The 57024-nt window shown below is 58.0% G+C and carries 51 protein-coding genes and 3 pseudogenes (2 of these 54 only partly in view); 35 read left to right on the top strand and 19 right to left on the bottom strand.

Features of this window, described 5'->3' with window-relative positions; all coding sequences use genetic code 11:
- The 13 genes from BK670_RS16510 to BK670_RS16450 form a co-directional block, all read left to right on the top strand.
- A protein-coding gene (locus BK670_RS16510) for a phage tail protein (RefSeq protein WP_123451138.1) crosses the window boundary here: on the top strand, window positions 1-505 show its 3' portion. 341 nt of this gene lie to the left of the window's left edge; only the last 505 of its 846 coding nucleotides appear in the window; its start codon lies beyond the left edge, outside the window; it ends in the stop codon at window positions 503-505.
- Complete coding sequence (locus BK670_RS16505) at window positions 480-686, top strand: tail protein X (protein ID WP_123451136.1); 207 nt, start codon at window positions 480-482, stop codon at window positions 684-686. The genes BK670_RS16510 and BK670_RS16505 overlap by 26 nt, the downstream gene beginning before the upstream one ends.
- Window positions 687-776: 90 nt before the next feature.
- Window positions 777-1826 carry a phage late control D family protein gene (locus BK670_RS16500; protein ID WP_123451134.1) on the top strand — a complete coding sequence of 350 codons (1050 nt, stop codon included), beginning with the start codon at window positions 777-779 and terminating at the stop codon, window positions 1824-1826.
- A gap of 48 nt (window positions 1827-1874) precedes the next feature.
- Complete coding sequence (locus BK670_RS16495) at window positions 1875-2438, top strand: glycoside hydrolase family 19 protein (RefSeq protein WP_008087622.1); 564 nt, start codon at window positions 1875-1877, stop codon at window positions 2436-2438.
- The gene (locus BK670_RS16490) at window positions 2420-2962 is read left to right on the top strand and encodes a lysis system spanin subunit (RefSeq protein WP_123451132.1); all 543 of its coding nucleotides are present in this window, start codon (window positions 2420-2422) and stop codon (window positions 2960-2962) included. Before BK670_RS16495 ends, BK670_RS16490 begins: the two co-directional genes overlap by 19 nt.
- A 150-nt stretch (window positions 2963-3112) precedes the next feature.
- Window positions 3113-3907 (top strand): DNA adenine methylase, encoded by a 795-nt coding sequence (locus BK670_RS16485; protein WP_123451130.1) that lies wholly within the window; start codon window positions 3113-3115, stop codon window positions 3905-3907.
- A 285-nt stretch (window positions 3908-4192) separates the two neighbouring features.
- Window positions 4193-5635 (top strand): ATPase domain-containing protein, encoded by a 1443-nt coding sequence (locus BK670_RS16480; RefSeq protein WP_185036789.1) that lies wholly within the window; start codon window positions 4193-4195, stop codon window positions 5633-5635.
- 23 nt (window positions 5636-5658) lie between these two features.
- Window positions 5659-6015, top strand: coding sequence for a response regulator (locus tag BK670_RS16475; RefSeq protein ID WP_123451126.1), 357 nt, complete (start codon window positions 5659-5661; stop codon window positions 6013-6015).
- A 499-nt stretch (window positions 6016-6514) separates the two neighbouring features.
- On the top strand, window positions 6515-6733 hold the full coding sequence (locus BK670_RS29960) for a hypothetical protein (protein ID WP_123451124.1): 219 nt from the start codon (window positions 6515-6517) through the stop codon (window positions 6731-6733).
- A 310-nt stretch (window positions 6734-7043) separates the two neighbouring features.
- Complete coding sequence (locus BK670_RS16465; RefSeq protein WP_123451122.1) at window positions 7044-8036, top strand: hypothetical protein; 993 nt, start codon at window positions 7044-7046, stop codon at window positions 8034-8036.
- A 154-nt stretch (window positions 8037-8190) separates the two neighbouring features.
- Window positions 8191-8322 carry a hypothetical protein gene (locus BK670_RS29955; RefSeq protein ID WP_259697570.1) on the top strand — a complete coding sequence of 44 codons (132 nt, stop codon included), beginning with the start codon at window positions 8191-8193 and terminating at the stop codon, window positions 8320-8322.
- 961 nt (window positions 8323-9283) lie between these two features.
- On the top strand, window positions 9284-10846 hold the full coding sequence (locus BK670_RS16455; protein ID WP_123451118.1) for an AAA family ATPase: 1563 nt from the start codon (window positions 9284-9286) through the stop codon (window positions 10844-10846).
- Window positions 10843-11874 carry a hypothetical protein gene (locus BK670_RS16450; protein ID WP_123451116.1) on the top strand — a complete coding sequence of 344 codons (1032 nt, stop codon included), beginning with the start codon at window positions 10843-10845 and terminating at the stop codon, window positions 11872-11874. Before BK670_RS16455 ends, BK670_RS16450 begins: the two co-directional genes overlap by 4 nt.
- 588 nt (window positions 11875-12462) lie before the next feature.
- Here the strand turns inward: BK670_RS16450 and BK670_RS16445 are convergent.
- The 4 genes from BK670_RS16445 to BK670_RS16430 all read right to left on the bottom strand — a co-directional run bounded on the left by BK670_RS16445 (window position 12463) and on the right by BK670_RS16430 (window position 14729).
- A complete protein-coding gene (locus BK670_RS16445) occupies window positions 12463-12693 on the bottom strand; it encodes a hypothetical protein (RefSeq protein WP_123451114.1) in 231 nt (76 codons plus the stop codon).
- Between the two features lie 320 nt (window positions 12694-13013).
- Complete coding sequence (locus BK670_RS16440) at window positions 13014-14114, bottom strand: DUF3800 domain-containing protein (protein ID WP_123451112.1); 1101 nt, start codon at window positions 14112-14114, stop codon at window positions 13014-13016.
- A gap of 64 nt (window positions 14115-14178) precedes the next feature.
- Window positions 14179-14430 carry a hypothetical protein gene (locus BK670_RS16435; protein WP_123451110.1) on the bottom strand — a complete coding sequence of 84 codons (252 nt, stop codon included), beginning with the start codon at window positions 14428-14430 and terminating at the stop codon, window positions 14179-14181.
- Between the two features lie 86 nt (window positions 14431-14516).
- Complete coding sequence (locus BK670_RS16430) at window positions 14517-14729, bottom strand: hypothetical protein (protein ID WP_123451108.1); 213 nt, start codon at window positions 14727-14729, stop codon at window positions 14517-14519.
- A gap of 854 nt (window positions 14730-15583) precedes the next feature.
- Here BK670_RS16430 and BK670_RS16425 point away from each other — a divergent pair.
- From BK670_RS16425 to rimA, 4 genes and pseudogenes are all read left to right on the top strand, one after another.
- A complete protein-coding gene (locus tag BK670_RS16425; RefSeq protein ID WP_123451106.1) occupies window positions 15584-15946 on the top strand; it encodes a DUF6124 family protein in 363 nt (120 codons plus the stop codon).
- 361 nt (window positions 15947-16307) lie between these two features.
- A pseudogene (locus tag BK670_RS30275) lies at window positions 16308-17477 on the top strand (methyl-accepting chemotaxis protein); the annotation flags it as partial.
- Window positions 17463-18335, top strand: coding sequence for a methyl-accepting chemotaxis protein (locus BK670_RS30270; RefSeq protein WP_404942482.1), 873 nt, complete (start codon window positions 17463-17465; stop codon window positions 18333-18335). The pseudogene BK670_RS30275 and the gene BK670_RS30270, both read left to right, overlap by 15 nt.
- Before the next feature lie 141 nt (window positions 18336-18476).
- Window positions 18477-19256 carry a S6 modification regulatory phosphodiesterase RimA gene (rimA, locus tag BK670_RS16415; protein WP_123451102.1) on the top strand — a complete coding sequence of 260 codons (780 nt, stop codon included), beginning with the start codon at window positions 18477-18479 and terminating at the stop codon, window positions 19254-19256.
- A gap of 6 nt (window positions 19257-19262) precedes the next feature.
- Here rimA and pseH read toward each other — a convergent pair whose 3' ends face one another.
- Complete coding sequence (gene pseH, locus BK670_RS16410) at window positions 19263-19814, bottom strand: UDP-4-amino-4,6-dideoxy-N-acetyl-beta-L-altrosamine N-acetyltransferase (RefSeq protein WP_123451100.1); 552 nt, start codon at window positions 19812-19814, stop codon at window positions 19263-19265.
- A gap of 134 nt (window positions 19815-19948) precedes the next feature.
- Here pseH and BK670_RS16405 point away from each other — a divergent pair, with 134 nt between their 5' ends.
- Entirely contained in the window at window positions 19949-20161 is a 213-nt protein-coding gene (locus tag BK670_RS16405; protein WP_123451098.1) for a hypothetical protein, read from the top strand.
- Window positions 20162-20224: 63 nt separating this feature from the next.
- On the opposite strand, the gene BK670_RS16400 is transcribed toward BK670_RS16405, so the two are convergent.
- Window positions 20225-21004, bottom strand: a complete 780-nt coding sequence (locus BK670_RS16400) for a transporter substrate-binding domain-containing protein (RefSeq protein WP_123451096.1) — start codon at window positions 21002-21004, stop codon at window positions 20225-20227.
- Window positions 21005-21080: 76 nt separating this feature from the next.
- Window positions 21081-21551 (bottom strand): hypothetical protein, encoded by a 471-nt coding sequence (locus BK670_RS16395; RefSeq protein ID WP_123451094.1) that lies wholly within the window; start codon window positions 21549-21551, stop codon window positions 21081-21083.
- A gap of 165 nt (window positions 21552-21716) precedes the next feature.
- Here BK670_RS16395 and BK670_RS16390 point away from each other — a divergent pair, with 165 nt between their 5' ends.
- Window positions 21717-22382, top strand: coding sequence for a ribonuclease T2 (locus tag BK670_RS16390; RefSeq protein ID WP_123451092.1), 666 nt, complete (start codon window positions 21717-21719; stop codon window positions 22380-22382).
- 415 nt (window positions 22383-22797) lie between these two features.
- Window positions 22798-24348 carry a sensor domain-containing diguanylate cyclase gene (locus tag BK670_RS16380; protein ID WP_123451088.1) on the top strand — a complete coding sequence of 517 codons (1551 nt, stop codon included), beginning with the start codon at window positions 22798-22800 and terminating at the stop codon, window positions 24346-24348.
- A 167-nt stretch (window positions 24349-24515) separates the two neighbouring features.
- Here BK670_RS16380 and BK670_RS16370 read toward each other — a convergent pair whose 3' ends face one another.
- Window positions 24516-24815: a hypothetical protein gene (locus BK670_RS16370; protein ID WP_123451086.1), complete on the bottom strand. Its 300-nt coding sequence runs from the start codon at window positions 24813-24815 to the stop codon at window positions 24516-24518.
- 177 nt (window positions 24816-24992) lie between these two features.
- Here BK670_RS16370 and BK670_RS16365 point away from each other — a divergent pair, with 177 nt between their 5' ends.
- Window positions 24993-25433, top strand: coding sequence for a carboxymuconolactone decarboxylase family protein (locus tag BK670_RS16365; RefSeq protein WP_123451084.1), 441 nt, complete (start codon window positions 24993-24995; stop codon window positions 25431-25433).
- Between the two features lie 117 nt (window positions 25434-25550).
- Here BK670_RS16365 and BK670_RS16360 read toward each other — a convergent pair whose 3' ends face one another.
- Together BK670_RS16360 and BK670_RS16355 are read right to left on the bottom strand one after the other, a co-directional pair.
- Window positions 25551-27143: a DHA2 family efflux MFS transporter permease subunit gene (locus BK670_RS16360; protein ID WP_123451082.1), complete on the bottom strand. Its 1593-nt coding sequence runs from the start codon at window positions 27141-27143 to the stop codon at window positions 25551-25553.
- On the bottom strand, window positions 27140-28258 hold the full coding sequence (locus tag BK670_RS16355) for an HlyD family secretion protein (protein WP_123451080.1): 1119 nt from the start codon (window positions 28256-28258) through the stop codon (window positions 27140-27142). The genes BK670_RS16360 and BK670_RS16355 overlap by 4 nt, the downstream gene beginning before the upstream one ends.
- A gap of 233 nt (window positions 28259-28491) precedes the next feature.
- Here BK670_RS16355 and BK670_RS16350 point away from each other — a divergent pair, with 233 nt between their 5' ends.
- The 6 genes from BK670_RS16350 (at window position 28492) to BK670_RS16325 (ending at window position 39516) form a co-directional block, all read left to right on the top strand.
- Window positions 28492-30219, top strand: a complete 1728-nt coding sequence (locus BK670_RS16350; RefSeq protein WP_123451078.1) for a ShlB/FhaC/HecB family hemolysin secretion/activation protein — start codon at window positions 28492-28494, stop codon at window positions 30217-30219.
- A gap of 97 nt (window positions 30220-30316) precedes the next feature.
- Complete coding sequence (locus BK670_RS16345) at window positions 30317-34786, top strand: hemagglutinin repeat-containing protein (RefSeq protein WP_123451076.1); 4470 nt, start codon at window positions 30317-30319, stop codon at window positions 34784-34786.
- A 207-nt stretch (window positions 34787-34993) separates the two neighbouring features.
- On the top strand, window positions 34994-35371 hold the full coding sequence (locus BK670_RS16340; protein ID WP_123451074.1) for a c-type cytochrome: 378 nt from the start codon (window positions 34994-34996) through the stop codon (window positions 35369-35371).
- A gap of 104 nt (window positions 35372-35475) precedes the next feature.
- Window positions 35476-35967, top strand: a complete 492-nt coding sequence (locus tag BK670_RS16335) for a sigma-70 family RNA polymerase sigma factor (RefSeq protein ID WP_123451072.1) — start codon at window positions 35476-35478, stop codon at window positions 35965-35967.
- A 40-nt stretch (window positions 35968-36007) separates the two neighbouring features.
- Entirely contained in the window at window positions 36008-36991 is a 984-nt protein-coding gene (locus tag BK670_RS16330) for a FecR family protein (RefSeq protein WP_123451070.1), read from the top strand.
- A gap of 98 nt (window positions 36992-37089) precedes the next feature.
- Window positions 37090-39516, top strand: a complete 2427-nt coding sequence (locus BK670_RS16325; RefSeq protein WP_123451068.1) for a TonB-dependent siderophore receptor — start codon at window positions 37090-37092, stop codon at window positions 39514-39516.
- A gap of 44 nt (window positions 39517-39560) precedes the next feature.
- Here the strand turns inward: BK670_RS16325 and BK670_RS16320 are convergent, their stop codons facing one another.
- On the bottom strand, window positions 39561-40712 hold the full coding sequence (locus tag BK670_RS16320) for an MFS transporter (RefSeq protein WP_123451066.1): 1152 nt from the start codon (window positions 40710-40712) through the stop codon (window positions 39561-39563).
- Window positions 40713-40950: 238 nt separating this feature from the next.
- On the opposite strand from BK670_RS16320, the gene BK670_RS16315 reads away from it, so the two are divergent.
- Window positions 40951-41931, top strand: coding sequence for a diaminopimelate epimerase (locus BK670_RS16315; protein ID WP_123451064.1), 981 nt, complete (start codon window positions 40951-40953; stop codon window positions 41929-41931).
- 190 nt (window positions 41932-42121) lie between these two features.
- Here BK670_RS16315 and codA read toward each other — a convergent pair whose 3' ends face one another.
- The 5 genes from codA to BK670_RS16290 form a co-directional block, all read right to left on the bottom strand.
- Window positions 42122-43369, bottom strand: coding sequence for a cytosine deaminase (gene codA, locus BK670_RS16310; RefSeq protein ID WP_038362511.1), 1248 nt, complete (start codon window positions 43367-43369; stop codon window positions 42122-42124).
- Window positions 43370-43384: 15 nt separating this feature from the next.
- The gene (gene codB, locus BK670_RS16305; protein WP_123451062.1) at window positions 43385-44656 is read right to left on the bottom strand and encodes a cytosine permease; all 1272 of its coding nucleotides are present in this window, start codon (window positions 44654-44656) and stop codon (window positions 43385-43387) included.
- Between the two features lie 254 nt (window positions 44657-44910).
- Complete coding sequence (locus BK670_RS16300) at window positions 44911-45723, bottom strand: alpha/beta fold hydrolase (RefSeq protein WP_123451060.1); 813 nt, start codon at window positions 45721-45723, stop codon at window positions 44911-44913.
- Between the two features lie 193 nt (window positions 45724-45916).
- Window positions 45917-46273, bottom strand: coding sequence for a 6-carboxytetrahydropterin synthase QueD (gene queD / locus BK670_RS16295; protein ID WP_123451058.1), 357 nt, complete (start codon window positions 46271-46273; stop codon window positions 45917-45919).
- A gap of 85 nt (window positions 46274-46358) precedes the next feature.
- A complete protein-coding gene (locus BK670_RS16290) occupies window positions 46359-47438 on the bottom strand; it encodes a patatin-like phospholipase domain-containing protein (protein ID WP_123451056.1) in 1080 nt (359 codons plus the stop codon).
- Between the two features lie 241 nt (window positions 47439-47679).
- On the opposite strand from BK670_RS16290, the gene BK670_RS16280 reads away from it, so the two are divergent.
- The 4 genes from BK670_RS16280 to BK670_RS16265 are packed head-to-tail and all read left to right on the top strand — an operon-like array spanning window position 47680 to window position 50281.
- The gene (locus tag BK670_RS16280; RefSeq protein WP_123451054.1) at window positions 47680-47988 is read left to right on the top strand and encodes a PepSY domain-containing protein; all 309 of its coding nucleotides are present in this window, start codon (window positions 47680-47682) and stop codon (window positions 47986-47988) included.
- The gene (locus BK670_RS16275; RefSeq protein ID WP_123451052.1) at window positions 47988-48299 is read left to right on the top strand and encodes a PepSY domain-containing protein; all 312 of its coding nucleotides are present in this window, start codon (window positions 47988-47990) and stop codon (window positions 48297-48299) included. Before BK670_RS16280 ends, BK670_RS16275 begins: the two co-directional genes overlap by 1 nt.
- Before the next feature lie 3 nt (window positions 48300-48302).
- Window positions 48303-48971: a response regulator transcription factor gene (locus BK670_RS16270; RefSeq protein WP_038362523.1), complete on the top strand. Its 669-nt coding sequence runs from the start codon at window positions 48303-48305 to the stop codon at window positions 48969-48971.
- Window positions 48968-50281 carry a sensor histidine kinase gene (locus tag BK670_RS16265; RefSeq protein ID WP_123451050.1) on the top strand — a complete coding sequence of 438 codons (1314 nt, stop codon included), beginning with the start codon at window positions 48968-48970 and terminating at the stop codon, window positions 50279-50281. The genes BK670_RS16270 and BK670_RS16265 overlap by 4 nt, the downstream gene beginning before the upstream one ends.
- A 140-nt stretch (window positions 50282-50421) precedes the next feature.
- Here BK670_RS16265 and BK670_RS30265 read toward each other — a convergent pair whose 3' ends face one another.
- Complete coding sequence (locus tag BK670_RS30265; RefSeq protein ID WP_371857720.1) at window positions 50422-51177, bottom strand: methyl-accepting chemotaxis protein; 756 nt, start codon at window positions 51175-51177, stop codon at window positions 50422-50424.
- Between the two features lie 102 nt (window positions 51178-51279).
- Window positions 51280-51426: pseudogene (locus BK670_RS30260) on the bottom strand (HAMP domain-containing protein); the annotation flags it as partial.
- A 1577-nt stretch (window positions 51427-53003) separates the two neighbouring features.
- Between BK670_RS30260 and BK670_RS16255 the strand changes: the two are divergent.
- From BK670_RS16255 to BK670_RS30250, 3 genes and pseudogenes are all read left to right on the top strand, one after another.
- The gene (locus BK670_RS16255; RefSeq protein ID WP_123451046.1) at window positions 53004-54320 is read left to right on the top strand and encodes a Na+/H+ antiporter family protein; all 1317 of its coding nucleotides are present in this window, start codon (window positions 53004-53006) and stop codon (window positions 54318-54320) included.
- Window positions 54321-54518: 198 nt separating this feature from the next.
- Window positions 54519-55295, top strand: a pseudogene (locus BK670_RS30255) (cache domain-containing protein); the annotation flags it as partial.
- A gap of 84 nt (window positions 55296-55379) precedes the next feature.
- Window positions 55380-56201, top strand: coding sequence for a methyl-accepting chemotaxis protein (locus tag BK670_RS30250; protein WP_371748313.1), 822 nt, complete (start codon window positions 55380-55382; stop codon window positions 56199-56201).
- Window positions 56202-56334: 133 nt separating this feature from the next.
- Here BK670_RS30250 and BK670_RS16245 read toward each other — a convergent pair whose 3' ends face one another.
- Window positions 56335-57024, bottom strand: partial view of a LysR family transcriptional regulator gene (locus BK670_RS16245; RefSeq protein ID WP_123451042.1) — the 3' portion only. 246 nt of this gene lie beyond the right edge of the window; the window shows 690 of its 936 coding nt (coding positions 247-936); its start codon lies beyond the right edge, outside the window — the gene reads right to left on this strand; the stop codon is at window positions 56335-56337.

Raw genomic sequence — 57024 nt, 5'->3', positions numbered from 1 at the left:
CAAGGTCAGCCCGGCGCTGGCCAACATCGTGCCGACCAGCGCCTTTGCCGTGGACGCCACGCCGGCGCCGGAAGCGGTGAAGCCGTTCCCGCACCTGATGATCATCCAGCCGCGCGACCCGAAACTACAGCCGTACTATTTCAACCTGGACACGGCCGCATTCGACGAGCTGAGCCGCTCGACAGAATTCCGCTGGGCCTCGCAGGAGCGTTTGACGCGCCGGCCGGCCAAGCAGGCTATCGGTATGGGCGATGAAAAAATGACGCTCAAGGGCACGATCTACCCGGGCTTCAAGGGTGGGCTTAAGCAGCTCGACACCTTGCGCTCGATCGGCGCCAGGCTACAGCCGCTGACCCTGACCACGGGTTATGGCGAGGTGATCGGGACATGGTGCCTGAAGAGCATCAACGAAGAACAAAGCGTGCTGCTGCACGGCGGCATTCCCCGTAAACAGGGCTTCACTCTGGAATTTGAGCGCTATGGCGATGACATGCAGGACATCTGACGGCGACATGCTCGATGTCATTTGCCACAACTACTACGGCCACCTCAACGGCAGCACCGAGGCCGTGCTTGATGCCAATCAGGGGTTGGCCGATGAGCCACAACCCTACCGGGTCGGGGTGCTGATCACGTTGCCGGATCTGCACGCCCCGACTCAAGAAAGCATCTCGCTGTGGGATTAATGAGCTACATTTATGGTGTAGCACTTGCGACACCTGCAGCTACACCCCTTCAAGACCCGCCTCGTGCGGGTTTTTTTTTGGAAAAAAACAATGACCCCGATGTTTCGAATCGTCGCCGATGGGGCCGACGTGACGGCCAAGATCAACGATCGGCTTTTGTTGCTGCGAACCTCGGACAAACCCGGGATGGAGTCCGACGAGTTTGAGCTGCGCATCGACGACCGCGACGGTCAGGTGCAACTGCCAAGACGCGGTAGCTCGATCGAGGTCTATCTGGGCTATACGGAAACAGGCTTGGCGCGCATGGGCCGCTACACGGTGGACACGGTCGAGGTGTCCGGGCCGCCTGATTCCATTGTGATCAAGGGCAAGGCCAGCGACATGCGCGGCAGCGGCAAGACCATCCGCAGCGGAAGCTGGGAGGACGTGCCGCTGTCGACGATCGTTGCCGACATTGCCGCGCGTAATGGCTGGCAACCGGTGTGCCCGGTGTCGACCAAGGTGCCCCGCGTCGACCAGCTCAACGAGTCCGATTTTAATTTCATCACCCGGCTGGCCAAACAGTACGACTGCACGGCCAAGGTGGCCGATGGCAAGTTGCTGGTAATGCCGCGCCAAGCCGGGCAGACCGCAAGCGGCAAGGCCTTCGGCGCGATCACCCTGACAAAAAGCGACCTCAGCCGCTGGCAGTTCAGTCTCGGCGATCGCAACTCACATAAGTCGGTTTCGGCCAAGCATCAGGACAAGAAGACCGGCAAGCTTGCTGTCGTCAACGTCGATAACGACGACTCGCCGGATGGCCTGCCGGCGGTGCATACCGATCGGCATATCTACCCGAACGAGAGCGCGGCGAAGGCGGCCGCTAAAGCCCGACTGGCGGCTTTCAACCGGTCGACCGCTGACGTGCGTTTCGAGATGCCCGGGCGAACGGACATCTTCGCCGAGCGGCCCATCATCGCCCTGGGCTTCAAGGTCGGACTCGATGGCGAGTACCTCGCCGATTCGGTGGAACAGGTCTTCACCCAATCCGGCTGGTCCACCACTGTCGAATGCAATGCCGGCAAGGAAGGTAAGAGTAAGGGCAAGAAAAAGAAGGGCGCCAAGCCGCCGCTGAAGGTGGTGAACGTCGAGAAGCAGTAACCCAACCTGTCGCCGCCATCGAGCGGCTTTTTTGTGTCTGGAGTGTTTATGTCGATCACGGAGCAACAGCTACAAACCATCATGCCGAACGCCCGCCGCCAAGCGGGCGTTTTTGTATCTGCCCTAAACGCAGCCATGGCGCATCGGCAGATCAACACGCCGAAACGCCAAGCCGCGTTTCTGGCGCAAGTCGGTCACGAGTCGGGCCAATTGCAGTACGTCCGCGAGCTAGGCGGCAACCAGTACCTGAGCAAATACGACACCGGCAACCTGGCTGCAAAACTGGGCAACACGCCGGCAGCAGATGGTGATGGCCAGCGCTATCGCGGTCGCGGTCTGATCCAGGTCACCGGCCACGACAATTATCTACGCTGCAGCCTGGCGTTGTTCGGCGACGAGCGATTGCTGCGCACGCCTGAGTTGCTTGAGCTGCCGCAATGGGCCGCCGAGTCTGCCGCGTGGTTCTGGGCGGTGAACGGGCTGAACGCGCTGGCAGATCAAAACGAATTCAACACGATCACCCGCAGGATCAATGGCGGTCTCAACGGCCTGCAGGATCGGCTGGAGTTGTGGGGGCGGGCGAGGGCGGTGCTATGCGTTTCGGCGAACTGATCCCGGCGCCGTACCGGCTACTGGCAAAAGGCGTGCTGCTGGTCGTCTTGGTCGGTGGTTCCGCGGCCATTACTTGGCAAGTCCAGGATTGGCGCTATGGCAAACAGCTCGCAGAGCAGGCCCGACTCCACACCGAAACCCTCAACCAACTGAATCAGGTCTCGGCCGCTCAGCAGCGTGCCGAACAGGACAAACGCCTCGCGCTCGAGCAGCGCCTGGCTACCAGCGAACAAACCCATTACCGAGCCTTGAGTGATGCCCAACGTGATCAAGGTCGCCTGCGCGACCGCCTTGCCACTGCTGATCTGCGCCTGTCAGTCCTACTCGATGCCACCACCGGCGCCGGCAACGGATCGTTGTCAGCCACCACCGCCACCGGCGGCGTGGTTCATGACTCCACAAGAGCCGAACTTGACCCAGCGCATGCTCAACGAATTATCGGCGTCACCGATGACGGCGACCGGGGCCTGATTGCCCTCGCGGCCTGTCAGGCATACGCCAAAGAAGTCTCAACACCGAAGTGAAAAAGAGCGGCTGGTCCGGATGCGTCAACATCCGGACCAGCCACCGTCCCTGCAGATGGTCCCTGCAAGTCCAGCCAAGGCTCTTGCTCCGTGCACAAAGCGCGGCGAGCCTAGCACCTGTTTATCCATACAGTAAAGGTCTTGCTATTTATGTCTACACCCATCATCCCTTGGATGGGCGGCAAACGCCGTCTGGCCGACCGCCTCATTCCGCTTTTTCCGCCTCACGAATGCTATGTCGAAGTTTTTGCCGGCGGTGCCGCGCTCTACTTCATGAAGCCCCAACCATCGCCGGTCGAAGTCCTGAACGACATCAACGGCGACCTGGTAACGCTTTACCGCGTCGTGCAGAACCACCTCGAAGAGTTCGTGCGCCAGTTTAAATGGGCGCTCAGTTCGCGGCAGGTGTTCGAATGGCAGAAGATGACCCGCCCCGAAACTCTCACCGACATCCAGCGCGCCGCCCGATTTTTCTACCTGCAGCATCACGCCTTCGCCGGTAAGGTCTCGGGTCAGACGTTCGGCACGGCGACCACTGCCCCGGCCATCAATCTACTGCGCATCGAGGAAAATCTCTCGGCTGCTTGGCAGCGCCTGTCCGGCACCTACGTCGAAAATCTCCCCTGGCTTGAATGCGCGGAACGCTACGACCGTGCCCACACCTTCCACTACATGGATCCACCTTACTGGCAGACCGCCGGCTACGGCGTGGACTTTCCGTTCGAGAACTACGAACGGATGGCCGATTTCATGCGCCGATGCAAAGGCAAAGTGATGGTCAGCATCAATGATCATCCGGATATCCGGCGCGTATTCGCAGGCTTTTATTTCGAGACACTGGACATTCGCTACAGCAACACCAATCAACGCCAGACCAAAGCTGAGGTCAGCGGCGAACTGGTGATCATGAATTGGGAGCCGGAATCATTGGGAGGGCTGTTCTAAAATATATCGAGCACCATCTCATCGTCCGTGAGTCAAAGCTTCACTACGCAACTGGATCAATTGTGGACGGTCAACTGTAAATGAATCACGGTCAGCCCTCGGTCAGTCGATGCCTCGGTGTTCGGCACTTACCGGGCAAATGCATTCGCTTGTGAGCATCTCTTCCGAAATCAAGAGTGCGATATCGTTCAAGCTTTCCACTTAATCTGAATGGCTCCAAAGCGGAATTGGCGGTAGCATCCCATTGAGTTGGTATAAATAGATTGTCTTTCGGATCAGGGTCGCATTGTGGAAAAGCTAAAACGCCTTCAAAGCGGAATAGAAGGGCTCGATGCTCTGCTCAAGGGCGGGCTTGTCGAGGGAGCTTCATACATAATCCAAGGACGTCCGGGGTCTGGAAAAACGATCCTTGCCAACCAGCTTGGATTTCATCATGCGAAAAGCGGGGGGCGGGTTCTGGTCGCCACACTGCTGGCTGAATCGCATGATCGCCTTTTTCAATTCCTTTCAACCCTGAGCTTTTTCGATGCTGCCAAAGTAGGGGCTGAAATCCAGTTTGTCAGCGCGTTTGATACTCTGGAAAACGAAGGTTTAGGCGAGGTGGTGAAACTGCTTCGACGCGAAATAAGCCGGCAAAAAGCCACAGTTATGGTGGTGGACGGTCTACTCAATGCCCGCTCAAAAGCTGATTCGCACATCGATACCAAGAAATTCATTTCAGAGCTGCAAGGTCATGCAGCGTTCGCTGGTTGTACGGTGCTGTTTCTCACTAGCTCGCGCCTCGACGACGGCAGTCCCGAGCACACCATGGTTGATGGCGTCATTGAGATGGGCGAAGAGCTTTACGGCACCCGCTCAGTGCGTCGAATTCAGCTTCGTAAAACTCGCGGCAGCTCAGCAATGACCGGTCTTCACGAGTGTGAAATTACCGAAAATGGCTTGGTGGTTTACCCGCGACTCGAAAGTCTCTACAGCCACCCGTCCTCTCCCGACAGCGCTGACATGACGCGCATCGACAGTGGCATTGAATCATTGGACGATATATTAGGCGGAGGCCTGCACAGTTCCAGTGTTTCTTTGGTGATAGGCCCTTCCGGGATTGGTAAAACGACCTTGGGCTTGAAATTCCTAGCTGAGTCTACGGTGGAGGCACCGGGTCTACATTTTGGGTTCTATGAAAGTCCGCAACGGCTACGCCTAAAAGGCCTCTCATTGGGCATTGACATTAAAGGGATGGAGGAAAGTGGAGCTTTGAGTATCGCGTGGCAGCCCACTACAGAGGGCCTTCTCGATGCACTTGGGGCACGATTGCTGTGTCTTGTTGAAGAAAAAGGCATCAAACGGCTGTTCATCGATAGCCTGAGCGGCATGACTCGTGTCACGACAAATCCGGCGCGGATTACTGACTTCTTCAGTGCTCTGATGAACGAGCTCCGATCCAGGGGGGTTACGGTATTTGCTTCTTGGGAAATGCGCGATCTATTTGGCTCCGAGGTCAGCGCACCAAACTCTGATCTATCCAGCATCGTCGACAACCTGATGCTGATGCGATTCTCAGAGAATCATTCTGAACTAAGCAGGACGCTCTCCATTCTTAAAGTACGAGACAGCTCCTACGATCCTTCCCGATTTGAGGTCGTGATCCGTGATCAAGACGTTTTCCTGAAAAAGGCTTCAAGACATGAACCTTCAGTCCCTACTGAGATATCGCCCGGTTCAAAATCTTAAGTCTTTGTGCGGGTTGAATTAACATGACCACTATCCTGGTCGTCGACGACGAGTATTTGATCGCTGACATCCTCAGCTTTGCGTTGGAGGATGAGGGGTTCATGGTGGTGACGGCCAGCAATGGCCAGAAAGGGCTTGAAGTGCTGGATCGGGAGCGTCCAGCTTTGATCATTACTGACTTTATGATGCCGGTCATGGACGGCTTAGAATTCGCCACCGCCGTCCGAGCCCTTCCATCAGCAAAGCATTTGCCGATCATCTTGATGAGCGGTGCTCAGGCGCATATCGGTATGCAGCGATCGGATTTATTTGATGTAGTGGTGGCGAAGCCATTCAACATTGACTTGATCATTGCCGAAGTTAAAAAGCTCTTGGTTTAAGACCAGCGCTGAACTCAGCTGGTTACTAGTATCAGTTACCATGGTTAAGCCCCCCCCGATTGCAATTGGCGACGCCAGCCCTGGTGACGAGGTTGCCCGGTGCCTTCTCCGGTCGAGGGCTGCAACCGCCGAATCTTTTTTGAATGGATACTCAGGGAGATAACATCTTACGAAGCGGGTGATCGGTTGAAGTGAATTTGCCACCGCTGTCACCAGTTCGTCCATCGACAACGGCGTTTCCAAATACGTTGTAGATGGCGGCACAGTGTTGGAGTTCGAATCTCTCCTTCACCGCCACATTCAGTAAACGCAAACCCCTGATTTTCCTAGAGAAAGTCGGGGGTTTGTGGTTTTTGGCGCCTGAAAAAAGGCCATATGGGACTGAGATGGGACTGGCGCGCTATTTTGGGGCGGAAACAGGGCTTCGCGATTGATCGGTTGAGCATGATCCGGATGTAATGGACTAGTCTCTGCAGACGCCTCAATCAAGGACGAATCCATGCCAAATAACTCAGACTCCAACATCGCCACTGCTGACGCTTTGACATTGCTTCTGCACAACCAGCATGCCCTGGGTGCAGCAATAGAAGAGGTCACTAGATGGCTTTCAGAGAATGGCGCAGAGAGTGTTGCCGATAACGCGCTCGTGGCCATGGAGACCTTGGACACGAATGCCAAAGCGATTACAGATGCTATTACGCGAATACGGCAGTCTTAGGCATCGTCCTGGCCAGCGACAGTCGGCCATAGCATTCAATCTCATCAGATAAACGCAGTTTGTTCAGCCTCACAGGGCGGAATGCGGGGCAGATCTACTACCATCAAAAAGTCAGGCTATACTGTATTGATTAACAGTGGTTTCGCTTGTGACGTTGACTCTTGTAGGCCCAGCGGGCGCATTGCGCCAAGGCATGGTTCGGCTCCAACCAAGGCTCACGGCACTTCGTAAATCTAGCCATGACGACGACGCAGCTCCGCAGTCGAATGATGGTTAGCACTAGAATCTTGATATCTGAGTACAGGTCCGCATGCACGAGACACTCGATAGAACTGTTGAGATCCGCACCTTCAATACCATTTCTGAGATTGAGGCGCTCCCCGGCTTCAAAAAAGAAAATCCAGTATCGCCAAAAAACTATAAGCATCTTCTTGGGGATTATTTCCTTAGCGATGAAGTGAAGTGTTGTCTGCTGAAAGACAATGACAAACTATGCAATGAGGGCCATAAGTGGGGTTTTGTTGCTGTGCTTTCTGACAACAGTATTACTCTTGTCGGAAACGATTGTGCTCAAACAAAGTTTAACGGTGAGTCAAAACTTAGTGCTGACAGAACAAAGTACCTGAATCAAAAGAAACATGAAGAAGGGCTTGAGCGCCTTCGAGCGCTCGTTGAGCAAAAAGACTCTGCACTAAAAGAGGTTCTACAAGTTAAATCTGATTTGGCTATAGTCCAAGGGCGAGTGCATGCAATGCGCGAGAAACTCGGACCTCAGACCATGAGACACCTTGAGTCGATCGCCCGCACCGGAGCTTACGTTCTGTCAGTAACTGGCGTGACGATAAAGGAATATACGGATAAGAAAGGGAAGAAAAAAACTGATCGTCGTACCCAGCGCATGACACTGGGGACGATAGCTAATACATCCTTTCTTCTAGATGAGAAATACCGAGACGTCTTGCACAATCTCTCTGACGTCAAAAAAGCCTACGATGAAGCAGAGAAGATAGAGCAGAACGTCACTACGCTAAAGCTTAATGCACTCACAAAGAAGATGGATATTATTGAGCTGGCCAGAACAAGCGCTTTTCAACTCATTGAACAAGAGCGAAAGTTTGCAGGCAGTGATTTAAGTCTGCTTTGCTACATTACTGCGGACAAAGTAGAACGATACAAGTCGGCGAAGTACGCTTTAGAACAAGCCAATCAAGATTCCGGAAAAGAAAAAGCCAAGGAATGGTTTGCCGAACGAGACCTTATTTTCCGCGCCCAATTGAACGTCACGAAAATCGAAGTCATATAATTCCAGCCTATGTTCAATCGGCCCCCACACCTGACCCCGGTGTGGGGGCCTTTTTTTAGCCGCGTGGCAACCAGTCCCCCCTAGGCTGGTCTACCATTAACAGACCCTCTGGTTTTCCCCTTGACGGCTACTGACTCGCTTAGGAACCCGACTCATGTCTCACGTCTTTGAAGGTTTGGCCACTGTTGCCGTGATTGCCCGCTACGAAGGGCGTCCGCCCGCCGAGTTAACGACGCTCGAATGCCCGGTGCGCTTGAGCAAAACCAAGGACTACGATCCTTCCTGAGCTGATTTGTCGCAACCGGGATGAATACGTCGATGCACTACAGGGTGTAGATGCATCTTTTCCGACAGGAAAGCTGGATCTAAGCCCACTGCATGATTTTTAGTCCGGCTAATCACCGAGCAACTCAGTACGCAGCAGCCCCCCGCTGATAAACCTCAGTATTAATCTGCATAAGGCGTTGGTCGTTTCGCACGAGAATCACCCTGGGGATATAGCAATTGCCAGCTTCGGGGCGTTTTCAACGTTCAGTGACAGACAGAAAACGGCCAAAAGCAGCTATCCTCCTAAGAGGAAAGCTTGCAGTTCGAATCAGCCTTGGGACATCATATAGAACAAGTATTTCAGCCTACCCCGTAAATGTCTCACTTTATTCATAGGTATGTGGAGAGTGCAGGATTGAGCTTGTCCTGACGGGAGGTTGTATACCAAGCCATTTTGATGGCAGGCTCCCAGTAGACTCATGCTAGAAAGGACTGCGCAACGCGCTTCGTTCCCGAGTGCCAAGGAGGCGCATTGCTATGACTGTGGACAGCATCCTTCATTGCGTTTGGGAAAAACCTATCCCGCTGCCGGTGGAGCGCCCACTGCCACATGCATTCCGTGACTGGCCGTTCAGGCACAATGTTCGAATTCGGGATGGGAAGGCCTCTGAGACTTGCTCCCTAAAGCCTCTTCGGCATCAGTTTCAGACACCCAACGCTCTTGCAGAGCACACGATTCGGGTGTGGTCGCAACGCACCTTAAAATTTAGTCCCTTGGCTCTCGAGCACTATCATTGCTTGTCTACATTAGATGCGCAAAAAAATCTGATTGTCTTAATCTATGAGTGCGAGGAGATTCCGAATGCTACGGCTCTTGAGCGCAGGGCAACGGCGGAGGGGTATCCGATAATCGTAACGCATTAAGATAGCTAGATTATGCTTTAAATATTCAGCAGTCTTCTCAAGGATGTTTTGCACTAATGAAAAATATAAAGTCACTCCGAATACGAAATCTCAGAAGCTTTGGTTTAGAGAATGATTTTGTTCCTCTAAAAAAGTTAAATCTACTTGTGGGTAGAAACAGCAGCGGGAAAAGTACATTTTTACGTACCTTTCCTCTCATAAGGCAATCGGCAGAGGCCGACACGCGAAGCCCAATTTTGTGGTATGGAAGCTTTGTCGATTTCGGTGATCTGCAAACTGCGACCAGAGCAGATACAGATGAAGTTATGTTTGATTTCAAACTTAATCTCAGCATAGATGACTCAATAGACTTCTGGGAGCAGCTCTCAGAGAATATCGCTGAAAGATTTACTGTGGGAAATAATAAAAATTATAAGCTTGATGTGGGCTTTACACTAGGTTTACGCAAGGGTGCCGGCCTGGAGAGCACCAATCGTATCCAGTTAGAGATTGAATCTGTTAAAATTTTAATATTATATTCCGGAACCAAAGTTATTGGTCTTTCTGTATATTTGGACGATGTATTGCTTTATGAGGGTTTTGAAGGCCGAACGATTAATACTAAAGGGAATCTAATTCCTACTGACTTTTTAAGTGAGGCTGAGCTTAGGGCGTGGCCTCCAGCCCTCTCAAAGCCGGTGTTTAGGAAAGCTTTTGTCGAATATATAGCGGGGCTGCATCACTCTAATAAAAAGAGAGAGGCGATTGTTAAGTCTCTTACTGAAATTGTATTTCTACCGTCATCGAAAATACATGCTGCGCTGAAGAAATCTTTTTCAGATGATAAGACATTTCTGAGTAATCTTGCTGCAGCAAAAGATGAGATTGTTAGAACTTCCTTCGCCTATTTAGTAAGCGCTAATCTCTCAAAAATACTCAGCGCTGTTGATGAGGCACTGACAAACTTTTACAAAGGTGTTCGTTATTTGGGGCCGGTCAGGGCATCTGCTGAGCGATTTTATCGTTATCAGGATCTTCAAGTAGGGCAAGTTGATCATACTGGATCGAATCTGCCGATGGTGCTTAACTCATTAGGTGTTTCCGAAAAAGCAGAGTTGAATAACTGGATCTTAGAAAATTTTGAGTTTGAACTTGATATAACCAATACAGGTTCGCACTATGCTATAAAAATTAAAGATGCCGGCAGCTTGCAATACTATAATGTAAGCGATATGGGTTTTGGTTATTCACAGCTACTTCCAATTATTGTTTCGATATGGCTCGAAAGTCGTGAGAAAAACTCTGGGATTTTCGGATTATATAAAGATCGACAGCTCGTTTTTGCCATTGAACAACCGGAGCTTCATCTGCATCCTCATATGCAACACAAATTTGGTAAAGCAATAGCAAAAATTGCCAACCTTAAAGGTGAAGATGATTTCTGTTTTATCGTGGAAACGCATAGTAAACATATCATAGATTCTATAGGCGAGAGCATTGAAGATGGGATTATCAAAAATAGTGATGTGAATGTCTCCTTGTTCGACAGAAACGATAGTGGCGTAACCAGTACATCAGGCTCGGGATTCGATGAGCATGGATACTTAGAAGTCTGGCCTGCTGGATTTCTATCGCCATGATGATAAAGATTAGCAATGTGGTGGGATTGGCTCAAAATGAAGATAAGATTCGAGCTTTAAATAATATTTTGATGGCGTGCGGTGAAGGAAAGCACGTACTTTGGATGCCCGCTAAGCTTGCGGATCAGATAATTCAGGAAAACATAATTAGCGGGTATCAATTAAACGTGCTGTATTTTGTACGTGAGCAGAGCCGCCTTACGAAAGCGCATTTGGATCAGCTGGATTTTTATGTTGATGTTGGTTTTGATGAGCCTGTGCCGATAGGTTTTATCGCTCCAAGAACCTTTCGCTTAAGTTATGATTACTTTGTTGATAGTGCTCGTGTCCAATTGCCTGTATTTGTCTGCGAAAATATAACGGACATAGACTTTTATGTTATGTCGGGCATGGTTTTCTTGAATAATTCAAAGCTGCTCAAGGAATACGCTTTGAAGTTTCTTAAGGTAGGGGGTGGTGGGAATACCACAATTTGCTCGTTTGAAAACCACCTTCGGAATCACAGCTTAGTAATCTGTATTCTTGACAGTGATAAGTCCCATCCTAATGCATTAGTCAAAGAGACGGCTTTGAGGTTTGACGCATACGAAAAAGGATGGGGGCAGCGCTATTGGTTGCACATTTTGGATTGTACTGAAGCCGAAAATTTAGTTCCTATGAGGATTGCTGAAGAAGCACTCCATCAAGTCGGCGCCAATGCGGCTCTTCAAAAATTTAAGGCTCTAACCCCCGAAGCCAGGCAGTTTCTTGACCATAAAGAGGGGTTAAGATTCAGTGCTGCATTAGACATTGATAGGACCTTAAATGCCCCCCACTGGTCTACCCTTTACGAAGAGGATGACGAGGGGGATTATTGGATTTCAGATCCTCTAGGCTCAAGCTTCTTAGATAGAAGTGTCGAGATTATGAGTGGGATGAGTACTAAGAAATTGGCTGAGTGTTTTGATGTTGATCTTGATAATCAGCTTCTTAGCTTAGCGTCGATGGTGGCTGCTTGGGGCATTGGTTACAAAAAATCGATAAGATAACAGTCAATTCTATTTTCTATCAATCAACGCCTTATGGATGTAGTTATTGTGTGGATAAGCTTGAAGTGAGCCTGCTTGACCCACACCTAGAGGTCTCATTACCAAAAAAACAGCCCATTGCAGCCGTCCGCTTTGGGCGGTTTTTGTATTGCCTGGCCTTCGCTCGCCGACTTTTCACACCAAATCTAAGGGAGGAGAGCGGAGCCGAATCCTGCGATCCGGGACAACCTGCTCGCCCATGCCCAGACGTCCACTTCTGGCCTAAAGCGGTCGCTTCTGAGCGTACGCTAATGGCCGAAAGCGGACCTTGGTGGTCAGATTGTTGGATGCGGTTTAGGGCAGATTTAGGGCAGATCAGAGGCCGCACGAGGCCGCTAAGCACCAAAGCACTCGGCTTAATTGCCCGTACTTTATGGCCTGTAGCGGTCTGAAGTGATCCTAGAAGGGGTTCGAATCCCTATCCAAAATGTCAGTAGCGGCAATTGGTCCAATGGGCGAGCCAGTTCCTGAAGGGATCTCCATAGACACATTTAAGATCCAACACCTGGTCGAGATGCCGGGCGCGCTTGAACGTGAACGGCGTTCTATCTATCGAGGCACACTAAACTGCCTAAGTCGCATGATCGCGTCAGTGATCGCTTGCGCATTTCGATCAAGCGTTTCCAGGGCCGCAACGGCGTTATCGGCAACAGTGTCTGCGCCAGACCCTGAGATCCAATGGGTCATCTCTTCGATCGCCGCACCGAGTGCATGCTGGTTATGCAGGAGCAATGTCAGAGCATCTGCCGTGACGATATTGAAATCTGAGGTATCTGGCATGTTGTTCGTCCTTGAAGTCGATGTGCGGCTGAATCAGTCATTTGTTCTGCATGATCCTAGTCCCAAGCGAGCAGCGCCGGTTCTCACCGTTGCATATTTGTCACTTCGAAACGTCCGGCCATAGGCCTCTTGGGATGGGAAAAGTGGGGCAAACCGTACGCCATTCCATGCCATTTATGCCAAACATGCGTTTGTGCATGGAGTGGTGAATATGCGCTGAACCTCAATAGAGACGTGGGTTTAAGGCTTTACGGGCGAAATACCCCAACGCAATCGAAGTATGAAGATACAGACGTTGTCGAGATATGACCGTCTCGCGCTCAAGAGAAACGCACACAGTCACCAAAAATATCGAGCTCTGTGTTTAATGTGCTAACACCGAACGATGCCAAAAACTTCTTGGCAAAGACGTCTTTAGGTCCCTCTTTCCCTTCTTCCTTGTTCAGCACTCGTGAAATGGAGCTTACAAATAAATCGGCAATTTGCATGAGGGGTGATATCGATGAGTCTTCGGATGCAACAATATCAATGTAAACGTTGTCATCAAAAATGTTTTTTGCAGCATTCTTGAGCTGAAGCTCAATCTCCATTATTGATAGCTTATCTTTAGAGGCCTCCTCTGAGTCCTTTCGAAATTGTAAATTTCTAGGGAGCACCGCCCGGCCTGATTTATTTTCCTCCTGAATACCCTGAATTGTCATGTGATAAAAAAGCTTGTCGAGAGTGTCATCAATGTTTTTTAGTCCGCGGCGTTCGATGGCCAGGCCTTTGAAGGAAACGGCTTCAGAGTTTTTTACAATGGATCCGAGTAGTTCAAGGTAGGTTTCGAGGTTTCCATTGTTTATATCCTTGAAGTGCATTTCACCTTTAAATTTTAATTCATCCTTCCTTTGATTAATGGCGCGAGTGATTTTCATCGTGTCATAGCTGCGTAGAACCCATAAACTCCCAACTAGAAGATATTTACTTGTTTTTCCGCTTTCATCTGCATAAATGCAATACACAGGGTGGGCTGGCCTGGCATCCAGAATTCTTTGCTTTTCTTCCTCCTCAAGCTTGCCTCGGGTGCGTCTAACTTCCGGGGAGGCAATGAATAATCCGTGCGTATTTTGAATAAAGGCACGAGCACGGGCAATGGAAGGAAGGCGTTCGAGTTTGGGGTAATTATCAATTGAAATGTCACCGCCGCTGTACAAATCTTGTTGGAAAGTTTTCCAATACAGCAGCTGGCATTTAACGTCAGAGTCTCGTGCTTGTGGGTAGTGATTTAGAATCCACGCGACTCTATCAATTGCTCGGGTGGGACTATTGCCCGCGATTGCAGAAAGGATGCGGATTTTCTCGGCTTCATTCCGTGCTTTGACAGCTAGAACAGCATCTTCCTGCCCGTCATCACCTTCAAACTCGACTTGTTGGTTCATCGACCAGTTTCCTTCTCCATCGCTCACTGTTGACCATAAACGGCGTTATAAGTAATGCGGGACCTTACGCAGGCTGCCCCTCCTGAAGTACTAATGCAAAACGGGTCATTGGTCGCGGCTCGGTTCGGATCAGCGTCAGACCATCAATATGCCCCTTCCCTCCATTGGGGAGGATATCGTAGGTGAATATCCCATTTTCCACGCGCCCCAGCACATTACCTTCCTCGTAATAAACGCCCGCCCGCAGCTCACCTGTCTTTTGGCCTTCCGGCTCAATCACGTCGTACCAGCCTTGTGGATCGTAATGCTCACTCATGGCTCCGCTCCTTTTGTTTGGGTCTCATTGTAGACAAGCCCCACCGTGGCGAGGGCCTTTCAGTTCGTTACCCGTAACGCGAGGGCTTACCCTTTTGGCACCCAGTCGCCATCGACATAATCGCCCTCGGGCTCTGTGGGCTTTGGCTTGTGTTGGCCGATATAGAACAGCGTGCACGGCGTGTTGTCGCTGGTCCAACCCGGCACGATGGCTAGCAGCTCATTTCCCGCCTCGATCAGCCGATTGGCCTCGATCACGTCATAAACTTCCTTGATTTTTCCGATATGGGCATAGCTCATACACAAACTCCTAATGGCTTACGGTTGAACGGCAAGTGTAGTGCGTCGATCATCCATCAGGGGGACCCTTTCTTTTCGTAACGCTTTTATTGAGGTACTGCCATATGTTGGGCGGTATTCGCTGCATGCTGAAACAACATGGCAAATATTTTTGGCAGGTGGGGATAAGGTTGATTCCTATGCACAGTCCAACGTTGTCATCAGAGGTTGTGACAGTGTCGGTAGTGCCCAGGTTGTAGCCGAAAATGGTTGCTTAAAAATTGCTACATGGAGCGAGAGGGGTAGCGGGATTTTCTGAGTTTTGAAAATTCGCTGGTACGTAACTGGTACGGGCTTTATTTCGATATCATTTGGGCCCCTATTTACAGGGGGTAAACAAATAATCAATCCGATCCATCATCGGATCGACGGATAGCGCCTGAAAAAGCACGCAGTGCTCTCTTTGCTGTTGGCGGTACTTGGATCAATCAACGTGCCAGTAAAGCCTTTCTAAACGGAAAAAACGTTTCTGTTTAAATGGAGTCTGTTGCCGCAGTCATTAGCCCACACTCCCTTGCGCCTCGCCCTACACCTAAGACAGAATCCCCCGGCTTGTGCGTCTAGCCCGCAGCTTCTATCGTCCCTACGTCACTGAAAACCAGTGATCGGGTTTGGTAGCCCGTCTCCGTCAGAAGCACAAGACTACTGTCTTGCGAGGGCGTTTCTCGTCTTCGTTTTATGGTGGTCATGCGCGGGGCGTCTTCGGATGCGCCGGGGTTCCTGACGACCGGTCTACCAACCTGCGTATGGCCTCCACCCTTCGTTTGGTAGCGAGAGTGATGGCTCCTTTTCGTTTATCCGTCAGGAGTTACACCATGTTCAAACCAACACCGAATCCACCAGAAACCGATCCCGCATCCCCCTACGAATCCCTCAACTCCAAAAAACTCCACGAAGCCGCCGAGCGCGCCCTCGATCACTATCTCCTTCCGACCAGCCACATCATGGCCAGCGTCAACGAGCCCGAGCGCATGTACCTCGCCAATCCGAAGTACGACTCGGAATCCCTGTTAGCCAATGCCAGTGAAACGCTGAGTTCCGCCTCGGAAATGCTCAACAACTTCGCCGCCGCACTCGACCCCTCGCACCGCAAAACCGCTTTGGGCATTGCGCAGGTGGTGATGTTGGGGGAGTTGGCGGTGAATCAGGTGTTGGATAAGGTCGAAATCAAGCCGTAAACCCCTTGCTTCTCTGTGGCGTGCAGCCAGTGCTCGCCGCAGAGGGGCGAGCGCCTGAATCAGCATTTTCAGCCTCTTTTTGCGCCAGTAGCGATGTGCCACAAACAATGATGGCAATGCGTCATCACGCTGCTCAAAAAGTTCAACGATTATACAAAAATATAAAGTTGTACAAGTTTTCGCAAAATTAATAGCATCCCCCCAGACACCTTTGCTGAAACGATAAATCCAGCGTGCAGACGCTCTGTTTGCGACGTGACGGGTTTGTCTGCCGGTGCTCGCGTCGGGTTGTTTTCGACGCTTCAACAGCATCGGCATTTGCATTTCAGGGACAGCTGGAGCGTCCCGTATTACGCCTTGGATGACGACCCCCGAATGTCTGGACGGTGACTGTGGTTACCGGAGATCAATTTTTTGTGCCTGGCGTTTCGCGTCAGGGCGTTTGAGGCTGAATATGGCAGTTGCATCGAATTTCCTGGGTGACATCAAGGTTTCCCGCAAGCTGGGAACCGGCTTCGGCATTCTTCTGCTGGCCGTTTTGGCGGTTGCCTTCATTGGCTATAACAGCAACAGCGTGCTGGTTGATCGTTTGAGTACGACGCGTCTGATCGGCACGTTGAATGACGCTACGCAAGATATGCGTCTGTCCGAGAAACAGTACGAAGCCGCCGCTGACGCAGCGTTCGCCGAGGCCTATAACGCTCAGTTGAATGTCTTGCAGGGCCTTGTCAGCAAGGCGCTGGACACCTTGACCCGTGCTGAGAACCAGCAAGCCCTGAAGGCTTTGCAAACCACGATTGTTGCCTACGATCAGAAGGTCAAACGGTTGATCGCTGCCGATCAGTCGACCACGGATGCCCTGAAACCGCTGACGGCGCTGTCGGACAAATACGCGCAAACTTTTGCCGGCATGCTTGAAGGCACCACAACCAGTGCGCTGGCGTCTGCCGATGGCGAACGCGTTCGGGAGCTGCGCACGGTGGCCGATTTGCGCAATGGCATGACCACGTTTCGCCTGATGTTGCGTCGTTACATTGCGGTGCCCAACGACGTGAACAAAAAAATGATGATGGAGACCATCGATAGCTTCTTGAGTGATATCACCAAGGCGCGCACCAGCCTGCCGACGGCCCTGTCGAGCCAACTGGAAGAAGCGCATGCCGGCATGCGGCGTTATCGCGAAGTATTGGTGGAAGTGGCCGGGCTGTTTGAGCAGAAGCAGAACATGCGCGAGCAGGTCGATCAGGAAAGCAAGGCGATGGACAAGATCATGACTGGCCTGATGGACACCCAGCAGCGCCTGGCGCGTGAGGATCAGCATTCGGCCTTTATTCAGATGGCCGGATTGACTGTGTTGGCGCTGGTGATCGGGCTGTTTGCTTCGGTGGTCATCTCGCGCCAGATTACTGCGCCGCTGGCGCTGACGGTTGAACTGGCTCGACGTATTGCCAAGGGTGATCTGACGGTACAAGCCAAATCAAACCGCAAAGACGAGTTGGGCGATCTGCAGAATGCGATGCAGGACATGGCGCAGAACCTGAACACGCTGGTGCAAGGTATCGGCAATGGCGTCACGCAGATTTCCACCTCTGCGGAAAAACTCTCGGCCATGAGCGAGCAGACCAGCGCGGGTGTGCGTCAGCAAAAAAGCGAAGTGGATCAAGTCGCCACGGCGATGCACGAAATGGCCTCGACCGTGCAGGAAGTTGCGCGTAACACGACCGATGCCTCCGCTGCCGCGACCCTGGCCGATCAGCAGGCGCGCCACGGCAGTACGGTGGTGAAGCAGGCGACGGTGCAGATCAGCGAACTTGCTATGGCCATTGAAGAGCTGGGCGGTGCGATGAACGTGCTGACTCAGGACAGCGAGCAGATCGGCAAAGTGATCGATGTGATCAAAGCCGTCGCCGAGCAGACCAATCTGCTCGCATTGAACGCCGCGATTGAAGCGGCGCGGGCGGGTGAGCAGGGCCGTGGTTTCGCGGTGGTGGCAGACGAAGTGCGCTCGCTGGCGCAGCGCACGCAGGACTCGACCAAGGAAATCGAAGCGCTGATCGTCACCCTGCAACAAGGCACGCAAGCGGCCGCGACGCTGATGGCCTCGAGCCGCGAGCGCACCCTCGATACCGTGGAGCTGGCGCAGAAGGCCGAATTGGCAATTACCGAGATCAACCAGTCCATCGGTACGATTCAGGAGATGAGCCTGCAGATCTCGGCCGCCGCCGAGCAGCAAAGTGCCGTGGCCGACGAAATCAACCGCAGCATTGTCAGTGTGCGTGATGTGGCTGACCAGTCGGCTGTCGCCAGCGAAGAGAGTGCGGCAGCGACGATTGAGTTGGCGTCACTGGGGCAGGACCTGCAGCGAATGACCGCGCATTTCCGCACCTGATCATTTGTACGTAAAGCACGCGGCGCCTTCAAATACTCAGGCGCCGTCGGGCTTTAGCTACGGCCTGGTTTGCAGATGACTCAAACCTGCAGCTATTTATTTATCGCCATGGAAGGTTAAAACCCGTTATCAGAGGGTGTCATGATCGACTTTCCAAAAACATTCGTGTCTGCCGGAGGCTGCCTGGGCTGTAAGAACAAAGGCGTGCCGGACATGGATTTCTCCTTCGCTTTTCAGCCCATTGTGGATCTGCGCGATCAAACGACGTTTGCCCACGAAGCGTTGGTTCGCGGCGTGAACGGTGAAGGTGCCTTGTCTGTCCTGGAGCAGGTGGACGATCAAAACCGCTATCGATTCGATCAACTGTGTCGTGTGCGGGCGATTTCCACGGCGGCTGAGTTAGGCATGACGCAGTACCTGTCGATCAATTTTCTGCCGAATGCCGTTTACCGGCCGGAGATGTGTATTCGCAGCACGCTGGAAGCGGCGCGCACTCACGGCTTTCCGCTGGAGCGGCTGATCTTCGAAGCAGTGGAAGGCGAGCACGTTGAAAGCAACAAGCATTTGATGACTATTTTGCGTGAGTATCGAGAGTTTGGTTTCAAGACGGCGATCGACGACTTTGGCGCAGGCTATTCCGGCCTTAACTTGTTGGCGGATTTTCAACCGGACTTGATCAAGCTGGATATGGCACTGATCCGGGATATTCACCGTGACCGGGTGCGCCAGACTATCGTGCGTAACGTGGTGAACATGTGTAGAGAGTTGGGGGTGGAGGTGATCGCCGAGGGCATAGAAGATGCTGAGGAAAGAGACTTTCTCGCCGATTGCGGCATTTATCTGATGCAGGGCTACTGGTTCGCCAGGCCTGCCTTCAAATCCATCGCGCAGATCCCGACAAGTGCGTGGCTGAAGCGATGATCGCTTTCAGCTCGCACTGATCCGCTCGATGACGTGGGCCAGCGTCGGACGTTTGCTGAGCCATTCAGACTTGGTGATCCCCAACAAAACCACATCCACCCGAATCCCATCCTTCACCACGTTCTGGCGCCGCACACCTTCAATCTCAAACCCGAACTTCTGATGCATCTTCACCACCGCCGCGTTCATCGCCAGCACTTCGCAGTTGAGCTTCTCCAACCCCGCCACGCCAAACGCGTAATCAAGCATCCAGAACTCGACCACACTGCCCAAGCCCTTGCCCTGCAAACCCGTGTCGAGATAAAACGCCCAATCCGCGCTCTTGTGCAAAACGTTGATCGCATTCAACGAAACCACACCCACCGCTTGCTCATCCTTGATCACCACAAACACTTGCTGCCGCGGATTACCCTGCAAAGAGACCAGCCAGTTGGCATGTTCCTGCTCACTGATTTCATGCGACGTGTACATGAACTTACGCACGTCCGGCTGATTGCGCAGGGTGCGGACATGGGCCTGGATATCGGGGCAGGCATCGGTGAGTGGGAGGAATTGCATGGGATGTCCTTGTCGGCGGGTTAACGATTCTGAACCGGCGCTGTCGATCAGCAAAGTTTCATCTTGCCGGGTGCGGCGCAGGCCTAGGATGTTGGCACAAGATCGTCGCTGTTCATCCCGAGGGGAATCGTGCCATGCGCCTTACTGTCGTCAAAGTGCTGTTGATTGCTGCTGCGGTATCGGTGTTAAGTGCCTGTTCGGGCGCCGGTGGCTTGACCACCACTAGTTGTTTCTCCAGCGACTGTCAGTCGCCGGAGGGGCGCAACGCCAATACCTTAAAGTTTGGTGGCAACAGTATCGGCAGCAGTCTCAATCAGTACAGCTCCGGGATGTTGCATGACGATTGATTGGAAGCCCGATTTGTGGCGAGGGAGCAAGCTCCCTCGCCACAGCAATAGCGTCAGACTTTTTTACTGCGGCACTGCCAGCCACTCGCCGAGAACCTGCTGATACTTGCCGGTAACTTTGTTCAGGTGCAGCCACTGATCGACGTACAGTTTCCAGCTGATGTCATCGCGCGGCAGCAGGTAAGCCTTCTCGCCATACTGCATGTACTGATGCGGGTTCACCGCGCACAGGCCCGGTTTGAGTTTCTGCTGATACAGCGCTTCCGAGGCATCGGTGATCATCACGTCGGCCTTGTTGTCGAGCAGTTGCTGGAAGATCGTTACGTTGTCGTGCAGGGCCAATTGCGCCTTGGGCAGGAAGGCGTGGACGAAGGCTTCGTTGGTGCCGCCAGCGGGTTCGACCAGGCGCACGTTGGGCTGGTTGATTTGCTCGACAGTCTGGTACTTGCTGACATCGTCGCAACGCACCAGCGGGATCTTGCCGTCGGTGTCGAGGGTGTTGCTGAAATAGGCCTTTTTCTGCCGTTCGAGGGTGACCGAGATGCCGCCCATACCGATGTCGCACTTGCCGGCCTGCATATCCGGCATCAGGGTTTTCCAGGTGGTTTGCACCCACTCGACTTTAACGCCGAGGCTGTCGGCCAGCGAACGGGCCATGGCGATGTCGATGCCTTCGAAGTCGCCGTCAGTGCGTTTGAAGGTGTAGGGCTTGTAGTCGCCGGTGGTGCACACGCGCAACTGGCCTTGTTGCTGGATGCTATCGAGATGTGAGGTCTGTTCTGCGGCCTGAGCGCTCAAGGTCAGGGCGAACAGTGTACCGAGCAAGAATATGGTTTTTGTCATGTCTGTCGGGCTTCAAAGGGATCGGAGCGAGAAGTTAACCACGTTCTCGAGGCAGATCCCTACTGGCAGAAGAGGATTACAAGCCCAACCCATCCTGCACCACCTGCAGCAAATTGTTCTCGGTCAGCGCGATGGCATCCAGCTCCTGACCGGTTTCAATCGACTGCATCCACCAATGGCTCTCACCGTGCTCATCCACGGTGCGCAGCAGATAGGTGTCCGTGGCTGACGGGGTGATCTGCACCCGGCCGGCGCCATCCTCGGTAAACCGTGCGATGGGATCAAATGTCAGGCTTTGATTGTTGGCTTCGATCACCAGTTGGTCGATGGCGTAATCGTGGGTTTCGCCATCCGGGGAGCTTTCGCAGATGTGCGTGGGGTTGCGCCGAATCTTCAAACCAACCTCAGTCACCGGTTGCAGCCACGCCTCGATGCGGTGGTACAAGTCGTACACCTGCGCCGGCCAGCAATCGATCTCCAGCGCGGCATCCGCGTGGGTGTGCCGGGTTTGCTTGAGTTTGGCGGCGAGTTCGTCTGCTTTACTCATTTCGGATCCCTTGGTTTGATGTCTGCCTGTTAATCGTAGACCTTTCAACGGGGTACGGCGTTGCCTTGCGTCATGCGCCTGCAACACAAGCGTGTCGAAATCAGCACTGGCCAAGTCTGGTCAGGATCGAAAACCACGGACGCAGGCGTCCCAAGGAGCGGGTAGATGAAAAAGCTGTTTACAATTTTGGCAGTGATTGCTCTGACGGCCGGTAGCATCGGTTTGAGTTCGGCACGCCAATCGCAGTCGAGCAAGGTCCAGGCGGAATCGGTGGCGGGGGTATTCGATTACTACCTGCTGACGCTGTCCTGGTCGCCGACCTTTTGCCTGACCCACACAGATGATGTGCAGTGTTCCGGCAAGGGTTACGGTTTCGTGCTGCACGGCTTGTGGCCGCAATACGCCAAGGGTGGCTGGCCGCAATCCTGCCCGCCGCTGACCACACTCTCGGCGGCGGAAACCAGCAAAGGCCTGACACTGTTCCCGACCAAAAAACTGCTCGACCACGAATGGTCCAAGCACGGCACTTGCAGCGGCCTCGGCGCGATGGGTTATCTGGATGAAGCGGACAAAGCCGTTGGCGCGGTGAAAATCCCGCAGGAACTGCAACCGCTCAGCAGCTCGTATTACTTCGAAGCCGAGGAAATCGCCGACCTGTTCCGCAAGGCCAACCCGGGGATTCCAGCCGATGGCATCGCCGTCATTTGCAGCGGCCCGGAACTCTCGGAAGTGCGCGTGTGCATGGGCAAGGATTTGCAGTTCGGCGCCTGTGGCAAGGGCGTGAAAACCCAGTGCCGCGCGGGGGATATTCGGGTGCCGCCGTCGCGTTGAGGTGTCAGAACTGATCGATTGAACAATAAACCTGTGGCGAGGGAGCTTGCTCCCGCCGGGTCGCGCAGCGGCCCCAAAGATTTTCTGAGCGTTGCGCGCTCAAGCGGGAGCACGCTCCCTCGCCACGGGGTTTTCGACAAGCCTGATCATCAGGCAAGTCCTGCGGCATCCACTCCTGACTCTCCCCGCAAAACGCCACCAGACCACGCTGCACCCGCTCACACGCCTTCACAACTGACTAACCCTAAAGAGGCAATCGAAAATAAATCTGCGAACAGCGATCATCCAAATTCGCTGCGCGCCGATATAACTGGGCGGGACCGTGGCGTTTGCCCCGTGCATCCCGGTGGGCTACGCTCACAAAACATAAGGGTTACGGGCCTTTGCCCTTGTCGTACCTGCCCAGGACTTGCTTTTGCCTATCCCCATTCACGATCCGCACCAAGCCCCCGGAGGCACCCTTAAACGCCTGCCGCTGCGCAAAGCGGCGGTGCTGTTTATCGTTGCGGTGGGGTTGTGCCTGTCCGGTTTGCTGTACCTGCAACTGGAGCAATCGCGGCGCCAGGATCTGGCCGTGGCGAAAGTGGCATCGAGCAACCTGACCCGGGCGATGGCCCAGCAGGCCGAGGACACTTTCCTGGCCGCCGATCTGGTGATGACCAGCCTGGTCGACTGGATTCAGGATGACGGTTACGGCTCCGCGCAGAAGCCACGCCTGCAGAAAACTTTCGCCCGGCGCGTGCAGCAACTGGATCAGTTGCACGGTATTTTTCTTTTCGACACGCAGGGCCAATGGGTGATTACTTCATTCACCGATCTGCCCCGTGGCAATGGCGTGGCCGATCGCGAGTATTTCAAGTTCCACCAGCAGAACGCCTCGACGCTGGCACACATCGGCCCGGCGATTCGCAGCCGCGAGAACGGCGAGTGGGTCATCCCGATTTCCAAACGCGTCAATGATCACGCCGGTAATTTCCAGGGTGTGCTGATGGCCGGGATCAAGATGGCGTACTTCGACCGCTTCTTCGAAAGCTTCAGCCTCGACGATCAAGGCATCATGTTTCTCGGCTTGAGCGACGGCACCTTGCTTGCCCGCCGACCGTTTGATGAACGCCTGATCGGAACCTCGCTGGCGCAGGGCCAGATCTATCAAACGTTGTTGCCGGAGGCGGCGGCCGGCACGGCGATGATCGATTCGGTGGTCGATGGCATTGTGCGGTTGTACGGCTATCGGCGCCTGTCGGCGTATCCTTTGGTCGTCTCGGCGGCGACGTCGCGCGACACGATTCTCAAGGGCTGGTACGAGCGTGCGTTTCAGTCGAGTTTGATAGTCGCGCTGGTGATTCTCGGCGTCGGCCTGTTTGGCTGGGTGTTCATTTATCAGGTGCGCGACGGCGAAAGGATCGAGAAAAACCTGCGCAAGGCCCAGCGCACGCTGGAGCAGATTGCGACGCACGACAGCCTGACCGGGTTGGCCAATCGACGCTTGTTCGAGCGTTCGCTGGAGATCGAATTCGCCCGTGGCGCGCGGCAGGTCAGCCCCGTCAGCCTGATCATGCTCGATATCGATTTTTTCAAGCGCTATAACGATGCATACGGTCATGTCGCGGGGGATCATTGTCTAGCGCAGGTCGCCCAAGTGCTGCAGACGTGCTGCCAGCGCAAGTCCGATCTGGCGGTACGTTATGGCGGCGAGGAGTTTGCGGTGCTGTTGCCGGACACTGACATCAACGGCGCGTTGGCGATTGCCGGGCAAATTCGGCGCAGCGTGATCGACAAGCACATCATCCACAGCGGCTCGCCGACCGGGTATCTGACGGTGAGTCTGGGCTGTTATTCATTTATCCCGAGCGGCAATGACAGCCTGGAAGTGTTTATCCAGCGCGCCGATGCGGCGTTGTATCAGGCGAAAAATGCCGGGCGCAATCGCGCGGCGGTGCTGGCACTGGACAGCGACCAGGCCTAATTGATGCGCTCCGATCGCTGATCCAAAGCCTGGCACAAACCCTGTGGGAGCGAGCCTGCTCGCGAAGAGGTCGTGTCAGGCGAATAAAAGGTTATCTGACACAACGCCTTCGCGAGCAGGCTCGCTCCCACATGGGACGTTGTCTAATCGGGGTGGCTCTTGTTGGTTCAGCCGCCGGTGCCACCGCCCGCACCGCCAGTCCCGCCGCCGGCCGAACCCGTGCCGCCGCCAGCCCCCGAGCCCGAACCGCTGGCCCCACCATTGGTGCCAGTCCCGGAACCTGTGCCCGAAGAACCGTTACCGCCCGAAGGCGCGCCCGGCGTGTTATCCGGTGGCATGGTCGAACCGCTTGTAGCGCCGGATTTGGTGCCGGTGGCATCAGCGCCATCGTTGGCGGCGAAGCTGGCGGCCGAGGCGCTGGCCAGCAGCCCGGCCAGTAACAATGAAGTGAGTTTGCGCGTGATCATGATGCGTCTCCAGAAGGGGATGTACCTGATATTGGTCAGACGCGCAGGGCCCTTGGTGCCTGTTGGCTGACGAGCGGTCAGCCAAGTGGCCTCCTGAACTTCGGGAATATTGGCTATTTGCCGAACCGGTTGCGAGGACTAACGTAGCCACACATTCACTTGCTACCCGGAGCCACCATGCAACCTCGTACCGATTTCTACACCGCTTCCCCAGACGCCCTGAAAGCGATGATGGCCCTGGAAACCGCCGTTTCCAGACTGCCGCTGGAAAAGACCCTGATCGAACTGGTCAAGCTGCGTGCTTCGCAGATCAACGGCTGCGCGTTCTGCATCGACATGCACACCAGCGATGCGATCAAGGGCGGTGAAACCCCGCGTCGCCTGTTCGCGGTCACTGCCTGGCGTGAGGCGCCGTTCTTCAGCGACCGCGAACGCGCCGCGCTGCTGTGGACCGAATCGCTGACGCAACTGAGCCTGACCCACGCCCCGGACGAAGATTACGACGTGGTCGCGGCGCAGTTCACACCGAAAGAAATGGTCGACCTGACCGTGGCGATCAGCACCATCAACAGCTGGAACCGTCTGGCGGTGGGCTTCCGCAAAATCCCGCAGGCTTAAGCTACCCACAATCCCCTGTAGGAGCTGCCGAAGGCTGCGATCTTTTAAAAGACAAGATCAAAAGATCGCAGCCTTCGGCAGCTCCTACAGGGGCCGGGAAAACTTCAGAAAGCTGGATCAATGCCCATCCGCACTCGGCGCCGCCGGTGGTTGCACCTTGCGCATCAAGGGCACCATCGCGGTGGCGATGACGAAGCACACGCCGATCATCAAAAAGGTGTCGCCGTAGGTTTGCGTCTGCGCCTCGCGGTAAGTCAGCAGCCACAACTGGCGCAGGCTGGCGGTGACCCCGACTTCGCCGCTCTGGCCCAACGTTGCAAGGTTGCCGCCGACCTGCGTCAGCCACTGATTCATCGCTTCATTGCTGCTGTTCAAGTGTTCGGCCAACCGCGTGAAGTGCAGGTTGGTGCGGTCATTGAGAATGGTCGCGCACGCCGCAATACCAATCGCCCCGCCCAGATTACGCATCAGGTTGAACAGGCCTGATGCATGCTTCAACCGCGCGGGCGCCAACCCGCCCAGGGTCAATGTCACCGCTGGCGGCACCGCCAGTTGCTGGGCAATCCCGCGCAACGCTTGCGGCAGCATCAATTGCCCCGCGCCCCAGTCGTGGGTGATCGGGCTGAACTCCCACATCGACACCGCGAACAAGCCCAGACCGATCATCATGATCCAGCGCAGGTCCATGCGATTGGCCAGAAAGGCATACAGCGGAATCGCCATGATCTGGAACACCCCGGTGGAGAAAACCGCCAGACCAATGTCCAGCGCGCTGTAGCCGCGCACCCGGCCGAGAAACAGCGGCGTCAGGTAAATCGTCGCGAACAGACCGATGCCGGTGACGAACGAAAAGAAGCAGCCGAGGGCGAAATTGCGATCCTTCAAGGCGCGCAGATCGACGATCGGATTGGCCACGTGCAAGGTGCGACCCATGAAGGCCAACCCGGCGAGGCCGCTGATCCACGCCGTGGTCAGAATGGTCTGGTCGCTGAACCAGTTCCAGCGCGGGCCTTCTTCGAGGGTGTATTCCAGGCAGCCGAGAAACAGCGCCAGAAACACCATGCTCAGATAGTCCGCCCCCTTGAGCAGGGCCAGTTCCGGCTGGTCGATTTTCACCAGCATCGGCACTGCCACGGCGACGAAAATCCCCGGCACCAGGTTGATATAGAACAACCAGTGCCACGAAGAAATATCAGTGATCCAGCCACCGATCACCGGTCCCAACGTCGGTGCCAATGACGCGACGGCGCCGATGGTCGCGGCGGCAATCACCCGTTGTTTGCCGGTGAAGAAAAAGAACGCGGTGGTGAACACCAGCGGAATCATCGAGCCGCCGAGAAAACCTTGCAGCGCCCGAAAGGCAATCATGCTCTGGATGTTCCAGGCCACGCCGCAGAGCAGGCTGGCGAGGGTGAAGCCGACCGCCGAGGCGCAGAACAACCAACGCGTGGAGAACACGCGCGACAGCCAGCCCGACAGCGGAATCACCATGATTTCGGCGATCAGGTAACTGGTCTGCACCCACGCGGTTTCATCGGTGCCGGCGGACAGTCCGCCGCCGATATCACGCAGCGACGCCGAGACAATCTGGATATCCAGCAGCGCAATGAACATGCCGATGCACATGGTCGCGAAGGCGAACACTTTGGTCGCGGTCGCCATGTCTGCCGCGTTGAACGGTTGCGCCGGGGCGGTGAGGGCGGTGCTCATGGCGCGACAGCCACGGCGCTGGTTTGCGGTTGCGCGCGGGTGTCGACTTCTGCCGTCACCGACAGGCCTGGACGCAAGTGGCCGAGCACGCCGTCGGCCGGGTCGAGGAGGATTCGCACCGGCACCCGCTGGACGATTTTGGTGAAGTTGCCGGTGGCGTTTTCCGGTGGCAGCACGCTGAATTGCGAGCCGGTCGCGGGGGCGAGACTGTCGAGGCGACCGTGGAACTCCTGACCGGAGAGCACGTCGGCGCGGATGCTCACGCGCTGGCCGGGTTTCATCCGCGCCAACTGGTCTTCCTTGAAATTGGCATCGACCCACAAGCCGCTGGCCGGCACCACTGACAACTGCTGTGAACCTGCTTGGGCATAGGCGCCGACCCGTGCGCGCCGATTGCCGATCACCCCATCGAACGGTGCGCGCAGTTCGGTGTAGCCGAGGTTCAATTGCGCCAGATCACGTTCGGCGCGGGCTTGTTGAAGGGCGGCGCGGGCCTGTTGTTTCTGTGTGTCGATCACCGCCAGTTGACGTTGCGCGGCAAGCAGTTCGGCCTGGGCGCGGGCGCTGAGGGCTTGCGCGGTTTTGAAGGTGGCGTCGGCGCGTTGTGCGCTTTCCACCGACACGGCGTTGGTGGTCACCAGGCGTTTGTAGCGCGCGTTGTCATCCCGTGAACGCGCAGTCTCTGCGCCAGCGGCATCGATGCCGGCGCGGGCCTGACCGATCACCGCTTGTTGCAGTTGTTCGGTGGCGTCGAGGTTGGCCAGCAGCGCTTCTTCGGCGGCGACGGCGCCTTCGGCTTTGGCCAGATTGGCGCGATAGTCGCGGGCGTCGAGGCGGATCAACACATCGCCGGCCTTCACCTGCTGGTTGTCGCTGACCAGCACTTCGTCGATGTAACCGGCGACTTTCGGGCCGATCACCGTGACATCGCCACCAATATAAGCATCGTCGGTTTCTTCGATAAAGCGCCCGGTGCCCCACCAATGCACGGCGTAAACACCGGCGAAAATCAGCGCGAGCAAACCTGCGCCAGGAAGCCACAGACGTTTCAGCATTGGCGGCCGGGTTTTGACCGAGGCAACGCGGTCGGCTTCGAGGGTGGGCATGCTGGTCATCGCGTCATTCCTGCGCAGAGGGTCGTTATTACGAGTGTAATATGACGTGAGTAATATTTTGTGGCAATTCATTTTTAGCGCCGATCGTCAGTTCGCCGCCGTTTAAGGAAGGGTTCGTATTTGTTTAAGAAATGTAAGCGCTGTAGGAAGCGTCTTGCATTTGCGTAGGAGGGCTCCGACTATCACGGCTATTGATGGGGTGGCATTGCGCCAGTTGATTGCAAGGATGTTGCGTGCCGTATTCGCTTCACGCTGTTTTTCGTTGTCGCTCCACGCGTTGCCCGCTGTTGTCGGCCTTTGTGTTGAGTGTGTGTGCCGCCTCGGTTGATGCGGCCGAACCTGTCGCGCCGGGCCAGGAAGTGCTGCGCCAGCAGCAACAGCAGCAGCGTGATCTGCAACAACTGCAACTTGAGCAAAGAAAACGGCAACTGGAGCGCGGTGCGTTCGGTCCGGCGCCGGTTACCCCGGGCCTCCCGCCAACCGTCACCGCCGATGAACGTTGCTGGCCGTTGAGCGGTGCGCGCATCGGCGGCGTCACGCTGATCAACAGCGACACACTCAACGCGCAGATCAAACCGCTGTTGGCGCCATGCATGGGCGTCGGCCAGATCAATCATCTGCTGGCCACCATCACCGCGATCTACGTCGACAAGGGTTACATCGCCAGCCGTCCGTATCTGCTCAGTGCTCCGGCAGTGGGGCAGTCGCTGGATATCCGCGTTGACGAAGGCTACATCGAGTCCATCGAACTGGCCGATCAGAGCTTGCCGGTTTCGTTGGGCGGCGCGTTTCCGGGGATGCTCGGCGAGCCGCTGAATTTACGTGACCTGGAGCAAGGCCTCGATCAACTGAATCGCCTGCGCTCGATCGATCTCACCGCCGACATCGCCCCCGGCAGCCAGCCCGGCGCCTCGCGAATCATCCTGCGTTCGCGCACCGCCGCGCATTCGCGCTGGGCCTTGAACGCGGGCATCGACAACCTCGGCAGCGCCAGCACCGGACGTGATCGCGACACGGTCAGCCTGAGCCTCGACAGCCCGCTGCAACTCAACGACTTGTTGAGCCTCAGCGCCAGCGACACCCTCAATCAGGGTGACCGCTACAGCCGCAATGCCAGCCTGTATTACGCGATCCCTTACGGTTACTGGACCTACAGCGTATTCGCCAGCCACGCCGAATACCGCGCGCCGTTCAAACTGCCGAGTGTGACTTTTCACAGCACCGGCATCACCGATCAGGTCAGCCTGCGCGCCGACCGTGTGGTGTGGCGCGACCAGAGCCGGCAGCTCAGCGCCAACCTGCAACTGGCGCACAAGGATGTCGACAGCTACTTGCAAGACGTTCGCTTGGGTATTCAGAGCCCGACCCTGACCGTGGCCGAAGCCGGACTCAATCTGTTCTGGCTCGACCGTGCGGTGTGGAACCTCGACGTCAATTACGCCCAAGGCCTGCGCTGGTTTGGCGCCGACGATGACACGCAGCAGCAGATCAACAACCTGCCCAAGGCGCAGTTCCGCAAGTACCGCGCCGGCCTCAGCCAATGGCGTAACGGTCGGTTCGGCGCGCAGGCGTGGCAATGGCAGAGCCAACTCAACGTGCAGTACAGCCCGGATCCGTTGCCGGCCATCGAACAGTTGCTCGGCACCGACGATTCGGCGGTGCGCGGCTATCGGGTCAGCAGTGCCTCCGGCGCCAGCGGCGCGATCTGGCGCAACACCTTGCGCCTGCCGCTGCGCATTGAATGGCCGTTGCAGATTACCCCGCGCGTGGGCCTCGACCACGGCTGGATCAAGGCTGATCACGGTGCTCAGGGCCAACGCCTGAGTGGCGCCAGTGTCGGCCTGAATCTGGGCTGGAAGAACCTGCAAGTGGACGTCGATTACCAACGCGCCCTCAACACCCCGAGTGGTTTGCAGCACGAGCCTGAAACCTGGCTGATGCGAGTGGGCCTGCAAATCTGAACAACGCAGTGAACAAACAGCCGTCGGATCTGAGCGCGTCAGCCACGGCCAAGACTAAACGCGCGACGTGATGCCGTACTCACATGGAGACGTTTTTATGCCAGCACACACCTTTGCATTTCATCTTTCCCCTCGGGGCAAATTGCGCTGGGCGATTGCCAGCCTGTTCTTCGCCGTGCACCTGCCGAGCGCGCTCGCCGGCGGCGTCGTGGTCGCACCAGGCCCCGGCGGCACCGCGCAATTGCAGACCCAGGGCGGTGTGCCCATCGTCAACATCGTCGCGCCCAATGGTTCGGGCCTGTCGCACAACCAGTTCCTCGACTACAACGTCGACCGTCAGGGCCTGGTGCTGAACAACGCCTTGCAGGCCGGGCAATCGCAACTGGCCGGGCAATTGGCGGCCAACCCGCAACTGCAAGGGCAGGCCGCGAGTGTGATCCTCAACGAAGTGATCAGCCGCAATCCTTCCGCGATCAACGGCGCGCAGGAAATCTTCGGTCGCGCCGCCGATTATGTGCTGGCCAACCCCAACGGCATCTCGGTCAATGGCGGCAGTTTCATCAACACGCCAAATGCCAATCTGCTGGTCGGTCGCCCGGAGTTGAATGACGGCAAACTGCAAAGCCTGAACAGCCGCGACGCTAGCGGTCAGTTGCAGATTCACAGCGGTGGCCTGCGTAACGGCGAGGGCTCGATCAACCTGATCGCGCCGCGTATCGACAGTCAGGGCGCGATCACTGCGCGCGATCAGTTGAACCTTACGGTCGGGCGCAATCAGGTCGACTACGCCAGCGGTCAGGTGAAAACTGTCGACCCGGCGGGCAACACTTCCGATCAGCGCATCGACGCCAGCCTGTTCGGCGCGATGCAGGCCGGGCGCATCAATATTGTCAGCACCGCCGAAGGCGCGGGCGTGCGGGTGGGCGCGGTGCAAGTCGCCGGGCGTGACGGCGTGCAGATTCGTTCGGCCGGTGACTTGAGTGTCAGCGGTGAAGCCGTGGCCAACAGCCTCGACGTGACCCGTGCCGGTATCCGTAGCAGTCAGGGCGATGTCGGCCTGCACAGCGGCAAGGATCTGACGTTGGCCGCTGCTGATGTCAGCGCTCGCGACGTCACCGTCGAGGCGAAACGCAACCTGACCCTGTCCACGGTCGAAAGCCGCAAGCTTCAGGAAAAGCGCGAAAACTGGAACAACAGCACCATCGGCATCACCTGGGAAACCTACGACCGTACCCAGACCGACAGCGAATCGCGTCAACACGGCAGCCAGATTATCGCCAGTCGCGACGCCAAACTGTCGTCCGGCAAAGACACCGAGTTGAAAGCCGCCAAAGTCGAAGCCGCGAACAATCTCGACGTACACAGCGGCGGTGATCTGCGCCTGACTGCCGCCACCGAAAGCCACACGCAGACCGATCAAGGCAACCACCGCAAGCACCTGTGGAAAGCCGACTGGAACAGCAGCAGCGAAGAACAGCGCAGCGTCACCAGCCAGTTGAAGGCCGGTAACATCGCCCTGCAAACCGCCGCGTTATTGCGTTCCGAAGGCGCCGAGTTGAGCAGCGCCGGCGACGTGCGACTGGCCGGCAAACAAGTGGAAATCAGCACCGCCACACGCACCAACCGCAGCAGCGACAACCGTTACTCCGGTGACCTGGTCGGCGGTGGTTTCTTCGGCAAGACCGGCGATGCCGACAAGGGCAAGACCCAGCATCAGGGCAGCACAATCAACGCCAGCGGCAAACTGCTCGTCAAGGCTGACGACGTGCGCATCAGCGGCAGTCAGGTGCGCGGCGGCACCGACGCCAGCGTGATCAGCGACAAGGGTTCGCTGGTGATCGACGGTGTGCAGGACACCGCGCACAGCAACAACCACGACAAGGACAGCAAGTTCTTCGGCATCAGCAAGGACGAGTCGCGGCAGAACAGCAAAGACAGCAGCACCGTGCGCAGTGAGCTGGTGTCTGACAGCAACCTCAAGCTCAAGAGCGCCAAGGATATTGAAGTGGCGGGCTCGAAGGTCAAGGCTGACGGAGCGCTGACGGCCGACGCGGCGGGTGACGTCAATGTGCATTCTGCGCAGAACACTCACGACAGCACTGACACCACGCACACCCGTGGCTTCGATGCGTACGCCAAAGAGCAGACACCGGAGCAGTATCGCGCCGGGATTCACTACGAAGACAAGCAACAAACCGTGACCCGCAACGATGTCACCCAGCAAGGCTCCAGCCTCAGCGGCGGCAGTGTGCAGGTGAAGGCGGGCGGTGACGTTACGCTCAAAGGCGCGGAAGTGAAATCCACTGCTGGCGACACGACGTTGAGCGGCAAAAACGTGTCGTTGCTGGCCGAAGCCGACAGCCACAAAACCTCCACCGACACCTCCAGCACCGGCGGTGGTTTCTACTACACCGGCGGCCTCGACCGTGCCGGCAGTGGCGTCGATTTCGCCCACAGCACGGCGCAGGATTCGACCAGCAAAACCATCGCGCAAACCACCAGCGTGCAGAGCAGGGGTGGCCTGACCATCAATGCCGACAAACTCGCCACCGAAGGCGCGCAGCTCAAGGCCGGCAACGGTCTGAATGTTGCTGCCAACGAAATCGACAACCGTGCGGCCAGCAACACTGACAGCCGCACGCATAGCGAGAGCAACTGGTCGGCGGACATCGGCGCCAATGTCGAGTACAAAGACATCGCCCGGCCAATCGCTGGCGCGGTCAACGACGTGCTCAACGGCAAGGTGCCGGACAAGGACGCCCTGGCCAATCTCGGTCAGCCGAATGTCGGTATCGACGTTGCGGTGGGGCATGGCAGTGCCAGCAAAACCGAGCAGAGCAGCAACGCAGTGGTCAGCCGTTTTGAGGGTGGCACCGTCGATGTGAAAACCACCGGCACGCTGCGTGACCAAGGCACTCAATACAACGCCAGCGCCGGCCAAGTGAACATCAGCGCTGACCAACTGCTTGCCGACGCCGCCAGCAACACGCACAACAGCAGCGCTGACGCGGTGGATGCCAAGGTCGACGTACGCGTCTACACCAAGACAGGTGAAGACGTGAACGTCGCCGGCAGTGGTGCGGGGGGTAGCAGTGCGTCGAGCAAGGACAGCTCCAGCGCAGTGGTCGGCGGTTACGCCGGCAGCCAGGGTGTGAACATCAAGGTTGGCGGCGATGCGCAGTTCGAAGGCAGCCGTTTCGACGGCGGGCAGGGCGGTGTGAGCATCAACTCGGGTGGTGATCTGGCGCTGAATCAGGCCAACGATCATCAGAGCAGCAATGACACCAGCCTGCGCGGCAATGGCTCGCTGACGGTCGGCACCTTGCCGGGCACCGATGGCACCAACGTCGATGTTGGCGCCGGGTTCCAGCTCGATCACACCGGCAAGCAAAGCGCTGACACCCAGGCCCATGTGGCGAGCATCAGCGGCAACGGTCCGGTGCAACTCAGCAGCGGCGGCGACCAAGTCCAGCAAGGCAGCAAGATCGACAGCGCTGGCGCCATCGATCTGCACGCTGACGGCAAGCTCGATCTGCAAGCCGCAACCGACACTCACACCGCTACCGGCAGCAATCTCGGCGGCGGTTTGAAGGGCGGTGGTAGCAAAACCAGCAGCGAGAAGAGCCGTGATCAGGGCGGCAATCTGAGTGGCAACTTCAATATCGGGCGGGTCAACGAGGATTCGAAAACCCTTACCGGTGGCCAGCTCAACAGCCATAACGGTATCGCCTTGAGCGGTGACTCGATTCACCTGCAAGGCACTCAAGTCAGCGCGCCGAACGTCAGCATCGATGCGCAGAAGGGCGGTTATGTGCAGGAGTCGGCGCAGTCCACCGACAAGCGCAATAACTGGAATGTCGCGCTGAATGCCGGCGGCAACCTGAGCAGCAAAACCCCGACTGCTGCAGACGAGAAAGCGAGCAGCGATCACGGTTTCAATGCCGGGGCCAAAGTCGGTGTCGATTACTTGCAGGGCAGCACCCAGCAGAACAGCCAGATCAAGGCTGACGGCGTGGTGTTGAACAGTGCCGGTGACGCACAGCTGGCGGGGGCGCGGATCGACGCTAAAGATGTCAGCGGCAAGGTCGCGGGTGATCTGAAGGTCGAAAGTCGTCAAGACTCAAGCAACCACGCCAAGGTCGATGTCGATCTGGGCCTGACCGCGAAGAAAAATCCACCGAACGACAAGGAAAAACTCGCCGGCACCGACTACAAGCCAACGCTGAAAGCGCAGGGCGAATATGCGCATAAAGACAGCGTTGCGCAGGCGTCCGCGATCAGTGCTGACCAAGGTCTGAACCTCACGGTCGGCGGCGGCATGCAACTGACCGGCGCGCGGATTTCGGCGGCTGAAGGAAAGGTCGATCTCGGTGGTTCGAAGGTCATCAGTACTGATCTGAGTAATCGCGATTATGGTGTGAAGGCCGGGTTGGACTTGCCCCATAAAGCCGAGGAAAACGCACCGAAGGTTTCCCTGGAAAACGGCAACCTGAGAGTCGGCCCAGTCACCCTGAGCGGGCATCTGGATACCCAGACCCTGCAAGCAGGCGTCGACGAAAAAGGCTGATTCACTGGCCATTGGTGGATGCACTTGAACCTGCATCCACCACCAAACCCTGTGGGAGCGAGCCTGCTCGCGAAGGCGTCCATTCAGTCAATGCAGTAAGTGACTGGTGTGCCGCATTCGCGAGCAGGCTCGCTCCCACATTGTTTTGCGCCAGGCGTTAAATCTCGCGCATCATGCGCGACCTTAAAGACGCCAGGGAGGCAAACAATGAAAGCAGCATTCGTCGCTGTACTCGGGGCTTTGTTGATCGCTCAACCATCCGCATCCTTTGCGGACAACAGCAACGGCAAAAACCTCTATTCACAGCGCTGCGCGGTGTGCCACGGCGCCGATATAAAAGGCACCGGACCGCTGGCGCATAAAAGCAATCCGCCCACACCTGACCTGACAACCTCCGCGTTCAAAAAACGCCTGAATGAATATCCGGGCGTGATTGTGTCGTCGATCATCCTTCGCCCGAACGGCAACCTGATTCCGAAAACGCTGAAGGAGAACGGGGTGAAAATACCGCCGCACGCCTGGAGCGTTAAGGATCTGCGCGATCTGCATGAATACATGAGCGGTGTGATTTCGATAAAACGCTGAGTTGCAGAGACGGTCCGGACGGTCGGGCGAGGAATCCATTGCTTCGGCTTAATGGTAACCATTACTATTCACGTCCTTTTCCTCAGCACGCCGCCCATACCCCCATGCGTCCCCGCAGACCCGGCTTTTTCGAGCATTACGAAGAGTTGATCGGCACCTGGACTCGTCGCCTGCGCAATCGCGCGCAGGCCGAGGATCTGGCGCACGATACCTTTGTGCGCGTGCTTGAGTCGGATTCGGCGGTGGTGCAGCAGCCCCGGGCGTACTTGCACCAGACCGCGCGCAATATTGCGGTCGATGGCTACCGCCGTGAAGATCGGCGCGGTGCCATGGAGTCGGAGGCCCTTGATCACAGTGTGTCGTCGTCCGGCGACCCGGAGCATTACATGCATGCGATCCAGTTGGCTGACTCCATCGAACGGGCGCTCGGCGAGCTGCCGGTCAATTGCCGGAAGATTTTCGTCTGGCAGAAGATCGAAGGATTGACCCAGGCGGAAATCGCCGAACGCCTGGGTCTGTCCAAGAACATGGTCGAAAAGTATATGATCCGCACCCTGCGCCATCTGCGTGATCGCCTCGACGGGTTGCAGTCATGAGCCACTGCCTCCTTTTATCCCCAGCCCAACAGGACATTCCATGATGGATACGCGTGCTTGCGCGTGCGGGCAAACAACGGTGCGCGATGATGCGGCTCGCTGGTTTGTGCGTTTGCAGGAGCCGGCCATTGAGGCCGACGAGCAGCAGCGCTTCGACGCCTGGCTGAATCAACATCCACAGCACCGTGACGAATTCCAGTTGCTGCAGGGCTTGTGGTCGGCCGCCGATTTGCTCCCGGCGCCACGCCTCAAAGCCCTTGTTGAAACACCGCCGCCCCGTCGCGAACGCCGTCCATTGCTGCGTTTTGCCGTGGCTGCCAGTGTGCTGGCGGTGGCGCTCGGGCTGGGCTTGTTCAGTGGTTTGAATCATCCTGGCGGTTACCGCGCCGAGTTCGCCACGGCGTTGGGCGAGCGCAAACATGTGGCGCTGCCGGACGGTTCGGTGATTGATCTGAACAGCCGCAGCCGCTTGCAGGTGCGCTTTGAACAGGATCGGCGCCTGATCGAGTTAAGTGAAGGCGAAGCGATGTTCAGCGTCGCGCACGATACCTCGCGACCGTTCGTGGTCGAGACCGGCAATGGCAAGGTTACGGTCACTGGCACGCGTTTCGATGTGCGCCGCGATGTCACGCAAACCCGCGTGGCGGTGGAGCAGGGCACGGTGAAAGTGCAGGGGCGCGATGCGCCGGATAATCAATTTATCAGCCTGACTGCCGGCCTCGGCACCCATGTCGATGCGCAAGGCCAAGTGGCCGCAGCCTATGCGGTCAACCCGGCACAACTGACGGCATGGCGCGGCGGCAAACTGGTGTTCAACAACGCCAGCCTCAGCGAAGTCGCGGCCGAAGTGTCGCGCTATCGTGAGAAGCCGCTGACCGTGGCCAACCCGGCCGTGGCCAGTTTGCGCCTGACCAGCGTGTTCAACGCCGACAACACCGACGCCTTGCTCAAAGCCTTGCCGAGCATCCTGCCGGTGGCCGTTCGCACCCTTGCCGATGGCAGTCAGGAAATAATCGCAAAATAAAATTCAGGTTTTTTTCGAGTTCATCGTCTTCCTGTTCAACTGCAACTGGTTTGCATTAACAGCCGCACACTCTTGCGATCCACAGGACTACGTACGACGTGAACACCACCCCTGCCAACAACAAAAAATCCCCTTGGCTGCCGCTGGCTCTCGCGCTGGCGGTCAACGCTGCCATGCCGCTGGCGTTTGCCGCTGAAGCCATTCATATCCGTGCGCAGCCACTCGGTCAGGCCCTGAGCGAACTGGGCCAGCAGACGTCGCTGCAAGTGTTTTTCAGCCCGGACCTGGTCGCCGGCAAACAAGCCCCGGCGGTCGACGGTGATATCTCGCCGGAGCAGGCATTGCGCCAATTGCTGCAGGGCAGCGGTCTGGACTATCAGATCAATGAAGGTTCGGTGACGCTGTCACCAGCCGCGACTTCGGCCGCCGGCAACGGTCCGCTGGAACTCGGCGTGACCGACATCAAAGTGGTCGGCGACTGGCTGGGTGACGCCAACGCCGCCGTGGTGCAGAACCACGCCGGCGCGCGCACGGTGATTCGCCGCGAAGCGATGGTCGAGCAGGGCGCGATGAACGTCAGTGACGTGCTCAAGCGTGTGCCAGGCGTGCAGGTGCAGGACTCCAACGGCACCGGCGGCAGCGATATTTCCCTCAACGTTGGTGTGCGCGGTCTGACCTCGCGCCTGTCGCCGCGCTCCACCGTGCTGATCGATGGCGTGCCGGCGGCGTTCGCGCCGTACGGCCAGCCGCAACTGTCGATGGCGCCGATTTCTTCGGGCAACCTCGACAGCATCGACGTGGTACGTGGCGCTGGTTCCGTGCGTTACGGGCCGCAGAACGTTGGCGGGGTGATCAACTTTGTTACCCGCGCGATTCCGGAAAAAGCCACCGGTGAAATCGGCACCACCCTGGAAACCACTCAGTACGGTGGCTGGAAGCACATCGACACCGCGTTCCTCGGCGGCACCGCCGACAACGGCATGGGTGTGGCGTTGCTGTACTCCGGCGTCAACGGCAATGGCTACCGCGAGCGTAATAACGGCAACGACATCGACGACGTGCTGCTCAAGACCCACTGGGCGCCGACCGATCAGGACGACTTCAGCCTCAACTTTCACTACTACGACGCCACGGCCGACATGCCCGGCGGTCTGACGCAGAAGCAGTACGACGACAAACCGTACGACTCGGTGCGTGACTACGACCAGTTCACCGGGCGGCGCAAAGATGTGTCGTTCAAATGGGTCCGCCAGATCGACGAGCGCACTCAAGCGGAAATCCTCACCTATTACACCGACAGTTTCCGTGGCAGCACCATCGCCGCCCGCGATCAAAAAACCCTCAGTTCGTACCCGCGCTCCTACTACACCCTGGGCATCGAGCCACGGGTATCGCGGGTATTTGATGTCGGCCAGACCACCCAGGAAGTCAGTGTCGGTTATCGCTACCTGAAAGAGGCGATGCACGAATCGTCGAGCCGCGTGGCATTGGTCAACAATCAGCCGGTGCTCACACCGACCTCCGACGGCCATGTGTTCCAGGACCGCACGGGCGGCACCGAGGCCAACTCGGTCTACATCGATAACAAAATCGACGTCGGCAACTGGACCATCACCCCCGGCATTCGCTTCGAACACATCAGCACCGACTGGCATGACCGCGCCGTGCTCGACACCGCCGGCAGACCGGTACAGGCGAAAAACCGCAGCATCGAGAGCAACGAGCCGTTGCCGGCGCTGAGCGTGATGTATCACCTGTCTGATGCGTGGAAGCTGTTCGCCAACTACGAAACCTCGTTCGGCAGCCTGCAGTATTTCCAGCTCGGCCAGGGCGGCTCGGGTGATCAGACCGCCAATGGTCTGGAGCCGGAAAAAGCCAAGACCTACGAGATCGGTACGCGCTACAACGATGACGTGTGGGGCGGTGAAGTGACGCTGTTCTACATCGACTTCGACGACGAACTGCAATACATCAGCAACGACGTGGGCTGGACCAACCTCGGCGCGACCAAGCACCAAGGCATCGAAGCCTCTGTGCATTACGACATGGCGGCGCTCGATCCACGTCTTGACGGTCTGACCGCCAACGCGGGTTTCACCTACACCCGCGCTACTTATGAAGGTGAGATTCCGGGCTTCAAGGGCCGTGATCTGCCGTTCTATTCGCGTCAGGTGGCAACCGTCGGTTTGCGCTACGACATCAACCGCTGGACTTACAACCTCGACGGTTTTGCCCAGTCCAAGCAGCGCTCGCCGGGCACCGGGGTGAATGCCGACGGCAGTTTCAACGGCAACTACATCACCGATGGCACGGCGGACGGGCAATACGGCGACATTCCGGGGTACGTAACCTGGAACGTGCGTGGCGGCTATGACTTCGGCCCGCAGGTGTCGAACCTGAAGTTGGGTGCCGGGGTGAAAAACATCTTCGACAAGCAGTACTTCACCCGCTCCAGCGACAACAACTCGGGGATGTATGTTGGCGCGCCGAGGACGTTCTTTGTGCAGGCCAGCGTCGGTTTCTAAGCTCTGAAAGTGTGGCGAGGGAGCTTGCTCCCTCGCCACAGGGATTAGACCTTCAGGACTTTACCGCCGATGGCTACGGCAACCAGCAGCACCGCCATCAAGCCAAAGGCAAAACTCAAACTGCTGGCATGCGCTACAAAGCCGATCACCGCCGGCCCCGCCAGAATCCCCGCATAACCCAGCGTGGTGATCGCCGGCACCGCGATGCTCTCCGGCATCACCGTCTGCTTGCCCACTGCCGTATACAGCACCGGCACAATGTTCGAACAGCCGGCCCCGACCAGTGCATATCCGACCAATGCCGCTTCCCAGCTCGGCGCGAAGGTCGCCAGAAACAAGCCTGCCGCGGCCAGCAGACCGCCAAACAGAATGATCCGCGTTGCACCGACCATCCGTACAATCCGGTCACCCAGCAAACGCCCGGCCGTCATGGTCAATGCAAACGCTGCATAACCCAGCCCCGCATACGCGGTGTCGATCCCGCGCTCCTGCGCCAGAAACACCGCGCTCCAGTCCAGTGCTGCGCCTTCGGTGAGAAAGACGATGAAGCACATCCCGCCGATAAACAGCACGATGCCGTGGGGGATGGCGAAGGCCGGTCCCGAGCTTTCACTGCCGTAAGGCAACATGTGCGGCACGCACTTGAACAGCGCCGCGATCAGCACGACGACCACCACCAGCATGGCCGCGAGCGGCGTCAAGCCAAGGCCGAGCAGGGCGCTGACACCCGCCGCGCCGACAATCCCGCCTAGACTGAACAAACCGTGAAAGCCCGACATCATGTTCTTGCCGCTAGCGCGTTCGACGATCACCGCTTGCAGGTTCACCGTCGAATCCACCGTGCCCAGGCCAGCGCCGAACATGAACAGCGTGGCGATCAGCGCCGGGATCGACGACACCGTGGCCAGTAGCGGCAGCGCCGCACAAATCAACAACGTGCCTCCAGTGGCTACGCGCCGACAGCCGAAGCGCGTGGCCAGAATCCCCGCCAGCGGCATTGCCAGAATCGAACCGACCCCGAGGCACAACAGCAATAACCCCAGCGTGCCTTCATCCAGCCCGGCGCGCGCCTTGGCGTACGGCACCAGTGGCGCCCACGCGGCGATGCCGAGCCCGGCGATGAAAAAGGCGATGCGCGTGGACATCTGTTGCAGGCGTCCGGGGACGAAGGTGTCTTGGGGGTTGAGGCTGGTCATATCGATCCTTGGCAAAAAACATCGCGTCCCCGAAGGACAGTGATACGGCGACGAGGTTCGATCGCCAATCATTCGAGGCAGTACAGCCGACATCCTACCCTGTGGGAGCGAGCCTGCTCGCGAAGGCGCCGTATCAGCTAAAAATATATCGACTGACACACTGCATTCGCGAGCAGGCTCGCTCCCACAAGGGATTGCGTTTTACAGTGGCCTTCTTCGGCAACAGGGACAAACACTGATGACGCAGTTTTACGATGCACGCGGCAATATCTATGGTGTGATTTCGCCGCAGGCACTGAGCGACGCGGGCATTGCCTTGCCTGCCAGCGCCACCGAATGCGCCTCTTCGCGTCAGTCTTGGAGCGAAGCAGCAATCAAACTTTGCTGCGACTGGCCCGAAGACCAGCGCCCGGCGAACAGCAAATCCCACCGTAGCGACGGCCTGCTGATCGGCCCGTTCCAGACATCGCCGCCGTTCGACGTGCTGATCGTCAACACCGACGGCACCCTCGCCGAGCGCAGCGGCAATGGCCTGACGATTTTCTCGCAAGCGCTCACGGAGCAAGGCTTGATGCCGGAGGAGGGCGCGTTGTTGCGCGTGCATCACGACAAGGGCGAAGCGGTGAAGACCTCGGTGAAACCGGCTGCAGTCGAAGGCGTTCAGGGTTTCTGGCTTGACCTGGGGCAACCCGATTTCGGGCCTCGCGCAGTGGCTGCGCAGAACGTGGAAAGCGTCGACTTCAACGGACATGACGTGAGTCAGGTAAAACCACTCGCGACACTCGATCCGGCATGGTCACACAGCCAGTTCGTGCGCATCGGCAATCCGCATTGCGTGACGCTGCTGGATGACAGGGCGGCGTTGCCGAGCAATCAACAGATGCGTGAGTCACCGCTGAACGAAGGGTTGACCGCAATCGCCTACGCCATGCCCACCGGTGCCGGAGATCCATGCCCGGCAGGCGTCAATCTGCAATGGGCGGTGCTGGAGTCACCACAAAAAATTCTCGCCCGAGTGTTCGAACGCGGCGAGGGGCCGACGGCGTCTTCCGGCACCAGTGCCAGTGCAGTGGCCTGCGCGGCCTGGCGTGTGGGTTGGGTGGCGGCGGGAGAAGTGCAGGTGGTGATGCCTGGCGGCACGGCGCCGATTTTGCTCGAAGCCGCAGGTGCGGAGTTGGTGCGGGTCAGGTTGTTTGGTGCGGCGCGGTTGATGGGTTGAATTCGCCGGCGTCATCGCTGGCAAGTCAGGCTCCCACAGGGTTTTGTGCGAACACAAATACCCTGTTCAAACACCGAACCCTGTGGGAGCGAGCCTGCTCGCGAAAGCGGTCTGTCTGAGGCGATGATGGCGGATGTGCCGACCTCTTCGCGAGCAGGCTCGCTCCCACATTGGATTCACGGTGCGCCTCTCAGCTCAGCTCACCACTGAACTCCACCACCGGCATCTGCCGCTTCATCAACACTTTGCCGCCGCGAATCGAATACAACGGCAAGCCCTGACTGCGGATCACCTCATAATCGCTGTCCGCCGACAGAATCAGCAGATTCGCCGGCCGCCCCTGTTCCAGCCCATAACGCTCACCCAGGTGCATGGCTTTGGCGCTGTTGTCGGTGACCAGATCCAGCGCACTTTGCAGGTTGCGGTAACCGAGCATGTGGCAGATGTGCAGCCCGGCCTCAAGCACTCGGAGGATGTTGCCATTGCCCAGTGGATACCACGGGTCGACGATGGAGTCCTGACCGAAACATACGTTCATTCCGGCTTCGAGCAATTCATTCACCCTGGTTACGCCCCGGCGTTTCGGGAAATTGTCGAAACGCCCTTGCAGGTGAATGCTCTCGGTCGGGCAGGAAACAAAACTGATCCCGGAATGGCCGAGCAGCCGGAACAGTTTGGCGCAGTAGGCGTTGTCGTAAGAACCCATCGCCGTGGTATGGCTGGCGGTGACGAGGGCGCCCATGTCGCGGCTGCGCGCTTCTTCGGCGAGGACTTCGAGGAAGCGCGAATGCGGGTCGTCGGTTTCGTCGCAATGCACGTCGACCAGGCAACCGGTGCGCTCGGCCAGGTCCATGAGGAACTTCACCGAACTCACACCTTGATCGCGGGTGTACTCGAAATGCGGAATCCCGCCGACCACGTCCGCGCCCATGCGGATCGCTTCTTCCATCAGTTCGCGACCGTTGCGGAACGACTCGATGCCTTCCTGCGGGAACGCGACGATTTGCAGGTCGATGAGGTGACGGCTTTCCTCGCGCACTTCGAGCATGGCTTTGAGCGCGGTGAGTTGCGGGTCGGTGACGTCGACGTGGGTGCGCACGTGCTGGATGCCGTGGGCGGCCAGCGCCTGAATGGTTTTCTTCGCGCGGGTTTTGGTGTCTTCTTCGGTGATGGTGACCTTGCGTTCGCCCCAGCACTCGATACCTTCGAACAGCGTGCCGCTCATGTTCCAGCGCGGTTCGCCGGCGGTGAGGGTGGCGTCGAGGTGAATGTGTGGCTCGACGAAGGGTGGCACCACCAGATTGCCGCCGGCGTCGAGGTCATCCGGGCCGAGGGTCGGCGCTTCAGTCTGCCGGGCGATGCTGCGGATCAGGCCGTCTTCGAGGTGTAGTTCGTGCAAACCTTCCTGGTTGCGCAAACGGGCGTTGATGATGTGCATCAGGCGAATCCTTTTTTATAGGTCTTGTAGTGGCGCGGTCGCGCTGCGAGCGCCGAGCACGCCGGTGACGATGACATACGTTAGCGCGGCAGCGGCGATCCCTACCAGCGGCGCGACCCACGGCGAGCTGAACGCGGCAACGGTACCCACCGCGTAGGCCCCGAGCCCCGGCCAGTTGAACGCCGGCAACCGTGTGTCGGCCAGGCGCGGATAATGCCCGCGCCAACGGAAGAAAAAGTCCGCCATGATCACCCCGCCAATCGGCGGAATCACCGTGCCGAGCAGAATCAGGTAAGGCACCAGCATGTCGTACATGCCTAGCAGCGCGAGCAGGGTGCCGATGACTGCACCGGCCAGGGTCACGGTTTTACGCCGGCCGGTGCGCAGCAGATTGCAGCCGGCAACGGCGAAGTTGTAGATGGTGTTGTCCTGGGTGCTCCAGATGTTCAGCAACAGCATGGCCATCGCAGCCATGGCGAAACCTTGCAACAGCAGCACTTCAACCACGTCCGGTTGTTGGTAGACGATGGCGCCGTACGCGCCGATCAGCACCATCAGGCCGTTGCCGATGAAAAAACCGATCAGGCTGGCCAGCACCGCCACGCGCGCCGAACGCGAGAAGCGTGTCCAGTTGGTCGCCTGCGTTGCGCCGCTGACGAAGGTGCCGAACACCAGGGTGATCGCCGTCGACCAGTCCAGCGAACCGCTTGGTACGACGCTGAGCAAACCCTCGAAACCGCCAACTTTCACCGTCGCCACCCACATCGACAGCATCAGCAATAACATCATCGCCGGCACGGCGATGTACGACAGAATCTCCAGTCCGCGATAACCGACATAAGCCGTGGCGCAGAACAGCAGACCGAACAGCACCATCAAACCGAGCACCGTGCCTTCGTCGAGATCGAAATATTTACCGATCACCACGGCAGCCGTAGCGGTGCCCCAGGCGTACCAGCCGATCTGGGTGAAACCGAGAATCAGGTCGCTGAGCTTGCTGCCGACTTCGCCGAAGCAGAAACGGCCCATCAACACTGAGTTGAGGCCACTCTTGAAAGCGATGTAACCCAGGCCCGCCGCGTATAAACCCAGTAGCAGGTTGCCGACGACGATCACCGCCATCATCTCGCCAAAACTGAATGCCACACCGAGCTTGCCGCCGGCAAACATGGTCGCGGTGAAAAACGTGAAGCCGAGCAAGACCATGGCCGTGGAGGCCAGGCCTTTGCGGGCATGCATGGGGACTTCGCTGAGCGGGTAATCGTTACCGGGATCGTTCTGCGTCATGGGGCGGTCCTTGCTGAAATGGAGGAGACGCGGGGGAGGGTTGCAGTGGTCGTGCCAAATGCCGGGTGGCGCGGGTTATGTATAGACGAGTCGCGTCGGCAGGCGCGAAAACAGTGCACCTGAACAGACCGAGGCCCAATGTAGGAGCTGCCGAAGGCTCGGGCCGCGTTCGGACGATCTTTTGATCTTGTTTTAAAAAGCAAAATCAAAAGATCGCAGCCTTCGGCAGCTCCTACAGGTGGATAGGTGTTGGGTCAGAGGAAGCGCAGTAGGGCGGCGACGATGGCTTCGGGGGCGTCTTCCTGAACGAGGTGGCCGGCGTTGGCAATCGGGTGGAATTGTGATCCCGGGATCATTTGATGTAACGCTCGGCCACGCTCGATGGGGATCCACTGGTCCTCTTCGCCCCAGAGAATCTGTACCGGGCAACGGATGGTTGGGTACAGCGGTTGCGCTTCCAACGTATAGCGCTCGTCCATCTGTGCAATCTGCCGATAGAACGCCGCTTGCCCGGGATCGCCGAGCCACGGTTGCACGTAGGGTGCGAGTTCGTCGTCGGGGATATCGCGGTGAATCGCCCCGCGAATATAGGTCGGCACGATGGCGCGCTGGATGTAGTCGGGCAGGCCGCTGAAGGCCGCTTCATGCAGGCGGACATGTTGCACGAACGGCGAACCCCATGGCGACAATGCCACCGGATCGATCAGCGTCAGGCTGCGATAATCCTTGCCGTTGAGCAGGTGCGCGCGCAGCACGGTGGCGCCGCCGAAGTCGTGGGCGACGACGTCAGGGCACTTTAGATTCCAGTGATCGAGCAGTTGCGCCAGCAGATGGTTTTGCACGCCGAGGGAGACGTCGGCGTCGGGTTGCTCAGAGCGCCCGTAGCCCAGCAGATCGAAGTAATGCACGCGATGGCTGGCGAAAAAGTGCGGTGCGATCCGATGCCACACGTACGACGAAAACGGCGTGCCATGCACGAACACCAACGGCGGGCCATCGCCGCGTATGGCGTAGCGTACCTGTCGGCCGTTGAAGTCAAAGACCTGATCCAGCAACCAGTCCGTCATGGGCCTGTCCTCTTGGCGGGTCGGAGCCAAAAAGCATAGGCGTAAAAAAACAGCCATGAAGGCTGTTTTCTGGCAAAACACCAATCCCTCTGTAGGAGCTGCCGAAGGCCGCGATCTTTTGATTTTGCTTTTAAGAACCAAGATCAAAAGATCGCAGCCTTCGGCAGCTCCTACAAGGGAGATCTATCCCAGGTTACTCACCGCGATAGATGCAACCACTGGTGCAGGTCTCGTGAATGCGGATCGCGCTCAGTTCCGGCAGCAGTGGCTTCAATTCCTTCCAGATGAATTTGGCCAGCACTTCGCTGGTCGGGTTTTCCAGACCGGGAATGTCGTTGAGGTAGTTGTGATCCAGACGCTCGTACAGCGGCTTGAAGATCGCCTTGATCTCGGAGAAATCGCGGATCCAGCCAGTGTGTGGATCGAGGTCGCCGCTGAGGTGAATCGCCACTTTGAACGAGTGACCGTGCAGACGCCCGCACTTGTGGCCGTCCGGGACGTGCGGCAGGCGGTGGGCGGATTCGAAAGTAAACTCTTTGAAGATTTCCACGGTATTTTTAGCTCTGTTCAGATGGCGTTCGCCGCAGCGATTCGGGCAGGCGGCGAGTTTACCAGCTTGTGTTTGGCCGTGCTGACTAAAGGGTCAGCAAGCGCTCGGCGAGGCGACCATTGGCAGTCAGTTCAAGGAACTCATCACCGAGGCGACGGCTCTCGTCCATCGCCGCGTGCCAGTAATTCTGCCGGCTCGGCGCATCGCCCATAAAGCGCTTGAAGTCGTTGCGGTCGGGTAGTTTGCCGTAAGGCAGGCGCGCCAAATATTCCTTCGACGGCGCGAGCAGCAGCACGTCTTGCAGGCGCTGGATCGAGGCTTTGCGCCATGGCAGGGTCTTGTCGAACCAGCCTGGAATCACCCGGTCGGTGAAGTGCGGATAGAGCACGATGCCGTCGCCGCTGTAGGGCAGGTCGAGGTGATAGTCGAGCAGACCGCCGTCGCGGAAGGTGCCGGCACCCGCACCCGGCAAGTCGCGCACACCTTCCATGACCATCGGGATCGAACCGGAAGCCAACAGGGCCTGACGCAGGTTGCCGGCGTTCAGCGCGACGAAGCGTGACGGGAAGTCGTTCAGCGCATTCACCGGCGGGGCGAGGCGCGGGTCGTGAATGATCAGGCGTTCGAAGTGCCGCGACAGCCGTGCGCGGCCGCGCAGGTTGTCGGCGATCACCGAGCCCAGTGCCAGACCGAGGCGGCCGCGATGGTCGTCGGCCAGCCGTCCGTGGCTTTTGACCACCATGATGTTCAGGCGATAGTCGGCATTGTTGAGGATGCTCGCGTCGCGGCCGTCGAGCAGGTCATTGAGCATGCGCTGCGAACTCTGGCTGATCTCGGCCATGGTCACGCCTTTGTTGAAGTTCTGCTCGGCGTAGAGATGACCGAGGCGGCGGATGCCTTCGGCAGCGTCCGGCAGACACGCGCTGGCGAAGCGCCAGGAACCGACCGAGGCGCCGATCAGCGAGCGTTCGCGCGGTGCCGTCGGCAGCCATTCACCGAACAGCGCCAGATCCAGCCCCTGAATGCCCAACGCCTTCGGCCCACCGGCGGCGCCGGGCAGGGTGCCGACGTCGGCAGCGTTCAGACCCTGGGCACGAATGCGCGCCATGGCGCGTGGGCCGGCCTTGAGGGTGAGGGCGGGGAATTTGATGTGGATGGCGGTCATACCGGTCTCGATCGTTAGCAAGCGAACAATTATAAGCACATGTTACAAAACCTTGTAGGAGCGCCGCAGGCTGCGATCTTTTGATTTTTTTTTTTAAAGACAAGATCAAAAGATCGTAGCCTGCGGCAGCTCCTACACGGGGGCATGTGTTGAGCTGGGGCAATGATGGCAATTCAGTTTCAGTTAAGTTCATCCCGCTAAGGTGCCCACCGTAAGCAATACATAAAAATACGGAGACACCATGAAAACCCTGACTGCCCTGTCCATTGCCGCGATCATCGGCTCCACTGCCAGCCTCGCCCACGCCCGCGATCTCGGCCCTGACGAAGCCCTGCGTCTGCGCGACGCTGGTACTATCGTCTCCTTCGAGAAGCTCAACGCCACTGCGTTGGCCAAACACCCGGGCTCGAAGATCACCGACACCGAGCTGGAAGAGCAGTACGGCAAGTACATCTATCAGGTCGAAATGCGTGATCCGCAGGGGCTGGAGTGGGATCTGGAATTAGACGCGGTGACTGGGCAGGTTCTCAAGGATCATCAGGATACGTAATGAAGGTTAATGTTTGCGCCACCCGCCGCACGGCGTTGGCGCTGGTAATGTGTTGCTCGACGGCGATGGCTCGCGACCTCGGCCCGGACGAAGCGCTCAATTTGCGCAAGCAGGGCGTGATCCTGCCGCTGGAGCAAGTGCTGCAGCAGGCGATGGATCGCTATCCCGGCGCAAAACTGCTGGAAGTCGAGCTGGAAGAAAAACACGACGTGTACATTTATGAAGTCGAGTTGCTCACCGTCGAAGGTGTCGCCCGTGAGCTGCACTTGAAGGCCGATACCGGTGAACTTGTGAAAGACAAGGAAGATTGATCGATGCGTTTGCTTTTGGTGGAAGACCACGTACCGCTGGCCGACGAATTGCTCGCCAGCCTGCAACGGCAAGGTTACGCGGTGGATTGGCTGGCGGACGGGCGTGATGCGCTGTATCAGGGCAGCAGCGAACCCTATGACCTGATCATTCTCGACCTCGGCCTGCCGGGCGTGCCGGGGCTTGAGGTGTTGGCGCAGTGGCGTGCCGGCGGTCTGGCAATTCCGGTATTGATCCTCACGGCGCGCGATTCCTGGGCCGAACGCATCGAAGGCCTGAAGGCCGGCGCCGACGATTACCTGACCAAACCGTTCCACCCTGAAGAGTTGCAGTTGCGCATCCAATCGCTGCTACGCCGCTCCAAAGGCCAGGCCAATCAACCGACATTGCAGGCGGCCGGTCTGCATCTGGACGAGGGCCGCCAGTGCGTGGTGCGCGACGGCGCCGATATTCAACTGACCGCCGCCGAATTTCGTCTGCTGCGCTATTTCATGCTGCACCCGGAGCAGATCCTCTCTAAAAGCCACCTCGCCGAACACCTCTACGACGGTGAAACCGAGCGCGACTCCAACGTCCTCGAAGTGCACGTCAATCACCTGCGGCGCAAGCTCGGCAAAAGCGTGATCGAAACCCGTCGCGGCCAGGGTTACCTGTTTGGTGGGCAAGCTTCGTGAGGTCGATCCAGCGCCGCTTGAGCCTGGGTCTGATCAGCGTGATGGTGGTCGTCGGCGTGGTGCTCGCACAAACCAGTCTGTGGTTGTTCGAGGTGGGTTTGCAGCGCTACCTCGAAGCCGGCCTGCGCAACGACAGCGAAAGCCTGCTGGTGGCGCTGGTTCGCGGCCCGCAAGGTTTGCAGCTGGATGAACGGCATCTGTCGCCGGCTTATCAGCGGCCGTTTTCCGGGCACTACTTCCGTATTGATTTTGCCGACAGCCATTGGCGTTCGCGCTCATTGTGGGATCAGGACCTGCCGCTGCTCGACCATCCCGGGCTGCACAGCAATCTGCAACTGGGGCCGGACGGCCAGCAATTGCTGGTGCTGCGCTCGGATTACCGGCGCCTGGGCCAGTCGATCTCGATCAGCGTCGCGCAGGATTACACGCCGGTGCGCGAGAGCTTCCAGCGCATGCGCCAGATCGGTCTGGGCCTTGGCCTGGCGGCATTGTTGCTGATTCTGTTCTTGCAGCGATTGACCGTGCGCCGCGCGTTGAAACCGCTGGAAAAGGCCCGCGAGCAGATCGCGCAATTGCAGCAGGGCCAGCGTTCGCAACTGGATGATCAGGTGCCGGTGGAACTGGAGCCGTTGGTGGCGCAGATCAACCATTTGCTCGCACACACTGAAGACAGCCTCAAGCGCTCGCGCAATGCTTTGGGCAATCTCGGGCATGCATTGAAAACGCCGTTGGCGGTGCTGTTGAGCCTGGCCTCCAGTGAAAAACTCGATGCGCATCCCGAGTTGCGCAAGGTGCTCAAGGAACAGCTGGAGCAGGTGCAGCAGCGACTCAATCGCGAATTGAACCGTGCGCGGCTGTCCGGTGATGCGCTGCCGGGGGCGCTGTTTGATTGCGATGCGGAACTGCCGGGGTTACTGGCGACGCTGAACATGATTCACGGTGAGCATCTGGCGTTGAGTTATGTCGCGCCAGCGGGATTGCAACTGCCGTGGGATCGCGAGGATTTGCTGGAACTGCTCGGCAACTTGTTGGACAACGCTTGCAAATGGGCGGATGCCGAGGTGCGCCTGAGTGTGATCGAACGTTCGGATGGCTTCGCTCTGAGCGTCGAAGATGACGGCCCGGGGATTCCCGAAGAGCAGCGCACTGAGGTGTTCAGCCGGGGCACGCGGCTGGATGAGCAGACCCACGGGCATGGCTTGGGGCTGGGGATTGTGCGCGACATCGTCGACACGTGGGGCGGGCTGCTGGTGCTGGGCGAGAGTGAATGGGGCGGTTTGAAAGTGGTGATCGAGTTGCCTAAACGCTGATCGTCAAAACACCCAAAAAACCTGTGGGAGCGAGCCTGCTCGCGAAGTGGCCAGGTCAGTCGACATCTCTGTTGATTGATCTAGCGCTTTCGCGAGCAGGCTCGCTCCCACATTAGAGTTCCGTCGGACTTGAGTCTGAGTCAGACGCGGAACTGATCCATAAGGCTTTGCTGCTGATTCGCCAGGCTATTGAGCGACTGACTCACCCGCGCCGATTCATTCGCCTGTCCGGACAACGACTCGGTCACATCGCGGATCGTCGCCACGTTGTTATTGATCTCCTCGGCCACCGCACTTTGCTCTTCAGCGGCACTGGCAATCTGCAGGTTCATGTCACTGATCACCGTCACCGCATCGCCGATCTGACGCAGTGCGGTCACCGCCTGGCCGACTTGTTCGACACTGCCCTGAGCCTGACGATGGCTGTTGCCCATCGAACCGACCACATCCTGCGTACCGGTTTGCAGTTGCTCGATGACCTGACGGGTTTCTTCCACCGACTCTTGCGTGCGGCGGGCGAGGTTACGTACTTCGTCGGCGACCACGGCAAAACCGCGTCCGGCTTCACCGGCACGCGCTGCTTCGATCGCGGCGTTGAGCGCCAGCAGGTTGGTCTGTTCGGCGATGGCGCGAATGGTTTCCAGCACCGCGCCGATTTTCTCGCTGTTGGCCGCCAGCCCTTCGACTTGCACCATTGCCGCACTCATGTCGGCGGCGAGGGTGTCGATGCTCGCCGTGGTGCGATCAATCACGGTCAGGCCCTGGCGCGTGGCGCGATCAGCATCCTTGGCTGCCTCGGCAGCCTGCGCAGCGCTGCGGGCGACGTCTTGCGCGGTGGCGCTCATTTCGTGGGACGCGGTGGCGACCTGATCGACCTGACGGTACTGCTGCTCCATGCCGGCGCTGGTTTGAGTGGCGATGGCCGAGGACTGGTCGGCGGTGTTGCGCGCGTCCTGCACCGAGCGTTTTACCTCGGCAATGATCGGCTGCAACTTGTCGAGGAACTTGTTGAACCAACCGGCCAACTGGCCAAGTTCGTCCTTTTTGTCGTAGGCCAGACGGCGGGTCAGATCACCTTCGCCACTGGCGATGTCTTCAAGCATGTGCGCCACACCGAGGATCGGTTTGGTCACGCTGCGCGCCATCAGCCATACCAGCAGCAAGCCGATCAATGCGGCCAGCACGCCGAGGCTCAATTCGATCAGCGTGCCTGAGTTGTTGCTGGCATCCAGTTGTTGCTTGAGCGCTTCGGCGCGGCTGACCAGGACTTTTTCCGGCACATCCAGCAAAACGCCCCACGCCGGGCCGCCGGGGATCGGCTGGAACGGCGACAACACTTTCAACTGGCCGTTGCTGTGCAGGCTGCTCACACTGGTGCTGGAAGCGAGTTTGCTCAGCAGTTCGGCGCCGCTGGTTTTATCCACCGCGTCCAGGCGCTGGCTGAGTTTGCCGGCATCCCGGCTGTAACCGGCGAGCAGGCCGGCGGGGCTAATGATGCTCACGGCGGTCTGGCCGTCATAAAGCTTCTTGCTGGCGCTCTGGCTGATCGCTTGCAGGCTGTTGAGGTTGATGTCGACCGACAGCGAAGCGATGACTTTGCCGTTGACCATCAGCGGGAAGACGATGCTGGTCATCAGCACTTTTTGCCCGTCGATCACATAGAAGTACGGTTCGATCACGCACGGCTTGAGCGTGGCGCGCGGGCAGGTGAACCAGGCGTTGGCCGCTTGACCGCTGGGGCCGGTGCTGGTGTCGGTCATGTCGCTTTCCGGCAGGGCCATCGAAGTGACTTTGCCCGGGGTCGGTTGCGACCAGTACAGGGCGAAACGGCCCTTGTCGTTGCTGCCGAGTTCAGCCTGACCGGCGAACAGTTCGTCCTTGCCGTCCAGCGCATTGGCTTCGAACACCAGCGACAGGCCGAGCAGGTCCGGGTTGGCTTGCAGCGCCGATTTGACCTGACGGGTCATGTCTTCGCGCAGGTCGAAGGCATCGAGGAAACGCTTCTCGGCCTGTTCGCGCAGAAATAGCACTTGCCGCGAAAAGCCGTGGCCGTACTGATAGGCATCCATGAACTGCTGGCGAATGCCGGCGGCCTGCACTTCACCTTGCGACTCGATGCGCGCTTGCGCCGACTCGGTGAGCATTTCCATGCTCGAAGCTTTTACCAGTTCAGAACTGTGCTCCATGCGATACAGCGAAAGACCCACCAACAGGGTCACGATACCGGCCAGGCAGAGGCCGGCGAGCAGGGTGATTTTCCATTGGATGGAAAGTTGTCTGAGCGACATGGAGACGTCCTTATTCGATAAATATCTGAGACTTTGCACTGTAACGGCCGCAAACCGGCTTTCTTTATCCTTGAAATACAATATGACCGATTGCCGCATGCTCTGGCTGAATCCTCCTCTTTTGGCTGGCCTCACAACCTGCGGCGAGGGAGCTTGCTCCCGCTGGGGGCGAAGCCCCCTAAAACCTGCAAATGCGGTCATCCAGCGAGACCGCGAACGATGTGTTTGCGACTGCTGCGCAGCCGAGCGGGAGCAAGCTCCCTCGCCACAGGGTTGTCGTCAGTCCTCCCCGATGTTTTGACACCGCCGCCACTCTGCGGCACAGTGCGCGCCCTTCTAATAAGACCCTTCTTTGCAAATCCGCCGGTTAACCTGTGCGGACTCATCCTGTCTGGCGATGTGTTTTCCATCGCAGTGTTTTTTGAGGTAGTGAAATGAATGCAGTCATAGCGGCGGTCGGCGTCATGCTGGTGCTCAGCCTGTCCCGCGTGCACGTAGTGATCGCCTTGATCGTTGGCGCGCTGGTCGGCGGCCTGACCGGTGGTCTGGGCATCGACGCCACGCTCAAGGCGTTCAACAGCGGCCTGGGCGGCGGCGCGACAGTGGCGTTGTCCTACGCCTTGCTCGGCGCTTTCGCCGTGGCGATCGCCAAGTCCGGCCTGGCCCATGCCCTGGCCGACAAGGCCCTGGCGATGGTCGATCGCCAGCACGCGACCGGCGGTGGCAGCGTCAAATGGCTGCTGATCGGCCTGTTGTGGGTGGTAGCAATTGCATCGCAGAACATTCTGCCGATCCACATTGCCTTCATTCCGCTCTTGGTGCCGCCGCTTCTTTACGTATTGACCAAGCTGCAACTCGACCGCCGCTTGATCGCCTGTGTCATGACGTTCGGTCTGATCACGCCGTACATGTTCCTGCCGGTGGGCTTCGGCAACATCTTCCTCAATGAAATCCTGCTGGCCAACGTTGCCCGTAGCGGTGTCGACATCAGCGGCATCAATGTCACCCACGCCATGGGCATTCCGGCGCTGGGCATGGTCTTCGGCCTGGCGATGGCGTTCATCACTTATCGCAAGCGGCGTGTTTACGACCTGGCGAAGATCGAGCAGGTCGAGCAAGTGGCAGTGCAATACAACCCGTTGAGCCTGATGATTGCCCTCGTGGCGATTGCCGCAGCGTTCATCGTGCAACTGCTGCTGGACTCGATGATTATCGGGGCGCTGGTCGGTTTCCTGATCTTCTCGGTGTCGGGCATTGTGAAATGGCGCGAGACCGATGACCTCTTCACCGAGGGCATGAAGATGATGGCGATGATCGGCTTCATCATGATCGCCGCCTCCGGGTTCGCCGAGGTGATGAAGGCCACTGGCGAGGTGCAGACCCTGGTCGAGTCGTCGGCGTCGTGGATCAATCACAGCAAGGGCATCGGTGCGTTGTTGATGCTGCTGGTCGGGTTGCTGGTGACCATGGGCATCGGTTCGTCGTTTTCCACGGTGCCGATTCTGGCGGCGATTTTCGTGCCGCTGTGCGTGCAACTGGGCTTCAGTCCGATTGCGATTGTCTGCATCGTCGGCACCGCCGGTGCGTTGGGCGATGCCGGCTCGCCGGCCTCGGATTCGACCCTCGGTCCGACCTCCGGTTTGAACATTGACGGCCAGCATCACCACATCTGGGACACCGTGGTGCCAACATTCCTGCATTACAACCTGCCGCTGCTGGCGTTCGGCTGGGTGGCCGCGATGGTTCTCTGATTTGCAAAATCCCGATTGTGGGAGCGAGCCTGCTCGCGAAAGCGGTGGTTTATTCACATTGATAGTGACTGACCCGGCCCATTCGCGAGCAGGCTCGCTCCCACAGGGGATTGGGGAAATCCCTGACTCAACTTTTGCTTGCGCGTGCCGTTAAAGCCTTTAACCACGCCAATAAAACCAAAAGAGTGAGCTCCCACAATGCGCCTGAGCCTCAAGACTAAAGTCCTGTCCCTCGCCGTTCTCCCGGTGTTGCTCTTTGCGCTGGTCATCAGTCTGACCACGCTGTTCATCCTTCAGGAACAGGCGCACAAAGAGGTCGAACAGACCCGCGAGCGTCTGCTCGGCGATGCCAAAGCCACTCTGCAAAGCTACGTCGCCGTGGCCATGACCACGATCAAGCCGCTGTACGACGCGGCTGCGCCGGGTGACGTTGAGGCGCGGGCACAGGCGATCAAATTGCTCTCGGGCATTCGCTACGGCAAGGACGGCTATTTCTTCGGCTACGACTCCGAGACCGTGCGCCTGTTCAAGGCCAATGATCCCGAAGGCGTGGGCAAAAGCTTCAAGGACAACCGCGACCCGAACGGCGTCTACGTCAATCGTGGTCTGGTGAGCGTGGCGAAGGACGGCACCCACTATCTGCAATACAGCTCGCCACTGCCGGGCAAAGCCAACGTGCTGGTGCCAAAACTCGGCTACACCGAATACCTGGCCAAGTGGGACATGGCCGTCGGTACCTCGGTCAACCTCGATGGCATTGAAGCGCAAGTGGCGTTGGTTGAAGCGCAGGTGCAGGAACGCATGCAAGGCGTGGTGCTGAGCATCGTCGGCGTGGCGCTGGTGGTGCTGTTGGTGATTGCGGCAGCGGGTATGCTGTTGGCCAACACCATCCTGCGTCCGCTGACCCTGATGAAAGCCAACCTCGACGACATTGCAGCGGGCGAGGGTGACCTCACGCGTCGCCTGAACATCACCAGCCAGGACGAACTCGGCGAACTGGCTGGCTCGTTCAACCGTTTCGTCGACAAGATTCATGGCCTGGTGCGGCAGATCACCGAGATGACCACGCAACTGACCGGGCTGGTCACCCAAGTGTCGGATCAGGCCCAGCGCTCGGATCAGGCGATGGAGCGTCAGCGCCACGAAACCGATCAGGTCGCCACGGCGATCAACGAGATGTCTGCCGCCGCGCAGGAAGTGGCCAAGAGCGCGCAGAACGCCGCCGTCGCCGCTCAGCAGACCGACGAAGAAGGCCAGAGCGCCAAGCGTGTGGTGGCGGGCAGCATCAAACAGATTCATGCGCTGGTCGATGACATACGCAGCAGCGGCGTGTCGCTCGACAGCCTGCAGCAAGACGTGACCTCGATTGTCGGCGTGCTCGGGGTGATTCGTTCGATCGCCGAACAGACCAACCTGCTGGCGCTCAACGCTGCGATTGAAGCGGCGCGGGCCGGTGAGGCCGGGCGTGGTTTTGCCGTGGTGGCGGATGAGGTGCGTGCGTTGGCCAGTCGCACGCAGATCAGCACTCAGGAGATTCAAGGGATGATCGATCGTTTGCAGGCGGGTACGCAGCAAGCGGTAGAGGCGATGCGCCGTTCCAGCGAAGCGGGTGACGGCACTTCGCAGCAAGCCAATCAGGCCGGGGCTTCGCTGGATGCGATGGCCGAGCTGATCGCGACGATCAACTCGATGAACGCGCAGATTGCCAGTGCGGCGGAAGAGCAGACGGCGGTGGCGGAAGAGATCAACCGCAGCGTGCATCAGATTGCGGTGGCGGTGGACAGCGTGGCCGATGAGACGCAGTTGGGTGCGCAGACGTCGCGCAGTCTGGCAGAGCTGGGGCAGCGCTTGGGCAAACTCGTAGGCCAGTTCCGGATCTGACGCGATTCGGAGCTCGAAGCAAAACCCTGTAGGAGCGAGCCTGCTCGCGAAAGCTGTGTGTCAGTCGCCACTGTGAGATCAGACACAACGCATTCGCGAGCAGGCTCGCTCCCACATTTGGATTTGTGTGCGACTACGGTCTGTCCCAGTAGGGCACCTCGCCGAAGCATTCAATAAAGAAATCAATCACCGTTCGCACCTTCACCGACAGTCTGCGGCTCCCCGGCCACAGCACCGCAATCTGCTGCGGCTCCAGACTGTTCGACACCTGATAGTCCCTCAGCACTGGCACCAGCGTGCCTTCGCGTACCGCCTCACCAATCAGCCATGACGGAAACATCACCAGCCCCAGCCCTTGCTCGGCGGCTTGGGTGAGGGTGTCGGCGTGGTTGCCGGTGATCGGGCCTTTGACCGAGTAGGGTGTCCAGTCCTGGCCATCGCGGCGGAAAAACCAGCGCTGCTGGCCGGTCGCGCCTTTGTAGGCGAGGCACTGGTGATGCGCGAGATCTTCAGGTTTCTGCGGCGTGCCGTGGCGCTTGAGATACGCCGGGCTGGCCGCGACCTGAAAGCGATGCGGCGCCAGAATCCGTGCCTGCATGCTCGAGTCGTGCAACGGGCCGATGCGGAACAGCAGGTCGGCGCCTTCCTGCAGCGGGTCGACGTAATGGTCGGTCTGCTGGATATCCAGTTGCAGCTTCGGATAACGCGCGCACAACTGGCCCAGCCACGGCGTCAGATGCCGCTGACCGAATACCACCGGCGCGTTGATGCGTACCAGGCCGGTGGGTTCGCTTTGCTGTTCCTGCAAGGCCTGTTCGGCCTC

The organism is Pseudomonas fluorescens, assembly GCF_003732425.1.
Lineage (GTDB): Bacteria > Pseudomonadota > Gammaproteobacteria > Pseudomonadales > Pseudomonadaceae > Aquipseudomonas > Aquipseudomonas fluorescens_BE.
The sequence above is the reverse complement of the archived record's forward strand: the minus strand, read 5'-3'. Positions and strand labels throughout refer to the sequence as shown.

Excerpts from the sequence above, each read along its gene's own strand:
- BK670_RS16505 (WP_123451136.1), top strand. The coding sequence starts at position 480 with ATGGCGATGACATGCAGGACATCTGACGGCGACATGCTCGATGTCATT.
- BK670_RS16500 (WP_123451134.1), top strand. The coding sequence starts at position 777 with ATGACCCCGATGTTTCGAATCGTCGCCGATGGGGCCGACGTGACGGCC.
- BK670_RS16495 (WP_008087622.1), top strand. The coding sequence starts at position 1,875 with ATGTCGATCACGGAGCAACAGCTACAAACCATCATGCCGAACGCCCGC.
- BK670_RS16490 (WP_123451132.1), top strand. The coding sequence starts at position 2,420 with ATGCGTTTCGGCGAACTGATCCCGGCGCCGTACCGGCTACTGGCAAAA.
- BK670_RS16485 (WP_123451130.1), top strand. The coding sequence starts at position 3,113 with ATGTCTACACCCATCATCCCTTGGATGGGCGGCAAACGCCGTCTGGCC.
- BK670_RS16475 (WP_123451126.1), top strand. The coding sequence starts at position 5,659 with ATGACCACTATCCTGGTCGTCGACGACGAGTATTTGATCGCTGACATC.
- BK670_RS29960 (WP_123451124.1), top strand. The coding sequence starts at position 6,515 with ATGCCAAATAACTCAGACTCCAACATCGCCACTGCTGACGCTTTGACA.
- BK670_RS16465 (WP_123451122.1), top strand. The coding sequence starts at position 7,044 with ATGCACGAGACACTCGATAGAACTGTTGAGATCCGCACCTTCAATACC.
- BK670_RS29955 (WP_259697570.1), top strand. The coding sequence starts at position 8,191 with ATGTCTCACGTCTTTGAAGGTTTGGCCACTGTTGCCGTGATTGCCCGC.
- BK670_RS16455 (WP_123451118.1), top strand. The coding sequence starts at position 9,284 with ATGAAAAATATAAAGTCACTCCGAATACGAAATCTCAGAAGCTTTGGT.
- BK670_RS16450 (WP_123451116.1), top strand. The coding sequence starts at position 10,843 with ATGATGATAAAGATTAGCAATGTGGTGGGATTGGCTCAAAATGAAGAT.
- BK670_RS16445 (WP_123451114.1), bottom strand. The coding sequence starts at position 12,693 with ATGCCAGATACCTCAGATTTCAATATCGTCACGGCAGATGCTCTGACA.
- BK670_RS16440 (WP_123451112.1), bottom strand. The coding sequence starts at position 14,114 with ATGAACCAACAAGTCGAGTTTGAAGGTGATGACGGGCAGGAAGATGCT.
- BK670_RS16435 (WP_123451110.1), bottom strand. The coding sequence starts at position 14,430 with ATGAGTGAGCATTACGATCCACAAGGCTGGTACGACGTGATTGAGCCG.
- BK670_RS16430 (WP_123451108.1), bottom strand. The coding sequence starts at position 14,729 with ATGAGCTATGCCCATATCGGAAAAATCAAGGAAGTTTATGACGTGATC.
- BK670_RS16425 (WP_123451106.1), top strand. The coding sequence starts at position 15,584 with ATGTTCAAACCAACACCGAATCCACCAGAAACCGATCCCGCATCCCCC.
- BK670_RS30270 (WP_404942482.1), top strand. The coding sequence starts at position 17,463 with ATGCAGGACATGGCGCAGAACCTGAACACGCTGGTGCAAGGTATCGGC.
- rimA (WP_123451102.1), top strand. The coding sequence starts at position 18,477 with ATGATCGACTTTCCAAAAACATTCGTGTCTGCCGGAGGCTGCCTGGGC.
- pseH (WP_123451100.1), bottom strand. The coding sequence starts at position 19,814 with ATGCAATTCCTCCCACTCACCGATGCCTGCCCCGATATCCAGGCCCAT.
- BK670_RS16405 (WP_123451098.1), top strand. The coding sequence starts at position 19,949 with ATGCGCCTTACTGTCGTCAAAGTGCTGTTGATTGCTGCTGCGGTATCG.
- BK670_RS16400 (WP_123451096.1), bottom strand. The coding sequence starts at position 21,004 with ATGACAAAAACCATATTCTTGCTCGGTACACTGTTCGCCCTGACCTTG.
- BK670_RS16395 (WP_123451094.1), bottom strand. The coding sequence starts at position 21,551 with ATGAGTAAAGCAGACGAACTCGCCGCCAAACTCAAGCAAACCCGGCAC.
- BK670_RS16390 (WP_123451092.1), top strand. The coding sequence starts at position 21,717 with ATGAAAAAGCTGTTTACAATTTTGGCAGTGATTGCTCTGACGGCCGGT.
- BK670_RS16370 (WP_123451086.1), bottom strand. The coding sequence starts at position 24,815 with ATGATCACGCGCAAACTCACTTCATTGTTACTGGCCGGGCTGCTGGCC.
- BK670_RS16365 (WP_123451084.1), top strand. The coding sequence starts at position 24,993 with ATGCAACCTCGTACCGATTTCTACACCGCTTCCCCAGACGCCCTGAAA.
- BK670_RS16360 (WP_123451082.1), bottom strand. The coding sequence starts at position 27,143 with ATGAGCACCGCCCTCACCGCCCCGGCGCAACCGTTCAACGCGGCAGAC.
- BK670_RS16355 (WP_123451080.1), bottom strand. The coding sequence starts at position 28,258 with ATGACCAGCATGCCCACCCTCGAAGCCGACCGCGTTGCCTCGGTCAAA.
- BK670_RS16345 (WP_123451076.1), top strand. The coding sequence starts at position 30,317 with ATGCCAGCACACACCTTTGCATTTCATCTTTCCCCTCGGGGCAAATTG.
- BK670_RS16340 (WP_123451074.1), top strand. The coding sequence starts at position 34,994 with ATGAAAGCAGCATTCGTCGCTGTACTCGGGGCTTTGTTGATCGCTCAA.
- BK670_RS16335 (WP_123451072.1), top strand. The coding sequence starts at position 35,476 with ATGCGTCCCCGCAGACCCGGCTTTTTCGAGCATTACGAAGAGTTGATC.
- BK670_RS16330 (WP_123451070.1), top strand. The coding sequence starts at position 36,008 with ATGATGGATACGCGTGCTTGCGCGTGCGGGCAAACAACGGTGCGCGAT.
- BK670_RS16320 (WP_123451066.1), bottom strand. The coding sequence starts at position 40,712 with ATGACCAGCCTCAACCCCCAAGACACCTTCGTCCCCGGACGCCTGCAA.
- BK670_RS16315 (WP_123451064.1), top strand. The coding sequence starts at position 40,951 with ATGACGCAGTTTTACGATGCACGCGGCAATATCTATGGTGTGATTTCG.
- codA (WP_038362511.1), bottom strand. The coding sequence starts at position 43,369 with ATGCACATCATCAACGCCCGTTTGCGCAACCAGGAAGGTTTGCACGAA.
- codB (WP_123451062.1), bottom strand. The coding sequence starts at position 44,656 with ATGACGCAGAACGATCCCGGTAACGATTACCCGCTCAGCGAAGTCCCC.
- BK670_RS16300 (WP_123451060.1), bottom strand. The coding sequence starts at position 45,723 with ATGACGGACTGGTTGCTGGATCAGGTCTTTGACTTCAACGGCCGACAG.
- BK670_RS16290 (WP_123451056.1), bottom strand. The coding sequence starts at position 47,438 with ATGACCGCCATCCACATCAAATTCCCCGCCCTCACCCTCAAGGCCGGC.
- BK670_RS16280 (WP_123451054.1), top strand. The coding sequence starts at position 47,680 with ATGAAAACCCTGACTGCCCTGTCCATTGCCGCGATCATCGGCTCCACT.
- BK670_RS16275 (WP_123451052.1), top strand. The coding sequence starts at position 47,988 with ATGAAGGTTAATGTTTGCGCCACCCGCCGCACGGCGTTGGCGCTGGTA.
- BK670_RS16270 (WP_038362523.1), top strand. The coding sequence starts at position 48,303 with ATGCGTTTGCTTTTGGTGGAAGACCACGTACCGCTGGCCGACGAATTG.
- BK670_RS30265 (WP_371857720.1), bottom strand. The coding sequence starts at position 51,177 with ATGGAGCAGCAGTACCGTCAGGTCGATCAGGTCGCCACCGCGTCCCAC.
- BK670_RS16255 (WP_123451046.1), top strand. The coding sequence starts at position 53,004 with ATGAATGCAGTCATAGCGGCGGTCGGCGTCATGCTGGTGCTCAGCCTG.
- BK670_RS30250 (WP_371748313.1), top strand. The coding sequence starts at position 55,380 with ATGACCACGCAACTGACCGGGCTGGTCACCCAAGTGTCGGATCAGGCC.